At 60.9% G+C, this 57,379-nt stretch carries 54 protein-coding genes and 1 pseudogene (1 of these 55 cut by a window edge); 40 read left to right on the top strand and 15 right to left on the bottom strand.

Features of this window, described 5'->3' with window-relative positions:
• On the top strand, positions 1-1,451 hold the end of the coding sequence (locus tag MHX66_RS01280) for a DNA-directed RNA polymerase subunit beta' (protein WP_239198745.1). Its footprint begins 2,521 nt before the window's first position; only the last 1,451 of its 3,972 coding nucleotides appear in the window; its start codon lies off the left edge, out of view; the stop codon is at positions 1,449-1,451.
• Positions 1,452-1,609: 158 nt separating this feature from the next.
• Positions 1,610-1,804, top strand: a complete 195-nt coding sequence (locus MHX66_RS01275; RefSeq protein WP_239198742.1) for a DUF4236 domain-containing protein — start codon at positions 1,610-1,612, stop codon at positions 1,802-1,804.
• 28 nt (positions 1,805-1,832) lie between these two features.
• Here MHX66_RS01275 and MHX66_RS01270 read toward each other — a convergent pair whose 3' ends face one another.
• Entirely contained in the window at positions 1,833-4,226 is a 2,394-nt protein-coding gene (locus MHX66_RS01270) for an ATP-dependent RNA helicase (protein ID WP_239198739.1), read from the bottom strand.
• Positions 4,227-4,602: 376 nt separating this feature from the next.
• Between MHX66_RS01270 and rpsL the strand changes: the two genes are divergently transcribed.
• From rpsL to tuf, 4 genes are all read left to right on the top strand, one after another.
• A complete protein-coding gene (gene rpsL, locus MHX66_RS01265) occupies positions 4,603-4,974 on the top strand; it encodes a 30S ribosomal protein S12 (protein ID WP_034971062.1) in 372 nt (123 codons plus the stop codon).
• A 3-nt stretch (positions 4,975-4,977) separates the two neighbouring features.
• Positions 4,978-5,448: a 30S ribosomal protein S7 gene (rpsG, locus tag MHX66_RS01260; protein ID WP_005291999.1), complete on the top strand. Its 471-nt coding sequence runs from the start codon at positions 4,978-4,980 to the stop codon at positions 5,446-5,448.
• A 244-nt stretch (positions 5,449-5,692) separates the two neighbouring features.
• A complete protein-coding gene (gene fusA, locus MHX66_RS01255; RefSeq protein WP_239198736.1) occupies positions 5,693-7,807 on the top strand; it encodes an elongation factor G in 2,115 nt (704 codons plus the stop codon).
• 463 nt (positions 7,808-8,270) lie between these two features.
• On the top strand, positions 8,271-9,461 hold the full coding sequence (gene tuf / locus MHX66_RS01250; protein ID WP_239198733.1) for an elongation factor Tu: 1,191 nt from the start codon (positions 8,271-8,273) through the stop codon (positions 9,459-9,461).
• Between the two features lie 101 nt (positions 9,462-9,562).
• Here tuf and MHX66_RS01245 read toward each other — a convergent pair whose 3' ends face one another.
• The 4 genes and pseudogenes from MHX66_RS01245 to MHX66_RS01230 all read right to left on the bottom strand — a co-directional run bounded on the left by MHX66_RS01245 (position 9,563) and on the right by MHX66_RS01230 (position 12,149).
• Complete coding sequence (locus tag MHX66_RS01245; protein ID WP_239198730.1) at positions 9,563-10,321, bottom strand: GntR family transcriptional regulator; 759 nt, start codon at positions 10,319-10,321, stop codon at positions 9,563-9,565.
• Positions 10,322-10,669, bottom strand: coding sequence for a hypothetical protein (locus MHX66_RS01240; RefSeq protein WP_239198727.1), 348 nt, complete (start codon positions 10,667-10,669; stop codon positions 10,322-10,324).
• A gap of 163 nt (positions 10,670-10,832) precedes the next feature.
• Positions 10,833-11,174 (bottom strand): annotated as a pseudogene (locus MHX66_RS01235) (LPXTG cell wall anchor domain-containing protein); the annotation flags it as partial.
• Between the two features lie 363 nt (positions 11,175-11,537).
• A complete protein-coding gene (locus MHX66_RS01230) occupies positions 11,538-12,149 on the bottom strand; it encodes a sortase (protein ID WP_239198724.1) in 612 nt (203 codons plus the stop codon).
• A 1,031-nt stretch (positions 12,150-13,180) separates the two neighbouring features.
• On the opposite strand from MHX66_RS01230, the gene rpsJ reads away from it, so the two are divergent.
• From rpsJ to rpsQ, 11 genes are read left to right on the top strand one after another with little or no spacing between them, the layout of a single operon-like run.
• The gene (gene rpsJ / locus MHX66_RS01225) at positions 13,181-13,486 is read left to right on the top strand and encodes a 30S ribosomal protein S10 (RefSeq protein ID WP_010120790.1); all 306 of its coding nucleotides are present in this window, start codon (positions 13,181-13,183) and stop codon (positions 13,484-13,486) included.
• 46 nt (positions 13,487-13,532) lie between these two features.
• Positions 13,533-14,189 (top strand): 50S ribosomal protein L3, encoded by a 657-nt coding sequence (rplC, locus tag MHX66_RS01220; protein ID WP_034986206.1) that lies wholly within the window; start codon positions 13,533-13,535, stop codon positions 14,187-14,189.
• Positions 14,186-14,839, top strand: coding sequence for a 50S ribosomal protein L4 (gene rplD, locus MHX66_RS01215; RefSeq protein WP_011274166.1), 654 nt, complete (start codon positions 14,186-14,188; stop codon positions 14,837-14,839). Before rplC ends, rplD begins: the two co-directional genes overlap by 4 nt.
• Positions 14,836-15,141 (top strand): 50S ribosomal protein L23, encoded by a 306-nt coding sequence (rplW, locus tag MHX66_RS01210; protein ID WP_011274165.1) that lies wholly within the window; start codon positions 14,836-14,838, stop codon positions 15,139-15,141. The genes rplD and rplW overlap by 4 nt, the downstream gene beginning before the upstream one ends.
• Positions 15,142-15,179: 38 nt before the next feature.
• A complete protein-coding gene (rplB, locus tag MHX66_RS01205; protein WP_049048976.1) occupies positions 15,180-16,022 on the top strand; it encodes a 50S ribosomal protein L2 in 843 nt (280 codons plus the stop codon).
• Positions 16,023-16,038: 16 nt separating this feature from the next.
• Positions 16,039-16,317, top strand: coding sequence for a 30S ribosomal protein S19 (gene rpsS, locus MHX66_RS01200; RefSeq protein ID WP_005291963.1), 279 nt, complete (start codon positions 16,039-16,041; stop codon positions 16,315-16,317).
• A gap of 2 nt (positions 16,318-16,319) precedes the next feature.
• On the top strand, positions 16,320-16,682 hold the full coding sequence (rplV, locus tag MHX66_RS01195; RefSeq protein ID WP_005291960.1) for a 50S ribosomal protein L22: 363 nt from the start codon (positions 16,320-16,322) through the stop codon (positions 16,680-16,682).
• Entirely contained in the window at positions 16,682-17,425 is a 744-nt protein-coding gene (rpsC, locus tag MHX66_RS01190) for a 30S ribosomal protein S3 (protein WP_005291959.1), read from the top strand. The genes rplV and rpsC overlap by 1 nt, the downstream gene beginning before the upstream one ends.
• Before the next feature lie 5 nt (positions 17,426-17,430).
• A complete protein-coding gene (gene rplP / locus MHX66_RS01185; protein WP_035010650.1) occupies positions 17,431-17,847 on the top strand; it encodes a 50S ribosomal protein L16 in 417 nt (138 codons plus the stop codon).
• Complete coding sequence (gene rpmC, locus MHX66_RS01180) at positions 17,847-18,080, top strand: 50S ribosomal protein L29 (RefSeq protein WP_239198721.1); 234 nt, start codon at positions 17,847-17,849, stop codon at positions 18,078-18,080. Before rplP ends, rpmC begins: the two co-directional genes overlap by 1 nt.
• A complete protein-coding gene (gene rpsQ / locus MHX66_RS01175) occupies positions 18,077-18,370 on the top strand; it encodes a 30S ribosomal protein S17 (protein WP_011274162.1) in 294 nt (97 codons plus the stop codon). Before rpmC ends, rpsQ begins: the two co-directional genes overlap by 4 nt.
• 395 nt (positions 18,371-18,765) lie before the next feature.
• Here rpsQ and MHX66_RS01170 read toward each other — a convergent pair whose 3' ends face one another.
• The 7 genes from MHX66_RS01170 to MHX66_RS01140 are packed head-to-tail and all read right to left on the bottom strand — an operon-like array spanning position 18,766 to position 27,057.
• The gene (locus tag MHX66_RS01170) at positions 18,766-18,990 is read right to left on the bottom strand and encodes a phosphopantetheine-binding protein (RefSeq protein WP_011274159.1); all 225 of its coding nucleotides are present in this window, start codon (positions 18,988-18,990) and stop codon (positions 18,766-18,768) included.
• Positions 18,990-22,496 (bottom strand): isochorismate synthase, encoded by a 3,507-nt coding sequence (locus MHX66_RS01165; RefSeq protein WP_239198718.1) that lies wholly within the window; start codon positions 22,494-22,496, stop codon positions 18,990-18,992. The genes MHX66_RS01170 and MHX66_RS01165 overlap by 1 nt, the downstream gene beginning before the upstream one ends.
• A 38-nt stretch (positions 22,497-22,534) precedes the next feature.
• Positions 22,535-23,377, bottom strand: a complete 843-nt coding sequence (locus MHX66_RS01160; RefSeq protein WP_049780521.1) for a 2,3-dihydro-2,3-dihydroxybenzoate dehydrogenase — start codon at positions 23,375-23,377, stop codon at positions 22,535-22,537.
• Positions 23,378-23,406: 29 nt separating this feature from the next.
• Positions 23,407-24,282 (bottom strand): ABC transporter ATP-binding protein, encoded by an 876-nt coding sequence (locus MHX66_RS01155; protein WP_239198715.1) that lies wholly within the window; start codon positions 24,280-24,282, stop codon positions 23,407-23,409.
• Entirely contained in the window at positions 24,279-25,382 is a 1,104-nt protein-coding gene (locus tag MHX66_RS01150; RefSeq protein ID WP_239198712.1) for an iron chelate uptake ABC transporter family permease subunit, read from the bottom strand. The genes MHX66_RS01155 and MHX66_RS01150 overlap by 4 nt, the downstream gene beginning before the upstream one ends.
• Positions 25,382-26,407, bottom strand: a complete 1,026-nt coding sequence (locus MHX66_RS01145) for an iron ABC transporter permease (protein WP_011274154.1) — start codon at positions 26,405-26,407, stop codon at positions 25,382-25,384. The genes MHX66_RS01150 and MHX66_RS01145 overlap by 1 nt, the downstream gene beginning before the upstream one ends.
• Entirely contained in the window at positions 26,404-27,057 is a 654-nt protein-coding gene (locus tag MHX66_RS01140) for a GNAT family N-acetyltransferase (protein WP_230580592.1), read from the bottom strand. The genes MHX66_RS01145 and MHX66_RS01140 overlap by 4 nt, the downstream gene beginning before the upstream one ends.
• A 210-nt stretch (positions 27,058-27,267) precedes the next feature.
• Here MHX66_RS01140 and MHX66_RS01135 point away from each other — a divergent pair, with 210 nt between their 5' ends.
• From MHX66_RS01135 to MHX66_RS01095, 9 genes are all read left to right on the top strand, one after another.
• Positions 27,268-28,671: a SidA/IucD/PvdA family monooxygenase gene (locus MHX66_RS01135; RefSeq protein WP_239198709.1), complete on the top strand. Its 1,404-nt coding sequence runs from the start codon at positions 27,268-27,270 to the stop codon at positions 28,669-28,671.
• On the top strand, positions 28,668-30,335 hold the full coding sequence (locus MHX66_RS01130) for an amino acid adenylation domain-containing protein (protein WP_239198706.1): 1,668 nt from the start codon (positions 28,668-28,670) through the stop codon (positions 30,333-30,335). The genes MHX66_RS01135 and MHX66_RS01130 overlap by 4 nt, the downstream gene beginning before the upstream one ends.
• Before the next feature lie 94 nt (positions 30,336-30,429).
• Positions 30,430-31,437, top strand: a complete 1,008-nt coding sequence (locus MHX66_RS01125; RefSeq protein ID WP_034984980.1) for an ABC transporter substrate-binding protein — start codon at positions 30,430-30,432, stop codon at positions 31,435-31,437.
• A gap of 128 nt (positions 31,438-31,565) precedes the next feature.
• Complete coding sequence (locus tag MHX66_RS01120) at positions 31,566-38,939, top strand: condensation domain-containing protein (protein WP_239198703.1); 7,374 nt, start codon at positions 31,566-31,568, stop codon at positions 38,937-38,939.
• Positions 38,940-38,996: 57 nt separating this feature from the next.
• Positions 38,997-41,054, top strand: a complete 2,058-nt coding sequence (locus MHX66_RS01115; protein ID WP_239198700.1) for a siderophore-interacting protein — start codon at positions 38,997-38,999, stop codon at positions 41,052-41,054.
• 317 nt (positions 41,055-41,371) lie between these two features.
• On the top strand, positions 41,372-42,328 hold the full coding sequence (locus MHX66_RS01110) for an iron-siderophore ABC transporter substrate-binding protein (protein ID WP_239198697.1): 957 nt from the start codon (positions 41,372-41,374) through the stop codon (positions 42,326-42,328).
• 51 nt (positions 42,329-42,379) lie between these two features.
• Positions 42,380-43,396, top strand: coding sequence for an iron ABC transporter permease (locus MHX66_RS01105; RefSeq protein ID WP_239198694.1), 1,017 nt, complete (start codon positions 42,380-42,382; stop codon positions 43,394-43,396).
• A complete protein-coding gene (locus tag MHX66_RS01100; RefSeq protein ID WP_370646244.1) occupies positions 43,393-44,445 on the top strand; it encodes a FecCD family ABC transporter permease in 1,053 nt (350 codons plus the stop codon). Before MHX66_RS01105 ends, MHX66_RS01100 begins: the two co-directional genes overlap by 4 nt.
• Positions 44,442-45,251, top strand: coding sequence for an ABC transporter ATP-binding protein (locus tag MHX66_RS01095; protein WP_239198691.1), 810 nt, complete (start codon positions 44,442-44,444; stop codon positions 45,249-45,251). The genes MHX66_RS01100 and MHX66_RS01095 overlap by 4 nt, the downstream gene beginning before the upstream one ends.
• Positions 45,252-45,260: 9 nt before the next feature.
• Here the strand turns inward: MHX66_RS01095 and MHX66_RS01090 are convergent, their stop codons facing one another.
• Entirely contained in the window at positions 45,261-46,178 is a 918-nt protein-coding gene (locus tag MHX66_RS01090; RefSeq protein WP_239198688.1) for a siderophore-interacting protein, read from the bottom strand.
• 145 nt (positions 46,179-46,323) lie between these two features.
• Here MHX66_RS01090 and MHX66_RS01085 point away from each other — a divergent pair.
• Positions 46,324-47,666, top strand: a protein-coding gene (locus MHX66_RS01085) for an IS3 family transposase (RefSeq protein ID WP_370646243.1) whose coding sequence is annotated in 2 segments (ribosomal slippage) — positions 46,324-46,765 and positions 46,765-47,666 — 1,344 coding nt in all. Because the reading frame shifts where the segments join, the coding sequence is not laid out codon by codon here.
• A 96-nt stretch (positions 47,667-47,762) separates the two neighbouring features.
• Here MHX66_RS01085 and MHX66_RS01080 read toward each other — a convergent pair.
• Positions 47,763-48,101 carry a hypothetical protein gene (locus MHX66_RS01080; protein WP_239198686.1) on the bottom strand — a complete coding sequence of 113 codons (339 nt, stop codon included), beginning with the start codon at positions 48,099-48,101 and terminating at the stop codon, positions 47,763-47,765.
• A gap of 598 nt (positions 48,102-48,699) precedes the next feature.
• Here MHX66_RS01080 and rplN point away from each other — a divergent pair.
• Genes rplN through rplE form a run of 3 tightly spaced genes read left to right on the top strand, consistent with a single transcriptional unit; the run spans position 48,700 to position 49,958 of the window.
• Complete coding sequence (gene rplN, locus MHX66_RS01075) at positions 48,700-49,071, top strand: 50S ribosomal protein L14 (protein WP_005291942.1); 372 nt, start codon at positions 48,700-48,702, stop codon at positions 49,069-49,071.
• On the top strand, positions 49,072-49,386 hold the full coding sequence (gene rplX / locus MHX66_RS01070; RefSeq protein ID WP_005291939.1) for a 50S ribosomal protein L24: 315 nt from the start codon (positions 49,072-49,074) through the stop codon (positions 49,384-49,386).
• A gap of 2 nt (positions 49,387-49,388) precedes the next feature.
• Complete coding sequence (gene rplE, locus MHX66_RS01065; RefSeq protein WP_005291938.1) at positions 49,389-49,958, top strand: 50S ribosomal protein L5; 570 nt, start codon at positions 49,389-49,391, stop codon at positions 49,956-49,958.
• Between the two features lie 116 nt (positions 49,959-50,074).
• Here the strand turns inward: rplE and MHX66_RS01060 are convergent, their stop codons facing one another.
• Complete coding sequence (locus MHX66_RS01060; protein WP_239198684.1) at positions 50,075-50,446, bottom strand: hypothetical protein; 372 nt, start codon at positions 50,444-50,446, stop codon at positions 50,075-50,077.
• 474 nt (positions 50,447-50,920) lie between these two features.
• Between MHX66_RS01060 and MHX66_RS01055 the strand changes: the two genes are divergently transcribed.
• The 10 genes from MHX66_RS01055 to map all read left to right on the top strand — a co-directional run bounded on the left by MHX66_RS01055 (position 50,921) and on the right by map (position 57,297).
• Positions 50,921-51,148: a hypothetical protein gene (locus MHX66_RS01055; protein ID WP_239198682.1), complete on the top strand. Its 228-nt coding sequence runs from the start codon at positions 50,921-50,923 to the stop codon at positions 51,146-51,148.
• 309 nt (positions 51,149-51,457) lie between these two features.
• The gene (rpsH, locus tag MHX66_RS01050; protein WP_005291933.1) at positions 51,458-51,856 is read left to right on the top strand and encodes a 30S ribosomal protein S8; all 399 of its coding nucleotides are present in this window, start codon (positions 51,458-51,460) and stop codon (positions 51,854-51,856) included.
• An 18-nt stretch (positions 51,857-51,874) separates the two neighbouring features.
• Entirely contained in the window at positions 51,875-52,411 is a 537-nt protein-coding gene (gene rplF / locus MHX66_RS01045) for a 50S ribosomal protein L6 (protein ID WP_005291931.1), read from the top strand.
• Positions 52,411-52,815 carry a 50S ribosomal protein L18 gene (rplR, locus tag MHX66_RS01040; RefSeq protein ID WP_005291922.1) on the top strand — a complete coding sequence of 135 codons (405 nt, stop codon included), beginning with the start codon at positions 52,411-52,413 and terminating at the stop codon, positions 52,813-52,815. Before rplF ends, rplR begins: the two co-directional genes overlap by 1 nt.
• A 40-nt stretch (positions 52,816-52,855) precedes the next feature.
• The gene (gene rpsE, locus MHX66_RS01035) at positions 52,856-53,506 is read left to right on the top strand and encodes a 30S ribosomal protein S5 (protein ID WP_005291919.1); all 651 of its coding nucleotides are present in this window, start codon (positions 52,856-52,858) and stop codon (positions 53,504-53,506) included.
• Between the two features lie 3 nt (positions 53,507-53,509).
• The gene (gene rpmD / locus MHX66_RS01030) at positions 53,510-53,695 is read left to right on the top strand and encodes a 50S ribosomal protein L30 (protein ID WP_005291917.1); all 186 of its coding nucleotides are present in this window, start codon (positions 53,510-53,512) and stop codon (positions 53,693-53,695) included.
• 2 nt (positions 53,696-53,697) lie between these two features.
• Entirely contained in the window at positions 53,698-54,147 is a 450-nt protein-coding gene (gene rplO / locus MHX66_RS01025; RefSeq protein ID WP_034984966.1) for a 50S ribosomal protein L15, read from the top strand.
• A gap of 342 nt (positions 54,148-54,489) precedes the next feature.
• Positions 54,490-55,824, top strand: a complete 1,335-nt coding sequence (gene secY / locus MHX66_RS01020) for a preprotein translocase subunit SecY (protein ID WP_239198680.1) — start codon at positions 54,490-54,492, stop codon at positions 55,822-55,824.
• Positions 55,821-56,366, top strand: coding sequence for an adenylate kinase (locus MHX66_RS01015; protein WP_035003036.1), 546 nt, complete (start codon positions 55,821-55,823; stop codon positions 56,364-56,366). The genes secY and MHX66_RS01015 overlap by 4 nt, the downstream gene beginning before the upstream one ends.
• A 136-nt stretch (positions 56,367-56,502) precedes the next feature.
• Positions 56,503-57,297, top strand: coding sequence for a type I methionyl aminopeptidase (gene map / locus MHX66_RS01010; RefSeq protein WP_239198678.1), 795 nt, complete (start codon positions 56,503-56,505; stop codon positions 57,295-57,297).
• The last annotated feature ends 82 nt before the right edge of the window (positions 57,298-57,379 follow it).

The following is a 57,379-nucleotide window of genomic DNA, read 5'->3' as shown; positions in this document are numbered from 1 at the left end:
CCTCCTTCCGCGAAGGCCTGTCCGTGCTCGAGTACTTCAACAACTCCCACGGTTCCCGTAAGGGCCTGGCCGATACGGCACTGCGTACCGCCGACTCGGGCTACCTGACCCGTCGTCTGGTGGACGTGGCGCAGGACGTCATCGTGCGCGAGGACGACTGTGGCACCAGGCAGGGCGCTGTTATGCCGGTGGCCGTTCCGGTTCTGGACGTCGAGGGCAAGCCGACCGGTAACTACACCCCGGCGGACTTCGTCGAAACGTCTGTTCTTGGTCGTTACCTGGCTAGTGACGCCACCGCCTCCGACGGCACCGTCATCGTTGCCGAGGGCAATGTCGTTGGCGAGGGCGAGCTGAAGGCTCTCCTCGAGGCCGGCGTGGAGGAAGTAAAGGTCCGCTCCGTGATGACCTGTGCTACCAACACCGGCGTGTGCTCCACCTGTTACGGCCGTTCCATGGCGACCGGCAAGAAGGTCGAGATCGGCGAGGCCGTTGGTATCGTCGCCGCCCAGTCCATTGGTGAGCCGGGTACCCAGCTGACCATGCGTACGTTCCACCTGGGTGGTGTCGGTGGCGACATTACCGGTGGTCTGCCGCGTGTTCAGGAGCTGTTCGAGGCTCGCGTGCCGAAGGCGAAGTCCCCGATCGCGTCGGTGGACGGCAAGGTGCGCATCGAAGACGACGACAACTTCTTCACCCTCACCATCGAGCCGGATGACGGTTCCGACGATGTGGTGTACGAGAAGCTGTCCAAGCGCCAGGGCCTGGCAACGCTGGGCACCGGTGGCGTGGAGCGCCCGATCCGCGACGGCGACCACGTGAAGATGGGCCAGCAGCTGCTGAAGGGCGCTGCCGACCCGCACGAGGTTCTGCGCGTGATGGGCCGCCGTGGCGTTCAGCAGCACCTGATCAACGAGGTCCAGAAGGTCTACCGCGATCAGGGTGTGGCCATCCACGACAAGCACATCGAGATCATCGTGCGCCAGATGCTGCGCCGCGTGACCGTCATCGACTCCGGTTCGACCGAGCTCCTGCCGGGCTCCCTGGTGGATCACGCAGACGCAGTGGCTGCTTCCAAGGAGGCCGTCAAGACCGGCGGCCGTCCGGTGGAGGTTCGCGCCGAGATCATGGGTATCACGAAGGCCTCCCTGGCTACCGAGTCCTGGCTGTCCGCCGCCTCGTTCCAGGAGACCACCCGCGTGCTCACGGACGCTGCCATCAACAAGCGTTCTGACAAGCTGATCGGTCTGAAGGAGAACGTGATCATCGGTAAGCTGATCCCGGCCGGTACGGGCATTTCCCGCTACCGCAACATCAGCGTGGAGCCGACGGAGGAGGCCCGCGCAGCGGCTTACTCCCTGCCGTCCTCCTTCGGCGATGGCTTCTACGCCGACGACACCTACGGCGAGTTCACCGGCGCTGCCGTGCCGCTGGACGACATTGATCTGATGTAGGTCGGATCTGCTGCATGGTTGCCCGCAACTGACGGGCGGCCAGCAGCTTTTAGCGGGCGCTTCCCCTTGTACTAGAGGTCTTGAGCTTAAAGACCTCGTACTGCGGGCGGCGCCCGCTTTTGCGTGCCTGCACTCGGCGGTGCTCTATGATGGCCTGCATGGGTATGATGTTTCGCAATTCCAAGAACTTCGGTCCGTTCCGCATTAACACCTCTTCCGGGGGCGTGGGCGGATCCACCCGTGTTGGGCCGATGCGCATTACGCAGCGCGCTGATGGCCGCCAGTCCGTCACGATCCGCACCCCGATCCGCGGCCTGAACTTCACCAAGACCTTCGGCAACAAGCGCCGCTAGGCGCGTGCGGGCCACGCGCCCGTGCGAATTAGCGACCTAGCGCCCGCTTTGTCTTCTTCGTCGCCGTCGCCGACCACGGATCCTCGGGCCACGGGTGCTTCGGATAGCGCCCGCGCATGTCCTTGCGCACGCCTTGGTAGGGGCCGTTCCAAAAGCTCTTCAGATCGTCTGTGACGGCCAGCTCGCGGCCCGCTGGCGATAGTAGGTGGAACAGAACTTTTTGCCCTTCGATGGTGGGGGATTCCGCCAAACCAAAGCATTCCTGCAGCTTAACACGCACAATCGGGCGCCCAGTTTCGTAGTGAACCGTTGGCGCCGATCCGCTGGGTACTTCCAGTCGTTCCGGCGCGAGTTCGTCCATTCGCCCCGCTTCGGGCCACGGCAGTTGGCGCATGATCGCCTGGTAAGCGTCGATGTCGGCGATCCTTTCGCCCGCCACGACCCGCTCGGCCTCGGGCGTGTAGTCGCCTGACGCAAGGTCCGGCCACGGTTCGCCGAGCTGCTCGCGGAGGTAGTCGACTCTTTCTTTTATTCTTGACGCCCCCTCCGTCATCCGTAGCCACCCGAGCCCCTCGGCAGCCAAGGCAGCAATCGCTTGGGTTTTCTCTTCTTCGCCTAGCTGGTTGACGGAGACTGGGGTGCTCGACAGCTCGATGGCTCCGAGGTGGCGAGTGCGCCGGGCGCGGAGCTTGCCCTCGGAGATGCGCGCGGTGACGTCCTCCCGCACCTGCGCTAGGTCCGGGTTGTCCAGCCGGGCGGCGGCGCGGATCAGAGGAGTGCGGCCCAGCTGGACCTCCGCCACCGCCAGCCATTCGGATCCGCCGAGCGGGCGGCGCAGCTCCGGCGCCAGGGTAGCGCGGGTGCCGGAGGCCAGCAGGTACTCGGCATCCTCGCCGCTACCGCCTCTATCCACTAGCTTCGCAACGCGGTCGGGGTATGCGGAGGCGACAACTTCGCCGGGAGCGGCCGGACCGTGGTCTTCCACCATCCGCGCGAAACGGCGCACCTCGGAAGTCTGTGGTTTCGCCTCGGCGAGGTCCCCCTGCAGGCCGGTCGACAGCGCAGCCACAACCTCGGCAGCGCCTGAGCCGTGGGCCAGCAGTGCCGCCCCCAGGCGTGGGTCGGCGGGAATGCGCGCGAGCTTCTGACCAGTCTCGGTAATCGCGCCGTTCCCGTCCAGCGCGCCCAAAGCGTGCAGCTCCTGGTTGGCGTCGGTGAGGGTTGCGGCCGGAGGGGCGTCCAGAAGAGAAATACCGGGCGAGCCCCAAGCAGCGAGGGTCAGGGCGGCGGCGACGAGATCCGACGAGAGGATCTCCGGGGTGATGTCCGGTGCGAAGTGGGAATAGTCGGCCGCGGAGTAGGCGCGATAGACCTGGCCGGGGCCGAGGCGACCGGCACGACCGGCACGCTGATCGGCGCTGGCCTTGGAAGTGGAGGTGGTGACCAGGCCCGTCATGCCGCGAGCTTGGTCGCGGCGGGGAGCGCGGGAAAGCCCTGCGTCGACAACCGCGTGCACGCCGGGGACGGTCAGGGAGGACTCAGCGATGGAGGTGGCGACGACGATGGGGGAGTTGCCTGTGAGCGCGGCATCCTGTTCGCGTGAATCCAGGCCGCCGTGGAGAGGGGCACTATCGGGTAGGTGAGAGCTCACCCAATCGATTTCCTTGCGGCCGGGAACGAATACCAGCGTGCGATGGCCGGGGTGGCCGGAGTCGCGGTGGTGGGCGTGGGCCTGCAGGGCCAGTTCTGCGACGTGGCGGTAGAACGCGGGCGATCCCTGGGCGCGTTCGGGGTGCGGGTGATAGGAGATGTCTAGCGGATGGGTGACCGCTGGGGTAGAGACGACCTTCGCACCCATGTAGTCGGCGAGCTTTTGAGTGTCGACGGTGGCGGACATTGCACAGAGGTAGAGCTCCCCGGCGGGGTCGCCTTCGCGCAGCAGTGCAACCTCCTGGCACATCGCGAGCACAAGGTCGGAATCCAGTTGGCGCTCGTGGACTTCGTCGATGAGAACCGCGCCCACGCCCTCCAGGGCGGGGTCGGCCAGGAGGCGGTTGAGGAGGACTCCTGGGGTGACGAATTCCACCAGGGTGCCGGGGTGGTGTTCTCCACGGATGCTGTAGCCGACGCGGTCGCCTACGCGGGAGCCGTCGAGGTAGGCGAGGCGCCGGGCTGCGGCGCGGACGGCCACGCGACGAGGTGCGGTGACTAGGACCTTCGGCGCTGCAGCTTCGTCGGCTTCGGGAGCCGTGCCTGCTTGGGACTGCAGGATGTTGGACAGTGCAGGCGGAACTAGGGTTGTCTTACCAGTTCCGGGGGGTGCTTCCACCACCAGTGGGCCGCGCTCCGGGATGCGCGGTAGAAGCTCGGCGGCGGGCAGGCCGTCGCCGATGATTGCTAAGTCGAACTGGTAGGAAGGCATCGGGATGATTGTAAGCACGGTGCCAGCCAGGGAGAGACTGAGGACGCTGTTCAACCGGAAATTTGGTAGCGCAGGCAAGGTGTATTAAACTTTTCGACCGTAGATTGTATTGTCTCCGCTGGTGCAGTGGCGGCCACAAGCTAACCGAGTTAGCTCGGGTCGATTGTGCAGCTGGGGTGCGATGCAGGGATCTCCACGTTATTGCGTGGGGTGATACGCCACGGAAGAGGCCCCGTAAGGAAGAGCCCCTTATTTTTCGTGTGTGCAGATCCTTTTTGAGATCCTCAAGCTACAGATGCTCAACACATAGGGCGGCCGCATCCAAAGCGGCGGCACTGTGCAACTGCACCAAAAAGAACCGAAAGAAAGTTCATCTATGCCAACTATTCAGCAGCTGGTCCGCAAGGGCCGTCACGACAAGAGCACGAAGGTTGCCACTGCTGCGCTGAAGGGCTCCCCGCAGCGTCGCGGTGTGTGCACCCGCGTGTACACCACTACCCCGAAGAAGCCGAACTCCGCACTGCGAAAGGTTGCCCGTGTTCGCCTGACCTCCGGTATCGAGGTTTCCGCCTACATCCCGGGTGAGGGTCACAACCTGCAGGAGCACTCCATGGTGCTCGTCCGCGGTGGTCGTGTGAAGGACCTCCCGGGTGTTCGCTACAAGATCGTGCGTGGTTCCCTCGATACCCAGGGTGTCAAGGACCGCAAGCAGGCACGTTCCCGCTACGGCGCTAAGAAGGAGAAGTAAACAATGCCACGTAAGGGTCCAGCACCTTCCCGACAGCTAGTCAAGGATCCAGTTTACGGCGACGTTCTCGTCTCCCAGCTGGTGAACAAGGTTCTCCTTGACGGTAAGAAGTCCACCGCAGAGCGCATCGTCTACGGCGCACTGGAGCAGTGCCGCGAGAAGACCGGCACCGATCCGATCCTCACCCTGAAGAAGGCTCTTGACAACGTCAAGCCGGCTCTTGAGGTTCGTTCCCGCCGTGTTGGTGGCGCTACCTACCAGGTTCCGGTTGAGGTTCGCCCCGGCCGTTCCACCACTCTGGCACTGCGTTGGCTGGTGACCTTCACCCGTCAGCGTCGTGAGAACACCATGACCGAGCGTCTCGCCAACGAGATCCTGGACGCATCCAACGGCCTGGGTGCATCCGTGAAGCGTCGCGAAGACACTCACAAGATGGCAGAGGCCAACCGCGCCTTCGCCCACTACCGCTGGTAGCAGCGGCTCCATAGCCTCACCGCCCAAACTTCATATCGGGGTAGTGGGGCTATAGTTTTTATTGACCGCGTGAGGGCGTCAATAAACCCTCGACGCGACGTGACAGCACAAAGCTGGCACAATAGAACGAGTACATAATCGCCTGCGGCTTGCGGGGCTTTTTAAAGCATTTGAAGAACAACAATGTGAACAACATGGAAGTTCCGGCCAAGTCGCTCAACAACGAAATGAGCGGGGTAACCCAGTGGCACTTGAAGCGTTGACCGACCTGAACAAGGTCCGCAACATCGGCATCATGGCGCACATCGATGCTGGTAAGACCACCACCACGGAGCGCATCCTTTTCTACACCGGCATCAACCGTAAGGTCGGTGAGACCCACGATGGCGCCTCCACGATGGACTGGATGGAGCAGGAGAAGGAGCGCGGAATTACCATTACGTCCGCCGCTACCACCTGTTTCTGGGAAGGCAACCAGATCAACATCATCGACACCCCGGGTCACGTGGACTTCACCGTTGAGGTGGAGCGTTCCCTGCGTGTTCTGGATGGTGCCGTTGCTGTGTTCGACGCCAAGGAAGGCGTGGAGCCGCAGTCCGAGCAGGTCTGGCGCCAGGCAACCAAGTACGACGTTCCGCGTATCTGCTTCGTCAACAAGATGGACAAGCTGGGTGCGGACTTCTACTACACTGTGCAGACCATTGTCGACCGACTGGGCGCTAAGCCGCTGGTGATGGCCCTGCCGATCGGCGCTGAGGACGACTTCGACGGCATCGTCGACCTGTTGAACATGCGTGCTCTGACCTGGCGCGGCAAGGTCGAGATCGGTACTGAGCCGACCTACGAGGAGATCCCGGAGGATCTGAAGGAAAAGGCTGAGGAGTACCGCGAGAAGCTCATCGAGACCGTTGCTGAGTCCGACGAAGAGCTGATGGAGCGCTACTTCGCCGGTGAGGAGATCACCGTCGACGAGCTGAAGGCACAGATCCGCAAGCTGACCATCAACTCTGAGGTCTACCCGGTTTACTGTGGCTCCGCCTACAAGAACAAGGGTATCCAGCCGATGCTGGACGCTGTGATCGACTTCCTGCCGAACCCGATGGACGTTGGCTCCATCGTCGGCCACGATCCGAAGGATCCGGAGACCGAGAAGCTGCGTAAGCCGTCCAAGGACGAGCCGTTCTCCGCTCTGGCCTTCAAGGTCGCCGTTCACCCGTTCTTCGGCAAGCTGACCTACGTTCGCGTGTACTCCGGTTCCGTGGAGTCCGGTGCACAGGTCACCAACTCCACCAAGGACAAGAAGGAGCGCATCGGCAAGCTGTTCCAGATGCACTCCAATAAGGAGCAGCCGGTGGATCGCGCATCCGCCGGCCACATCTACGCCTTCATCGGCCTGAAGGACACCACCACGGGCGACACCCTGTGCGACGCTCAGGACCCGGTCATCCTGGAGTCCATGGACTTCCCGGATCCGGTTATCGAGGTGGCCATCGAGCCGAAGACCAAGTCTGACCAGGAGAAGCTGGGTACCGCCATCCAGAAGCTGGCGGAAGAGGACCCGACCTTCACCGTTAAGCTGGACGAGGAGACCGGCCAGACCGTCATCGGCGGTATGGGCGAGCTGCACCTGGACGTTCTGGTTGACCGCATGCGCCGCGAGTTCAAGGTCGAGGCGAACATCGGTAACCCGCAGGTTGCTTACCGCGAGACCATCCGCAAGCCGGTCGAGAAGCTGGAGTACACCCACAAGAAGCAGACTGGTGGTTCCGGTCAGTTCGCGCGCGTCATCATCGCGCTCGAGCCTTACGAGCCGGAAGAGGGCTCCGACCAGACCTACGAGTTCGTCAACGAGGTCACCGGTGGCCGCGTGCCGAAGGAGTACATCCCGTCTGTAGACGCTGGTATCCAGGACGCTATGCAGTACGGCTACCTGGCCGGCTTCCCGCTGGTGAACATCAAGGCCACCCTGCTGGATGGTGCTTACCACGAGGTCGACTCCTCCGAAATGGCCTTCAAGCTGGCTGGTTCCCAGGCACTGAAGGAAGCTGTTGCCAAGGCAAAGCCGGTTCTGCTGGAGCCGCTGATGGCCGTTGAGGTCATCACCCCAGAGGAGTACATGGGCGACGTCATCGGCGACATCAACTCCCGCCGTGGCCAGGTTTCCTCCATGGACGACCGCGCTGGCGCCAAGATCGTCAAGGCCAAGGTGCCGCTGTCCGAGATGTTCGGCTACATCGGCGACCTGCGTTCCCGCACCGCCGGCCGTGCGAACTTCTCCATGATCTTCGACTCCTACGGCGAGGTTCCGACCAACGTCGCATCCGAGATCATCGCGGAGCGCACTGGCGGCAACGCTTAACCCTAAAGCAAGACCCCAAGCAAGGTTTCTTTAGCTTTGTGACGCCCCCTCGGGCGCCCACCACCCCGGGGCGCCTGTCGCGGAGCATCACGGGCCTAAGGGCCTTGCGGGGTAGGGGTCAGCACGGCGTAGCCCTGCGTCAATAAACAACCGAATAGAAAACTTGACTACCCCAATGTTCGTGGGCTTTTAGGTTTGCTCGTGGGGGCAAATTTTTCTAGACGGCAAAAGTGACGTAGGATGCGGTGTGCTGGCCGTTACCCAGTTCGCGTGTAGCGCGACTGGCCTCGAAGCACAAAGTCGAGGCGAAGATGTTCGTTACACGGATAATCTGATATTCGGCAAGAAGTAAGAAAAACTAGCCAGTGGGCGACCCGTAAACTGCGGGGAAGCAACTGGTTGGCAATAAAAGTTAATGTGGCTGCGAGAGTCGTAGCCACCGAGCAGTCCAGGAGGACACAAAGTGGCGAAGGCTAAGTTCGAGCGTTCCAAGCCGCACGTAAACATCGGCACCATTGGTCACGTCGACCACGGCAAGACCACCACCACTGCCGCGATCACCAAGGTTCTGGCTGACGCATTCCCCGAGGCCAACAAGTCCTTCGCTTTCGACGCCATCGATAAGGCGCCGGAGGAGAAGGAGCGTGGCATCACGATCAACATCTCCCACGTTGAGTACGAGACCGAGAAGCGCCACTACGCTCACGTTGACGCTCCGGGCCACGCTGACTACATCAAGAACATGATCACCGGTGCTGCTCAGATGGACGGCGCCATCCTGGTTGTTGCTGCAACCGATGGCCCGATGCCGCAGACCCGCGAGCACGTTCTGCTGGCTCGCCAGGTTGGCGTTCCGTACATCCTGGTCGCACTGAACAAGTGCGACATGGTTGACGATGAGGAGCTGCTGGAGCTCGTCGAGATGGAGGTCCGCGAGCTGCTGGCTGAGCAGGACTTCGACGAGGAAGCACCTGTTGTTCACATCTCCGCACTGAAGGCCTTGGAGGGCGACGAGAAGTGGGCTAAGCAGATCCTGGAGCTCATGCAGGCCTGCGACGACTCCATCCCGGACCCGGAGCGCGAGACCGACAAGCCTTTCCTGATGCCGGTTGAGGACATCTTCACCATTACCGGCCGCGGTACCGTTGTTACCGGCCGTGTTGAGCGTGGCATCCTGAACCTGAACGACGAGGTCGAGATCCTGGGCATCCGCGAGAAGTCCCAGAAGACCACCGTTACCTCCATCGAGATGTTCAACAAGCTGCTGGACACCGCAGAGGCTGGCGACAACGCCGCACTGCTGCTGCGTGGCCTGAAGCGCGAAGACGTTGAGCGTGGTCAGATCGTTGCTAAGCCGGGCGCTTACACCCCGCACACCGAGTTCGAGGGCTCCGTCTACGTTCTGTCCAAGGACGAGGGCGGCCGCCACACCCCGTTCTTCGACAATTACCGTCCGCAGTTCTACTTCCGCACCACCGACGTTACCGGTGTTGTGAAGCTGCCGGAGGGCACCGAGATGGTTATGCCGGGCGACAACGTTGACATGTCCGTCACCCTGATCCAGCCGGTTGCTATGGACGAGGGCCTGCGCTTCGCTATCCGTGAGGGTGGCCGCACCGTTGGCGCTGGTCGCGTTACCAAGATCAACAAGTAGTCTTTACTACTCGCTTGATCGCCGCTTGGCGCTCTAATCGCTAAACGGCTCTAGGCCCCGGGTTCCTGAAAGGAGCCCGGGGCCTTCTGCATGCCCTGGAACTAGCCCCAGGGGAAGCGGTTCAACGTAGTCCAGCTGAGCACGTTGTTCTTGCCAGACGTGGGCACGGCGATACTGAGGGCGTCCGCAATATAGCGATCCTCACTCATCTCCAACGGCGTGCCCTTCGCATCGCGCGACAGGCGCCGGTGCACCAGCACAGGGTCGCCGGCCTCGAGGGGCAGCCACCGCGCATCGACCTCCCCGGCCTTCGCGGCGGAAAACACGTTGTCGGCGGCGAAGAAGTGAATGTCGTGGCGGGCGGCTAGCTCGTTGGTCACAGACGGGCAGGTGGGATCCATCGGCTCGACCTTGGTGCCGACCCAGGCGGGGTAGCGGGTGCGCTCCAGCATGATGGGGGAGCCGTCGATGGTGCGCACGCGCAGAACCTTCAAGACTTTCTCGCCGGCGGGCACGCGCAGTAGCTCGGCATCCTTTTCAGTCTGATCCACCCATTCCTGGTGGATCACGTGACCGCCAGGGGTGCGCCCGCGCCCGTAGGCCCACTGGGCGAAACTGCGGAACTTGGAGATCTCGGGGAAGCGGGCGGGCATGCGCAGCACTACCTTCCGCGCCCCGCGCTTAGAGCTGAGTGTGCCTTCGTCCACCAGCTGATTGAGGGCCTGGCGCATGGTGCCGGGGGCGACGTCAAAGCGGTCGGCCAGGGTCCCTTCGCTAGGTATGGCCTCGCCGACCTGGAAGCGCCCGTTGCGGATGTCCTCGCGGAGTTGCTGGGCGATCTGCTCGTATCGGGTGGACATTTACCTGTCTCCCTCGCGGTATCCGCGCCGGAACTCTTGCGGCAGCTTATGGAGCAGCGTGTTGCGGAGGTTACCGGCGAAGCGCCCGGCGTTGCGGGCGAAGTTCTCCGCGACCCCCATGGCTTGCTCGGCAACGTCCATTGCCTGTTCGGCTTTGTCTTCGGGGATGAAGCTCGGCCGGTGCTCGCGGACTTGGCGGCGTAGACGTGCGCGCCGGTCCCAGGCCTCGTCGAGGGCGCGCAGGGCGTCGATCAGCTCGGCGTCCGTCCCTCCCGCGTCGGGGTGGTGTTTCCGCACCAGGGCGCGCCGTTGCCGCTGGTATTCGGGGTTGTTGCGGTAGTCGCTCATTGCTGTTCCTTCTTTAGGTGACGCCGCCTCGAGGCCATTGGCCTACTAATTCCACTAGAAGGTGATTGTAGTAGCGAAAAGCCCACCTCCTGCCTACGGCGTTGTCGCCGGGTTGGGGAGGTGGGCTTGAAGTGCTGAACTGCGTTGGTGCAGTGGGGCTGTTTTATGCGAACAGCTTGCGGCGCACAGCGAAGGCGCCAGCTGCGATCATTGCGATAACAGCCAGGCCAGCCAGGCCGCGTGCAGCGGTGTTGGAGCCGGTCTGTGCCAGCATGCCGCGGTCGCTAGCGGACTCGTCGGCTGCGCCCTGGTCAGCCAGCTGGCCGCCCTGAGCGATAACCTCGTCCTTGTTCTCGGCCAGCATCTTGTCGGAAGCTGCCCTGTCCTCCGGTGTCGGATCCTGGTGAATCCGGTTCTGATCCTGGATGTAAGTCTGCCCATCCTGTGAGAGATACCAAATGACGCCACCGATGATTAGCGTGGCGGGAAGTGCGACCAAGCCTAAGATAGTTCCGATTCTTCTGGAGTCGCTCACGACGGACAGTGAAGGCTGGGCAATCACAAACTGAGCCCCTTGATTGTGATCTCCTGACAATCCTGTGGTGGAAAACGGTACTGCTTCAGCCTGTGGGATTACAGCGCCACTATTGATGACGGAGGCTGCCAGGCTGATAGCTGCTACAGTACGAGTGAATTTTTTCATAGGAACCCTAAAGAACGTAGTTATAGGAGGGATGGCTCAGTGTTTGATCCTCTCTGAGGATACACTTTAAAGATTCTATTACAACAATCGCGCTATGGCTTAGATAGCTTTGGGAGTCCTAGATGACTTATCGGGAGAGGTCTTCAGGGGGGTGCGCCTATCTAATCATTCGTTGAGGTTAGGTCCAGTTGGAGAGGACGTCCCTCGATACTGCCAACCAACGACCGAGTTGCGTAAGGCTGGCGTAAATGGATTAGTTGGCTGAATACAGCTAATGGTCAGTAGGCGCCCCGGGGTAGCCCCCTCGCCCCACACGCTGGAGTCCTCCGAGAGCCCCTCCTTCACCGGATCGTGCAGATCGGTGGCTGCGTAAACCAGCCAGTTATCGCCGGAATCTGCCGTGCGCAGGTACAGCTTGTCGCCGACCTTCACTCGGTGGTGGTCGGCTGAGCCGTCATAGAGGTTGTCAAACACTGCGGGCACTCCCGCGCCGGTGTGCCCGGCGATCACCACAACGTCCGGGGAGTTCGTGCCCGGCAGGGAGTAAGGCTTATCGGCAGCGGTGTAAGTACAGGCCTTGTCTAGGGTTGCCGGGTCGATGGCGCCATCCTTCACCCTGCACGCCCCCTCCTCGAAGTCGGCATGCACGTCGATAGCCGGAATGAACATCTCCTCCGCCGCGGAAGGTGCGATCGGCGGCGACTGTTCGGCGATCACCTCGTTGCTCTCCAGCCCCTCTGGCGGTTTGACCGGCGCCTCCCGCTGCCACACTGCCACCACGGCCAGGATGACGAAAATGGCAACGCCGACCCGCGACAAAATGCGTCGGGTACGAGCATGCTGAATGCGGAAACCGCGTCTTGCCTCCTGAGTTGCGCGTTTCCCTTTCCGGGGAGTCGGATCTTCCTTGCGGTGTAGTGGCCGGCCCTCTGCTCGTGCGGTGGCCTCTACCCGTCGGCGCTGTGCCACCTCATACCGAGCGCTGCCCCTGGGTGGCAAGAATGCTGAGTTGGGGCGTGCACTGTTAGGAGAACCGTAGCGGGAGTCGCTCATAGCTGTCTCTCCTTATTACTGACGCCGCCTCGAGGCCATGCATGTGAAGTCTGAACTTACGTGGCGATTCTAGTGCTCAAAAGGTTACGGAAGTAAAGGTAACCGGTGCGTAGGGGCGTCAAAAAAGAAAAGAAAGAAGTGATTTGGTTTCGGCACGCCCGGTGTGGTTGAATACTTGACGTTGCTTTAACACGGCACATGAGGCCAGTAGCGCAGCAGCGAGGCTGGGCCAAGAAGGTGTCGATGGTGAAGTGAGCATGATCCATCGTCGGTGAAGAACCTCGCGAAAGTGATCCACAAGGAACACAGCGGGGCTGCTTTGCTGTGCGGTACTTAAAAAGTGGAAGGGCGACACGCCCGACCGCGGGTGCCGGAGGATGGGGCATGGTAAATGAACAGCGGCAGTAAGCGAAGGGATTCCCTTCCGACAAGGCGCGGAACACGTTTCCAAGCTTGTACTCCATATATTTCGTATATAAGGCCTCGGTAAAACGAATCCGGCCATGGAGCAAGCAAGGGGCGGGAACCGGGTGTTGTTACATCACTTGATTAACCAAGTGCGTATGGCGTGTGTTCATTAAAACCAAATGACCCGCTATCCGTCGATGGCACAAGCAAGTAAATGTAAGACACAAGCGACACTGGCGACTGGACCAGGCCCCAAGGCCGGACAGCGTTAAGACTAAGACAGATAAGAAGCGTGACTACCAGCTGTTTTAAATAGCAGGGAAGCGCTTTGAAGGAAGAGGACAAGCGTGGCGGGACAGAAGATCCGCATTAGGCTCAAGGCCTACGATCACGAGGCTATCGACGCTTCTGCCAAGAAGATCGTCGAGACGGTTACCCGTACCGGCGCTCGTGTTGTCGGCCCAGTGCCACTGCCAACTGAAAAGAACGTGTACTGCGTCATCCGCTCTCCGCACAAGTACAAGGACTCGCGCGAGCACTTTGAGATGCGTACGCACAAGCGTCTGATCGACATTCTCGACCCAACCCCGAAGACCGTTGACGCCCTCATGCGCATCGATCTTCCGGCCAGCGTCGACGTCAACATTCAGTAAGCGGCAAACGAGTCTGAACTACTGAAACGGCAGCGGAAGAGAAACTATGAGTGATATTGAGATCAAGGGCATCCTGGGCAAGAAGCTCGGCATGACCCAGATCTTCGACGAGGAAAACCGTGTTGTACCGGTCACCGTCGTCGAGGCTGGGCCCTGTGTCGTAACCCAGGTGCGTTCCAAGGAAACCGACGGCTACGAGGCCGTACAGATCGCCTTCGGCGAGATCGACCCGCGCAAGGTAAACAAGCCTGCCGCAGGTCACTTCAAGAAGGCTGGCGTGACTCCGCGCCGCCACGTTGCTGAGATCCGCGTTGCAGACGCATCCAGCTACGAGGTTGGCCAGGACGTCACCGTAGACATCTTCAACGATGTCAAGTTCGTCGACGTGACGGGCACCACCAAGGGCAAGGGCTACGCCGGCGGCATGAAGCGCCACGGCTTCGCCGGCCAGGGTGCTGCTCACGGTAACCAGGCCGCTCACCGCCGCGTGGGCTCCATTGGACAGGCAGCCACCCCCGGCCGCGTGTTCAAGGGCAAGCGCATGGCAGGCCGCATGGGTAACAACCGTGTTACCCAGCAGAACCTGAAGCTGGCCAAGGTCGACGCAGAGTCCAACCTGCTCCTGATCAAGGGCGCAGTTCCGGGTGTCAACGGCGGTCTCGTCGTTGTCAAGACCGCAGTGAAGGGCGGTGCACACGCATGAGCAATCTAAAGCTTGATGTCCACACCGCTGACGGTAAGACCAACGGCACGGTCGAGCTGCCCGCATCCATCTTCGATGCAGAGGCCAGCGTCGCACTGATGCACCAGGTCGTTACCGCTCAGCTCGCAGCAAAGCGTCAGGGTACCCACGCTACGAAGACTCGTGGCATGGTGTCCGGCGGTGGCCGTAAGCCGTTCCGCCAGAAGGGCACCGGCCGCGCACGTCAGGGCTCCATCCGCGCTCCCCACTTCACCGGTGGTGGCACGGTCCACGGCCCGCAGCCGCGTGACTACTCCCAGCGCACTCCGAAGAAGATGAAGGCCGCTGCTCTGCGCGGCGCCCTGACCGATCGCGTGCGTCACGACCGCATCCACGTGGTCGAGGAGCTGGTCCCGGGCCAGACCCCGTCCACCAAGGCTGCACGCGCTTTCATCGAGCGTCTGACGGACCGCAAGTCCGTGCTGGTCGTCCTGACCCGCGAAGACGTCACCGCATGGAAGTCCGTGAACAACCTGCCGCAGGTGCACACCCTGGTCAACGACCAGCTGAACACCTACGACGTTCTGAACGCGGACGACGTTGTGTTCTCCGTGGAGGCACTGAACGCTTTCATCAACGCCGCTGATAAGACCAAGGAGGAGGCAAAGTGAGCACTGTAGCTGATCCTCGCGATATCATCATCGCCCCGGTCGTATCTGAGAAGTCCTACGGCCTGATGGAGCAGAACGTCTACACGTTCCTGGTTCACCCCAGCTCTAACAAGACCCAAATCAAGATTGCCGTCGAGCAGATCTTTGGTGTGAAGGTCGCCAGCGTTAACACCGTTAACCGTGAGGGCAAGCGTAAGCGCACCCGCACCGGCTACGGCCAGCGCAAGGCAACCAAGCGCGCCATGGTGACCCTGGTCGCCGGCAGCGATCCGATCGACATCTTCGGTGGAGCGACCGCCTAAGGCGGCCGGACACCGAAAGGTAAAGAGGAAGCAAAAGTATGGCTATTCGTAAGTACAAGCCGACTACGCCGGGTCGCCGCCAGAGTTCTGTCTCCGAGTTCGCGGAAATTACCCGTTCGACTCCCGAGAAGTCTCTGCTGCGCCCGCTGTCGAAGACCGGTGGCCGTAACGTTCACGGCCACATCACGACCCGTCACAAGGGTGGCGGCCACAAGCGTCGCTACCGCGTTATCGACTTCCGTCGTAACGACAAGGACGGCGTGATCGCCAAGGTCGCTCACATCGAGTACGACCCGAATCGCACCGCTAACATTGCGCTGCTGCACTACCGCGATGGCGAGAAGCGTTACATCATCGCCCCCCGCGGTCTGAAGCAGGGTGCGCTGCTGGAGTCCGGCCCGAACGCCGACATCAAGGTTGGCAACAACCTGCCGCTGCGTAACATCCCGACCGGTACCACCATCCACGCTGTGGAGCTGAAGCCGGGCGGCGGCGCCAAGATGGCTCGTTCCGCTGGTGCCTCCATCCAGCTGCTGGGTAAGGAAGGCAAGTACGCAGTTCTGCGTATGCCGTCTTCCGAGATCCGTCGCGTAGACATTCGCTGCCGCGCCACCATCGGCGAGGTCGGCAACCAGGAGCAGATCAACATCCGCTGGGGCAAGGCTGGCCGTATGCGCTGGAAGGGCGTACGCCCGACCGTCCGCGGTGTTGTTATGAACCCGGTTGACCACCCGCACGGTGGTGGTGAGGGTAAGACCTCCGGTGGTCGTCACCCTGTGTCTCCTTGGGGTCAGCCTGAGGGACGCACCCGCAAGCCGAACCGTCCCAGCGACCGGATGATCGTTCGCCGTCGTCGCTCCAACAAGAACAAGAAGCGCTAAGAGGAGGTAGTAGAGAATGCCACGCAGCCTGAAGAAGGGCCCATTCGTCGACGAACACCTCCTTGCGAAGGTGGACGCTCAGAACGAAAAGGGCAACAAGAACGTCATCAAGACGTGGTCCCGTCGCTCGACCATTCTCCCCGATTTCATCGGCCACACTTTCGCCGTCCACGACGGTCGCAAGCACGTGCCGGTGTTCATCGATGATTCCATGGTCGGTCACAAGCTAGGTGAGTTCGCTCCTACGAAGACCTTCAAGGGTCACGTCAAGGACGACAAGAAGGGTCGTCGATAATCATGTCTGACACCGTAACCACCGCACGCGCTACCGCGCGTTTCGTCCGCGTCACTCCGATGAAGGCACGCCGCGTGATCGACACGATCCGTGGCAAGTCCGTCGAGGACGCACTGGCGATCCTGAAGTACGCTCCGCAGGCCGCTTCCGAGCCGGTCGCGAAGGTCGTTGCTTCGGCCGCCGCCAACGCCGAGAACAACTTCGGCTTGGACCCGCAGACGCTGGTCGTCTCTGAGGCTTACGCCGACGAGGGCCCGACCATGCGCCGTTTCCGCCCCCGCGCCCAGGGTCGTGCATTCCACGTCCGCAAGCGCACCAGCCACATCACTGTGGTCGTCGAGAGCCAGAAGGGAAGTGCTCAGTAGTGGGCCAGAAAATCCACCCCCACGGCCTCCGGCTGGGTATCACTTCCGAGTGGCGCTCCCGCTGGTACGCCGACAAGCAGTACGCTGACTACCTCGCCGAGGACATCAAGATCCGCGACTTCCTGTCCGAGGGTCTTGACCGCGCCGGCATCGCCAACGTTGTCATCGAGCGCACCCACGACCGGGTTCGCGTTGACATCCACACTGCCCGCCCGGGCATCGTGATTGGCCGCCGCGGCTCCGAGGCTGACCGCATCCGCGGCCAGCTGGAGAAGCTCACCGGTAAGCAGGTTCAGCTGAACATCCTCGAAGTCAAGAACATCGATGCCAACGCACAGCTGGTGGCACAGTCCATCGCTGAGCAGCTGACCAACCGCGTTGCCTTCCGTCGCGCTATGCGCAAGGCGATCCAGGGCGCTATGCGCCAGCCGCAGGTCAAGGGCATCAAGGTTGTTTGCTCCGGTCGCCTGGGCGGCGCGGAGATGGGTCGCACCGAGCGCTACCACGAGGGTCGCGTTCCGCTGCACACCCTCCGTGCTGAGATCGACTACGGCACCTACGAGGCTCACACCACCTTCGGACGCATCGGCGTCAAGGTGTGGATCTACAAGGGTGACGTCGTCGGCGGCCGTCGCGAGAGCCTGATGAATGCACGCGACGAGCGCCCGTCTCGCGGTCGTCGTGAGCGTCCACGTCGCGGTGGCGCACGTCGCCAGCGCGCTGAGCAGAAGCAGGAGGGCTAAGACACATGCTTATCCCGAAGCGCGTTAAGTACCGTCGCCAGCACCGCCCGACCCGTCGTGGCGTGTCCAAGGGCGGTAACCGCGTAACGTTCGGCGACTACGGCCTGCAGGCCCTGGAGCCGACCTACATCACCAACCGTCAGATCGAGTCCGCTCGTATCGCCATTAACCGCCACATGAAGCGTGGTGGCAAGGTGTGGATCAACATCTTCCCGGACCGTCCGCTGACCCAGAAGCCGCTCGGCGTGCGTATGGGTTCCGGTAAGGGCCCCGTGGAGAAGTGGGTTGCCAACGTTAAGCCGGGGCGCATCCTTTTCGAGGCCTCTTACCCGAACGAAGAGGTCGCCCTGGAGGCACTGCGCCGTGCTGGTAACAAGCTGCCCTGCAAGGTTCGCATCGTGAAGAAGGAGGATCAGTTCTAATGGCTACCGGAACTCCGGCACATGAGCTCCGCGAGCTCAACAACGAAGAGCTGACCACCCGCCTGCGTGAGGCGAAGGAAGAACTGTTCAACCTTCGCTTCCAGGCTGCGACCGGCCAGCTGACCAACAACCGTCGTCTGGGTGTTGTCAAGCGCGACATCGCCCGCATCTACACCGTCCTGCGCGAGCGCGAGCTCGGGCTGTCTATCAACCCGGGTGGTGACGCAGCATGAGTGAGGCAACCGTGAATGACAACGCAGCTGTGAAGAACGAGAAGGGCGCCCGCAAGGTTCGCTCCGGATACGTTGTTTCCACCAAGATGAACAAGACCATTGTGGTCGAGCTTGAGGACCGCAAGCAGCACGCACTGTACGGCAAGATCATGCGCCGTAACTCTCGCGTAAAGGTCCACGATGAGAACGAGACCGCCGGCGTTGGCGACCGCGTTCGCATCGAGGAGACCCGCCCGCTGTCCAAGGACAAGCACTTCCGCCTGACCGAGGTTATCGAGAAGGCTCGCTAGTCCTTATAGCTCTGAAAGTTCAGATTGCTATGGCAGCTATGGCTGCTTAGTCAGCCATAGCGCTAGACCCCCTCCCGCACTTTGCTGTGGTAGGGGGTCTATTTCGTTTCTTGCTAACGTCCTCGCAGGGGACAAAAGCTGTTGGGGTGTAGCGGAGGTAGGTAACTGCCGGCGTGGGGGCTAACTTCGGGGCGTTTAGGATATTTGTCCCGGATGACCCGTGGAAAGTGCAGCGTTGAGCGTGGAGAGTGGAGGCACGGGTGAGGTTTGGAGGGTGGACTATGGCGAGTGGAGACCCGAACGGTGCGTCCGCGTGTACACGTGACCGAGTCATGCCACACCCACCTGCATCTGTTCGGGTGTCAGCCTGTTGCCCGCCTAGACCCACATCTAGCTTAAATATCCAGCAGTTCGATCCAGGCCGTCAGCCGAGTATCCTCCGCTAAGTCGGCGAAGCTCACATCGTAGCCTTTCTCCTGCAGCCAAGTGAGAACCGTAACTAGCTGCAGAGAATTCATACCCTGGTCATAGAGTTCCTCGGAAACCTCGATCTCCGCTGGCTCCATCTTCATCGTCTCGGCTACACATCCGCGCAACTGGTCTTCAGTGATTGGTTCCATTAGTTCGCTACCTCAATCTTCCGTTCGGCCGTGCTATCTGCGTTGTTCTGTTGGATTCGTTTATTCACTTTGCCGACCCCGGTGGTGGGGAACTCCTCCACGATGTGCACGTGGTCCGGTACTGCGAACCGCGCGATACCGGCAGCCCGAGCATGCTTCCGGACAGCAAGTGGCGTTAGATCATCCACCCCATCCCTCAGGATCACATAGGCCCTGATGGCTTCGCCCAGATTGTCGTCCGGAGTGCCAACCACCGAAACATCGTGGATATCCGGATGGCTGAGCAACGCGTTTTCGACTGCTTCCGGAGCCACCTTTTCCCCACCGCGGTTGATCTGATCCTTTGCCCGGCCGACAACCGTCAGAGCACCATCGTCGACGGTGACGATGTCGCCAGTAATGTAAAAGCCATCTTCGGTGAATGCCCTAGAGTTGATCTCTTCAGCACGGTGATAGCCCCGGATCGTGTACGGCCCGCGGGTGAGTAGGTGTCCGGGGTGGCCTTCGGGGAGGGGGAGCGTGGCGTCATCAACAATGCAAATCTCATCGTGGCTGCTCATGGGGCGACCCTGTGTATTGATTATTTCCTCGGTCGAGGCGTTTAACGGTGTGAAGTTTACGAGTCCCTCAGCCATGCCGAAAACCTGTTGCAGTTGACAGTCGAGTTCCGGCCGGATGCGGCGGGCCACCTCGGCAGATAGCTTCGCCCCACCCACCCATAGCGTGCGCAGAGTGCGTAGGTCGTGGCGATCGCGGGCCGGTGCGTGGAGAATGCCCAGTACCGCCGGAGGTACCAGGGCGAGGTGAGTCGCACCGTGGCGGTCAATGGCAGGCAGCAGATCGCTGGGCATCGGTGATTTGGCGAAAACGATGTGCGCTCCGCGCAGCAGCGCACCCAGAATTCCCGGCGAGCTGAGAGTGAAGTTATGCGCCGCGGGCAAAGCGACGAGCAGGCAAGATTCCGTCTCCAAGTCACAGGCTTGCAACGCACAACGGATCGAATAGAGATAATCCGCATGGGTTCGCGGGATTAGCTTCGGTAGGCCGGTCGTGCCACCGGAGAGTTGCAGGAACGCAAGCTCGTCTGCTTCTACATCGGCGGTTGGAGGGGCGGGTGACTCTTCGTTTGCAGCCTCCGAGTGCCCCGTTGATTCGGTAGCCCAGGGAGATTCGGCGGTCTCGTCGATGAGGATCGCTCGAACAGTGCGGCCATCGTCCAGCGGCTCTTGTAGCGTGGCGTGGACGCCCGCAAGGTGCCGATCGGGGCGTGACGTGCTGATGTAGAAGCGTGCTGGCGCGTGGCTGGCGAAGTGGCGCACCTCCGTGGAGCCGAGGTCAGGCAAGGCGAAGATGGGAATGGCGCCGAGCTTCCATAATGCCAAGAGAGTTTCGAGGAACACCACACTATTGGGAAGTTGCAGGATGCAGCCATCGCCCCGGCGTACTCCGGCTTGGTGAAGGTAGTGGGCGGCGGTCTCGACGCTGTTGTCTAGTTCGTGCCAGGACAGGCTGCGGTGGCCGTCCGTCGTGGCGGGTCGATTGGGAAAGGTGGCAACCGTTTGCTGGAAGACATCCCAGTGGGTGTGGTGGGTCCATATTCCCTGGCAGTGGTATTCCTGCGCGAGGGTACGGGGCATGTGGTTGGCCAGTACCTCTGGGCCGTGGCTTCCGTTAAGCGGGCTGAGGTGGGGCTCGGGATTGGGCGCTATGTGTGCTGACGGGGGCTGCGCGGTGCCTTCTGTATCTCCCTTTGCGGCCAGTCCCAACAGCGCACGCACCGGACCGAGTTTGAAGTTGGTTTCCTCGATCTCCTGGTCTGGCTGGGATTCGGCAACGATTCCGCCGCCGGCTCGGGCAGACACTTGGGAGCCTTGAACCGTGGCACTTCGGATAGCTACCCGCCACTCGCCATCGCCGTGGGAATCTGCGTATCCGATGGCGCCGCCGTACAGACCCCGCTCCGGCTCCTGCTGGCGCAAAAAGTCCAACGCAGCAGCGGACGGTGCTCCATTGACTGCCGGAGTGGGGTGTAGCAACGCAGCCAACTCCAGAACGGAGGTATCAGGGTTCCGCAACGTGCCTTCGATATGGGTTCCTAGGTGCCAGGTGTGCGACGTGGCGGTCAGCGTGGGTAATTCCGGAACGTGTAGCTGAGTACACAGGGGTTCAAGAACCTTCCGGATGGCCGTGGTCACGAAGCGGTGCTCGGCGATGTCTTTGTGGGAGAGCGTGAGCTCAATTGCCCGCGCCCAGTCCGTCACCGGGTCCTCCGATCGAGCGATAGTTCCGGCCAGCGGGTGGGAAACAATCCGCGCGCCTTCCTTGCGGATCAGTAGCTCCGGGCTAGATCCCACGAAGAAAGCTTCTTCGGGGCCGTTAGTCGTAGCTACCAGGTGCCCGTGCCCCGTGGCGGAGGTTTCCATGAACCCTCGTAGCAGGGCTTCCGGCTCCACAGGGCTAGCCAGCGTGTACTCCTCCTCGCGGGAAAGCACCACCTTTTGAAACTCGCCACGCCCAATCGCCTCCACGGCACGGCTAACCCGCCGGCCATGCTCTTGCAGGCTGGGGCGTTGTGAGATGTCCACCACGTCGGGAACCAATGGAGCCGTCTTCCAACGCGGAGCTCCCGCGTGCCGCTGAAAGCTCTCGGGGGCCAGCAATACCGGTGCTGTGTCTGGATCGAAGGGCAGCGCTCCCACCACGACGTCTTCCCGTCCTGCCTCCGCCGCCCTACGAAGTGCTGCGGCGGCTTGCTCTACCGTGCCATAACGAGTTTTGACGCCGCAGGTTGTCAGAGTCTGGTCGCTGTCGCTCATGACAAAGCTGGGTGGGCCACTAGCCTCCCCACTGGGCGGACCATCGTGCACCTCCAGCTGTTTCAGCGCGCTGGCCGTATCCAGGCTTCTTCCACAGCGCTTGGCTACCCAATCAATCGTTTCCTGGTGGTCCTGTGCCGTGAAATCCGCAATTCCGTCCGTGATCACAAACGGCTGAATGTCCTTCATAAACGCATCCACCGCGGTGACCTTGCAGCCCATGTGGCCATATACCCCGGTGATAATTAGCTGATCCCGCCGAGCGAAAGCCAGCGACTGGTAAAGGTCCGTGCGCTCGAATGCGGAATAGCGCCACTTCGTGAGTATCTGGTGATGCTTGCCTGGCGCCAACTCTTTGATGATCGACGCTTCCTCGGCTGTTTGTAAACCTTGTCCCCACATATCGCTTAAGAGCCCTCGTCGGGTGGGGTGCTGTTGTGGCGGCTGGGCGGAATAGAACACAGGAATACCCAGCTGATCCGCCGTGGTGATGAGGCGCGCGATGTTGGCGAGCGCCGAGTGTAGCGGTTCTTTGTTCCAGTCATAGGCAGCTAGGAAGTACTTCTGCATGTCGTGCACCAGCAGTGCTGCGCGTGCGGGCTCCAGGGCCCAGGATCTCGCCGGACAATCGGCGGGCAGTGTGGTGGATGGAGTGGGGATGGGATAGGGCGAAATGGGTGGAATCGCCATAGAGATAACCTTTCGTTGGGCTGGTGGGGGTACAGAGGCTAGGCATCTAGGGTGGCGCCACCATCAACACGGAGGTCGTGCATGGTGATGTGGCAGGCTGCAGGGGAGATAAGAAAGAGGCATGCTGCCGCGATATCTTCTGGCTGCGCGATGCGTTGTAAGGGGATGCCTAACCGGTAGTCCTCCGGTACACCGGCAAGGGTCTGCGCGGCTCGATCCTCGCCGTGCCAGCTGGTGCGTAGCATCGCGGTGTCTGTGGAACCAGGGGATACGCTGTTGCAGCGCACCCCGTGTGGGGCGCACTCTAGCGCCAGAGTTTTCAACCAGGCAGTCGCTGCCGCTTTGGAAGCTCCATAGGAGGCCATGCGTGCCCGGGGCTGTGCTGCTGCATTGGAAGTCACTGCCACAATTGCTCCAGTGCCGCGATCCACCATGTGCTGGGCGATTGCGGAGCATGTGCGGGCTAAGCCGGTGACGTTGACAGCGAAGTTGTTTTCCCAGGCTCCGGTCTCGTCGGGGTCCGTACCGATACCCGAGACTGTGTCAACTGTGTCAACTGCCGTGGGGCCCGTCAGTGCGCTATCTGGGATTAAGGTTCCCGCGCAGTGGATGAGTGCATCAATGTGCCCGTGAGCTGCCAGTGCTTTCGACAGGTGGCTTTCCACGCTGCGTGGGTCAGTCGGGTTTGAAGAGGTGATGTCTACTTCCGGTAGATCCCAGCCGATCACGGTGTGATCGTTCTGTCGTAGCAGGCGCACACACTCGCGGCCGATGCCTCCAGCAGCACCTGTCACGATCACCGTTTGTTGTAGTTGCGCTTGCTCCGGCGGCGACTCGGTTGGCTGCCGTGTGGCTAGGTGCGGAGGAATGTTGAAATCCATAGCGGACACTGTAATCGACTTAGGTTAGGCTAATCAAGGGTGTTATTTTTGGATTTCTTGAGAGGGATGATGAGCGGGCCGCCAGTCTCCGGATCTTCGATCACCCGTGCTCGCAGGTCGAAAGCCCGCTGCAGTAGCTCTGCAGTAATGATCTCCGAAGGCGAACCGGAGGCCATCACCTGGCCTTCATTCATGACCACTAGATAATCGGAATAACGCACCGCAAGATTTAGATCGTGCAGCACCATAACCACGGTGCGGCCAAGCCGTTGGCACAGGTCCTCAACCAGTTCCAAGATGTCCACGGAAGTCGCCAGGTCTAAGTAGGTGGTCGGCTCGTCGAGGAAAAGGATGTCGGTGTTCTGCGTCAACACCATGGAAATCCACACGCGCTGGCGCTGGCCGCCAGAGAGTTCATCCAGCGTGCGGTTAGCAAGATCCTTGGAATCTGTTTGCTCCAGGGCCTCGAGTACCGCCCCTTCGTCCGTGGAAGACCATTGCCGGAACCACGCCTGGTGTGGGTGCCGCCCGCGAGCCACCAGATCGGAGACCAGCAGGCCCTCTGGGGCCACGGGCGATTGGGGAAGTACGCCCAATAGTCGGGCGACCTCCTTGCGTTTCATGGCCGTGATGTCCTGGTTATTCACACGAACGGTTCCCGTATTGAGGTCAAGTAGGCCGGACATGGCACGCAGCAATGTGGACTTACCGCAGCCGTTGGGCCCCACGATGGTAGTAATCTTGCCCGCCGGGAACGTGGAGCTAAGGTCGCGGATGATGGTGCGCTCGCCGTAGCCCACCGTGATCGAGGACGCAACTACGCCGCTGGTGTCGCTTGGCTGTGCTGTATTTGGTAGTGCCGTGTTGTGCTGTGCTGTATTTGGCTGGGGTGTGGAAGAGGTCATGCGTCTGTGCTCCTAGTGCGTTGAACGAGCAGATAGATGAGGAAGATGCCACCTAGGGCGGAGGTCACAATGCCCACCGGAAGTTCCACCGGCAGAATCGCTTGGGTGACGATGTCCGCCCCCAGCAGCAGTACTGCACCGGTGAGCGCCGAAGCCGCAAGCGGTGGGGTGGGTACGCCGCACATTCGAAGGGCCACCTGGGGTGCTACGAAGGCGACGAAGCCGATGGGGCCGGCGGCGGAGACTGCTACCGCAGCTAGGGCCACGGCCAGCGCCAGCATCGCGACCTGTACACCGTTGACCCGCTGGCCGAGTGCCCGAGCCAGATCGGGTCCCAAAGTGGTGGCCAGCGCCTGGTAGCCGATCCAGGCCAGTAGGGGACAGCACGCGATCACCAGAATCACCATCGGGATGGTGGTATTCCAGCCCGCTGTGGCCAAGGAGCCTGTGAGCCAGAACTGCGCTTGGGTAGCATTCCGTAGCTCCGAGCGGATCATAAGGAAATTGATGTAGGAACTGAGCAGCGCGGTGATGATGATGCCAAAGAGCACTAGTCGGTAGGAATCCGCCTGGCGCCGCCACGCCAGTGCCCAGATCGCTGTAGCGCTGAGTATCGCCCCTAGTAGTGCGGCCAGAGGGATTCCGATTCCGGACAGCCAGCTGAGAAATCCGCTGCCACCGCCGAGGACGATGACCGTCACGGCCATGGCTGAGGCGCCCGTGGTGATACCAAGGATATCCGGGCTGGCCAGTGCGTTGCGGGTGACTGTCTGAGTTAGCGCGCCAGAAAGCCCCAAAGCACTGCCGACCGCGATGGCGGTTGCCACACGGGGCATGCGCCAGTCCAGGACCACTAGCCTTTCCACGCGGTTTCCATCCCCGCGGAAGACAACCTCCAGCACTCGGGAAACGGAGATGGGGAAATCACCTAGTCCAATGGAAAATGCTCCCAAGAAAACGATAAGGGCCGCGGCAATGAGGCATACAAGCAGCACTCGTGGGCGCCAAACGAAGGAGATTGGTCCGATCCTGAATGCCGGACGGCCTGGAACCCGCTCGGTAGCGGTGAGCCTATTGCGCGAAGTCTTGTTGAGCCCCATCAGAGCGTCGCCACCTTCTTTCGGTAAATCAAGACGATGAAGAACGGTGCACCCACGAACGCCAGCACAATGCCCACCTGGAGCTCGCCGGGCCGGGCGATGAGGCGCCCCACCACGTCCGCGTAAAGAAGTAGTGCTGCACCGGCTAGTGCGGAGTACGGCAGAATCCACTTGTAATCCGGGCCGGTGAGGGCTCGGACGATATGGGGTACCACCAGGCCGATGAAGCCCAGCGGTCCTGCAGCGGCAGTGGCTGCACCTGCCAGCAGTGCGATGATGCCCATGCCACCTAGTCGCGCGGCCGCAGTGTTGATACCTAAGCCAGCAGCCACGTCGTCGCCCAGATTTAGGATGTTCAGCTGCGGGCCCGTGGCAAAGGCCAGGATCAACCCCAGAACCACAAACGGCAAGACGCTGAGCGCGATGTTCATATCCCGGCCCGCTAGGGAACCGACGGTCCAGAAGCGCATCCTATCCAGGTTGTTTTCACTTGTGAGAACGAAGGCGCTCGTGATGGCACTTAGCACTGCCGACAGCGCGGCTCCGCCCAGCACGAGGGTCAGGGGATTTACCGTGGCTCTGCCCGCGGAAGCTAGGCCGAAGACCAGCGCCGTCGCTGCGATTGCACCAAGGAAGGCAACCACCGCAGTCGCCCAAGGCGCGCTGATGCCCAACAGGGCGTAGCTGGCCACCACGCTCAGTGCCGCGCCGGAACTGATTCCCAGTATCCCCGGATCCGCCAGGGGATTGCGGGTATGTCCCTGGATTAGGGCGCCGGCTACGCCTAGTGCCGCGCCCACGATAATGGCCAATATGGTGCGTGGCAGGCGCAGCTCGGCGACCACGCGTTGGTTGACTGGAACCTCCTCCGGGGAGCTACTGGTAGCCGGGAGATCCCGAAGTGCAGCCCACACGTCCTCTGCGGGGATGGAACGGGCGCCGTACAGGAAACTGCAGATCGTGCCACTGACGACCAGTAGGAGTAGTACCCCCAGACCCAGTAGGCGGCTGGTGCGCACACTCATGGCGTGGCCTCCAATCGCTGTTGCGGCTCACGCCCTGCGCTAGGCCGTGTTAAGCCGAACAACCGTACGCGCCGGTCTGCCCGCTGCTGTCGCTCGCCGAAATCTTGGAAACTGGCCTTGGCCAGCGCCCGGTGCGTGCGGGTGTTGCGATAGTCCGGCTCGCCAAGCACCAGCTGGCACTGCGGGTCTTGCTCTAGCAGTGCTGCGGCCAGCTTGCTCAGAAAAGAAGAGAAGATCCCATGGCCAGTCAGTTCTGGCTTGCCGATTGCGATATGGGCTCCCAGGTCGTGGGGTTGAGAGAGATAGCTGCTGCCAATCTCGTCCCGGTGCGGGCGATAGATTTCCACGTACCCCACCGGGGTTGTGGCGTCATTCTCGTCAGACGGTGTAGGAGCTGCGGAGGCATCGCCCCTCGTGGCTTCCTTTGCAGCCCGGATGTGGGGGGAGCGGGGTATCGAATAGGACAGTATTGCGGCGCGAGCGTAGGTGGTGTGAGTTTTTGCGACCCAGTCCTGGCGCCAGCGTTCGGCTGGCCAGGGTTGTTCCCACGTCTCGCGCAAGTGAGGGCGGGACATCCACTCGGCCACCAGATCGGCATCGGAAGATTCGGGATCTGGGTCCGCAGGGCGTAGGGAAAAGGGAGGGTTCATCTGCGGTAACGGTGGCGGGGAAGGGAGGAAATCCGCTGTCGGGATGTCGTGGCGCAACCGGGCCAGTATTTCCTCCGGGCGGGGTTGGGGGCTTCCTGTGAGCAGTGACTCAGGCTGTTGCTGGGGGTCATTGTCAATCATGGGTAAGCATACTACCGTCTATGTGTAAGGTAAGCCTTCACTTGGTAAGGGAATGGTAAGTTGAAATCATTGGCGATCATCGGAGCGGGGCCAAAAGCGCTAGCCGTTCAGGCGAAACTCCACGCTCTGCGCAGCCTGGGCGTTGCAACCCCGGAAGTAACCGTGCTGGATCCGCACGGCATTGGCGGTAATTGGAAGCCTTGCGGTGGGTGGACGGACGGGCGGCAGTTGCTGGGAACCTCGCCCGATAAAGATCTGGGATTTCCCTACCGCACGCGCATCGCGGGCGAGCTCAACGAGGCCGTGGACCGGAGCATGCTGGGGCTTAGCTGGGTGCGCTTCCTTACGGAGTCGGATCGTTATGCCTCTTGGATCGACCGTGGCCACCCCAACCCACCGCACTACCTGTGGGCTAGCTACCTGGAGTGGGCGGCGCAAAAGATGGGAATGCGGGTGGTTCCAGCAACGGTGCGGCTACTCGACGTGACCACTGAAAGTAGTGCCACTAGCCCTACGGGCACGGCCACCGGCACTGCCTCCCAGCCCTGCCGGTGGCGCCTCACTGCCGAGGACACACGTGGCGCCGAGTTCACTCTGGAGGCCGATAGTGTGCTCGTTACCGGCCCTGGCCGTAGCGACGGCAAAATTTCGGATGTTCCGGGTGTGCTCTCTGTGGCAGAATTTTGGGATCTCAAGGCGCGTGGAAGCCTCCCCGAGGTCCCTCGTGTTGTGGTGATCGGTACTGGGGAATCTGCAGCTTCCGTGTTGGACCAGCTAATTCACCTCAATATTGAGGAAGCTCTGGCCGTATCGCCCCTGGCCACGATGTTCAGTCGTGGGGAGAGTCAATTCGAAAACGAGTTGTATACAGATCCGCGCAAATGGGTGACACTCAGCGAAGCAGCGCGTAGAGACTTCATCCGCAGAACCGACCGTGGGGTGCTTTCTGTGCGGGTGCAGCAGGTGTTAGATTCCGATGATCGCGTGGCACATCGCCGTGGCGTTGTCCGCCGTGTGGAGCTGGCGAGCTCGCCGGACGCTGATTTTCGACTGCGGGTGCATATTGATGATGAAGTGTGTGGCTCCTACACCGAGCTGTGCGATCTCGTCATTGACGCTCGCGGTGGTAGGCCCTTGTGGTTCTGTGATGTGATGACGCCACAGGTGCGCCTCCTCCTGGAGCGCGCACTAGGCAACCAGTCCGATGCAGCGCTGAGCTCCGTTCCGGCCTGGGAGGCCAGTATTGGGGCAGATCTGGCAGTGGAGGGATTGGTTCCGCACCTGTTTGTTCCGGCACTGGCAGGTATGCGCCAGGGGCCGGGGTTTGCGAACCTGAGCTGCCTGGGCGAGCTTTCCGATCGGGTAGTAGCTGGGCTCGGTGTAGGGGACGGCCTGGGCGATAATGCCGCCGATGTGCAGGCTGGCATGCGGGCTGGGGTGCAGGCTGGGGTTCGGGCGGAGGTGCGTTCATGAGTGCATTTCCAGCACCGCGGCCTCATGGCCGCCGAGTGAAGCAGCGCTATGCCACGGTGGATGCGATGATTTGTGCGGCAGTCCAGGAGTATGGGGTAGATAGCCCACGGCTAGCGGTTACGGGGCCTGCTGGGGCCATTACTTGGCCAGAACTGGCTAGAGGTGCCAGGCGAGTGGCCGGCAGTATTAGCAGCCGTGGGCTGGGTAGAGGGGACCGGATCGCGGTACTGGCGCGCCGGGATACTCGGCTACCGGTAATGGTGGCAGGGATTCTTCACTCGGGCGCAGTCTATTGTCCATTGGAGGTGGATTCTCCAACAGAGCGTTTGCGTTGGCAGCTGGAAGATCTTCAGCCGGAGCTGGTGATGTTGCTCGGTGTGGAGCAGTCTGCGGAACAGGAGCTGCGCCGAGTCGTCGCCGAAGCTTGCGCCGCTGAAGTGTGGATTGGTGGCGCAGAGTGTGACCGCGAAAATATAGATGGATCGGGTGGCTCGCTGCAGGTGAGTGGTGCGCTGTTGGAGGTGAACACGGACATTTGCCCGGAGGATCCCTGTTACATCACGTTCACCTCAGGTTCGACCGGGCGGCCGAAGGCGGTGGTGAATACTCACCGTGGCGTAGCCTGCCATTTGGAATGGAGCGCCCGGATCGTGGGGCCTGGCGAGGAACTTCGTGTGCTGCAGAAGGCGCCGGCGGTGTTTGATGTGGGTATCGCGGAGATCCTGAACCCCCTGGCTAATGGTGGAACGGTGGTGATGCCCGATTCACAGTGGTGGATGGGGGATATCGATGGCTTTTTGGATTTGCTGGTGGATTACCAGGTCAGTGTGCTGTCGATGGTGCCGAGTATGCTCGGCACGCTGTTGGATGTCATGGACGACATGGGTGAGCCTCTGGAAAGGTTGGCTGGGCTCAAGCATCTGCTGCTAGGTGGCGAGGCTGTGCCCAGTGCGCTGGCAGAACGGTGCCTGCGACAGATCGGTTGCCGGGTGCATGGACTTTATGGGCCCACGGAGGCCGCGATGGATGTGCTGTGGGTTGAATATACCGAGGAATTGCTGGCTGAGCTGGCGGGATCCAGCGCGGGGGATGGTCGGCAACCGTCGCTGTTGGGTCTGCCTCAAGACAATGTGAGCTGTTATCTGCGCGCTGAGGATGGGAAAGAGGTTACCGATCCTGGCCAGGTGGGTGAGCTCTGCATTGCCGGGGTGCAGGTGGCTACTGGCTATTGGCGCCGCCCGGAGCTAACGGCACAATCTTTTGTGCCCAGTTGGTACCCACAGGTTGATGGCGGCCGAATGTACTGCACCGGAGATCTAGCACGATGGAACCAGGTGGGGTTGCTGGAATTCGTAGGTCGGGTGGGTGACCAGGTGAAGATCCGGGGCAACCGAGTGGAGTTGGGAGAGGTAGATGCGGCGCTGCGACGGGTTCCTGGTGTGCGGCAGGCGGCCAGTCGTGTCGTTGGCGAGGATTCACCAGTGCTGGTGGGCTATGTGGTGTGGGATCAGGAAGCAGTGGTACTACCGCCTACGGAGGTGGCTGCTGTGCTGCGCGAATCAGTACCGGAGTACATGGTTCCCAGCCGTGTAGTGGCTCTGCAGGCATTGCCGCTGAGCAGTAATGGGAAGCTGGATCGTCGTGCCCTCCCCGATCCAAATTAAGTTAAAAAGTCTCAGATTGCCCTTGTTAGCCTACCCTTGGTGATGGTAGCCTTACCTAATCTTGTTTGTTTAGTGAAATGGAAACCCATTCAGAATGAAGAACTCAAACGTTGTCCGTGCGCTCAGCATCGCCGTGCTCTCCACTACCCTGGTGTTGGGAGCCTGCAGCTCCGATGCAGATGACAAGGCGGAAAATACTTCCTCAGGCGCAAACTCCGCAGCGAATTCCGGCGATAATGCCTCCGAAGTCAACATCAAGCACGCCTGGGGGGAAGACACATACCCCGTAAACCCCGAGCGCGTCGTTGCCATTGGTCCAGCCATCGACAACCTGCTGGCTATGGGCATCAAGCCCTCCGCCGTGGTGGTGTCTGCTAAGGACATGAATGCCCCGTGGCGCGACGGCAAGTTGGATGGCGTGGAGATTATCAAGCAGACCGATTTCAAGACTCTGCCGAAGGAAGAGATCGCCGCCGCTGCTCCGGATTTCATCGTCGGGGACTACTGGACGATCTCCGAGGATAACTACACACAGCTCTCCGAGATCGCGCCCACTCTGGGTGGTATTGGCACCGAGGGTGAGGGGATCAGCTGGAAGTCGCAGTTGAAGGAGCTCGGCAAGATCTTCAACAAGGAAGATAAAGCTCAAGAAGTCATCGACCAGGATGAGAAAGTCTTCTCCGATGCGAAGTCCGAGCTGCCGAATATCGAGGGTAAGACCGGTGTGGTCTCCCAGTTCGCTCAGGGATCCTTTGGAGCTGTGGCCGACCCGAAGGATCCAGGAGCCTCCTTTATCTACGACCTGGGTATGAAGTTCCCGGAATCTCTGACCGACGGCTCAATCGAGGTACAGCAGGGGCGCGTGACTCTGTCGCCAGAAAACGTCTCCGCCCTGGCTGCGGACTTCATGGTGATCTATAACCGCACCGGTGACATCGCGGAGGTGGAGAAGATCCCGGGCTACTCAGACCTGCCGCAGGTCAAGTCCGGCGCCACCCTGGCGGGTAACGAGGCTGTGGTTGCTGGCCTGAACACGCCGACCGCCCTGTCCCGTGCATGGGTATTGGAGCAGGTCAAGCCTACCTTGAAAGAGATCTCTTAGTCTCTTTTTCTCCAGCACCCCTCGCGAATGTGTCGCCCGGTGTGGCAGCGTGGGGTGTTTTCTTATGCCCTTTCTTGTTCTCTCACTCGCCTCCCCGCTGCCGCCCGCCGACTCACAAGGAACTTGACTTGTCTTCTACGCTGCCGTTAACGAGCGCTCAATACGGTGTCTGGAACGCCCAAAAACTCAACCCCGAATCGCCCTACTACGTGGTTGGTGAGGTACTGCACCTGGGGCCAGGGCACATCGAGCTGGAAACTCTGCAGCACTCCATCGCACAGCTGCAACAGGAAGCTGAGACATTGCGCGTGCGCGTCACGACGGATGGCCTTACCCCGCAACAATCCGTGGTACAGGAAGGCCCCGGGGTCGACCGCGTGATCGACGTGCGGCACGCCGCGGATCCCCAGCGCAGCGCGGAAGCCTGGGTAGATGCGCTACGCGCCGAATGTGCCGAGACGATGCGCACCATGGTGGATCAACCGTTGTGTCGTTATGTCATTATTCTTCTCGACGTCACCGAGACCTGGGTTGTCCAGCTTTATCATCACCTTATTGTCGATGGCTTCTCGGCTTCCCTGCTCACGCGTCGCCTTAGTCAGATTTATACCGCTCGCGTGGCAGGAAAGCAGGCTCGTCCATTCCGGGCAGCTTCGCTGTCCGAACTGGTGGCGCTGGATCAGGAGTACCGCGAATCCGCGGAGCATACCCGGGATAAACAGTATTGGACGTCCGTACTCGCACAGCTTCCGGAAGTTGCTGAGCGCGCCACGATGAATACGGCCACAAAGGCAGAAGGCACAGGGCAAACCACAATCACCACCACCATGCGCCTGGGGCCGGAGATCATGGAGAAGGCCACGAAAGCCGCTACTGATGAGCAGATTACGTGGGTAGAGCTCATGATCGCACTGTACGGGGCGTTTGTTCACCGTCTGTTGGCTCCACGCTCGACCAGCGAACAATTCCTGGCTGTGCCCGTGATGGCACGCTCGCATACGCGAGAGCTCCGCACGCCTGCAATGGCCGTCAATGTGCTGCCACTGCGAGTCAACGTCGACAATCAACAAACGGTGCAGGAGTATCTACACCATGCGGTGGAGTCGCTGCATGGTCTACTGGCCCACCAGCGACTGCGTGGAGAGAGCCTACCGCAGATCACGGGGGACTCCCGGGTGGCTGACGTGCTACACGGAGTGGGAGTGAATGCTAAGGCCTTCACCACCCGGGCGGATTTCGCGGGGGTTCCGGGGCGGTTGCGCAATGTGGCGGGTGGGCCGCCGGAGGATTTGGGATTGGTGCTCACCCCGGCCGAGGATGGCGGACTGGACATGGCTTTTGAGACGGATCCGGCCCGCGTGAGTGCCGAGCATGCGCGGGCTCGGTTGGAGGCACTGCGGGAGTTCACGTGTCAGGCGCTTGAAGACACATCCCGAAAGATCGGGGAGCTGCCACTGCATAGCCAGAGACGGCGCGTGGAAATGTTAGAGCAGCGGCGCGCCCAAGGTGTCGAAGTGGCCGAAAATAGCCGATCGCAGGACGCTCTGAGCACCGCTTTGTCCACGCTGCGAAACCACACACAGGCACATCTGGTGGTTCACACTGCCGATGGCTGGGATACCGAGCCCGGAACTGAGATGTTGGATCGCGAGATACTGGGCGCTGCAGTGCTGAACAGCAAGGATCTCCACGCTGCAGTACATCGCCTGGCTAGTTACTTTCGCCGTGAGGTTCTGGGAAGCGACAGGTGGCGCCAGGCGGAACAAGTCACCGAGCAAGATAGGGCGCGACCAGTGCTCGCTCTCGAGATGGAGCGGGGGCGCGAATTGGCCCTTGCTGTGCTAGCCGCTTTCGCCGCGGGTGTGCCCTTCGTCTATATCGATCCCACCAGTCCTGCCCAGCGCCGTGAGCAAATCCATGCGAACGCTGAACCGGTAGCTAGTGTGGATGCGGCGGCCATCCGCTACGCCCTAGCCTTGGGGAGTACCACCTCGGAGGAGAACGTCGTAGAACGGTCCGCGGAATCGGCAGCCTGTCCAGACCCGGAGCAATTGGCCTACCTGATCTATACTTCTGGATCCACCGGCAAGCCCAAGGGCGTGGAGGTTCCCCGCCGTGCCATTAGCTCTCTGTTTGCCCAACACCGCAGCGGATTGTACGACAGGCCGCACGCGGTGGTGGCGCATACGGCGTCTTTCAGTTTCGATGCAGCATTCGACCAGTTGCTGTGGCTGCTGGCGGGCCACGACGTGCACCTCTACCCAGAACAGGCCACTGGGGATGCAGACAAGCTGGTGGAACACTTCGCTACACAGCAGATCAATGTGGTGGATACGACTCCCTCCATGATGAAGGCGTTGTTGGCCGCGCAGTTATTGGAGAAAGTACCGAGCCTGCAGTTAGTGGTTTTGGGTGGCGAAGAGCTGCCCGCTGAGCTGTGGGATCACCTGGCGACCACCGGCCTGGAGGTCGTCAATGCCTATGGCCCCACCGAAAGCACTGTAGATGCCCTTTTGGCCCGAGTGGAGCCGGGCGTGGCACACCTGGGGCGGCCCGTTGCCGGTATGCGTGCCTACCTGGTGGATAACGCCCTGCAGCTGGTAGGAGACCAAGAAGTAGGCGAACTGGTTCTAGCCGGTCCACAGTTGGCACTCGGCTACCGTGGCCTTCCGGAGGCCACCGATGCGGCGTTCAAGGAGGACGTTCGCATCGACCCGCGTCGGGCTCCGGAGCGCATTTACCGCACCGGGGATCGGGCACGATGGATTCCTGGGCGGGGCTACCAGTTTCTGGGGCGTGCCGATGAGCAAGTCGAGATCAATGGGCAGCGCGTGGAGCTGGCCGAAGTGGAAGCTGTACTAGCCAGCGTGAACGGCGTGCGGCACTGCGCCGTGGCACCACTGAATCGCAGTGGGCAGGCCACTGTGTTGGTTGCTGCGGTGGTAGGGGATTGGCCCATGGACGCTTCAGGTCTGACCGCTATCCGGCACCAGTTGCAAGCTGCTTTACCCGCCGCGGCGATCCCCCGGCGCATCCATCCAGTGCGAGCGCTGCCCACCACCACCTCCGGCAAGATCGACCGGGAGGCCATCGCCGGATACGGACTGCAGCCGCCGACCGCTGGTGCGAAGGAGGATACCGCAGCTCCCGAGGCGACCGAACCCGTGGAGGTCTCTAGCGCAGGTAACGCAACTACAAGCGGTAAAAACGACCCGCTTGCGCCGCTCGACCCTGCCCACCTCCTGCTGCATCGCACGGTGTGTGATGTTCTCCATCTACCGCCGCAGCAGACTGATCCTGATCAGGACTTCATCAGTTTGGGAGGGGAGAGTATTGCTGCTCTTCATGTGGCCTCTCGCGCACGTCAGCAGGGGCTGCTGTTGCAGCCGAAGGACCTAATGGGCGGCATTGCGTTAGCGCAGATCCCATTAGACTTCCGTCCTCCGCAGAATCCGCAGGCTCCCCAGGTTTCGCAGGCTGCGCGCCCGACCTTCCTTAGTTCTGGTGAAGACCTGGGCAAGGGGGGTAATTCGAGGTCCAATAATGGGGACAATCAATGGCTGGATTGGGGTGTATTGCCGTGGAGTCCGGTGGCACGCACGCAGATTGCAGCTGCGCCCACCGTGCATGCGATGCGTCGCCACGTGATGTACCGGTGGCTAGATATGCCACCCGGGTGCGGCCAAGCCGATGTGCTACGCGCGGTGGAGGTGCTTCAGCGCCGGCATGCGAGCCTGCGGATGTTGCTGGACTGGGACAACGTAGTGCAGCTGATCCCGCGTGTGCCACTGGCTAACGCCGAGGAGATTGTGGTGGAGCTTGCGCCGGACGGCCCAGATCCGGTGGAGCAGCTGGCCGCCGGCATAGCCCCCGATGGTGGAGTGATGTGGCAGGTCGGACTGTGCAGGGAAGGCGCGCTGGTGATGGTGCACCACCTGGCGATCGATGCGCTGTCCTGGCCGAACCTGCAGCGCGAGTGGAATGCTGTATTAATTGACGCCAACGTGAAGCTTCCCGCGCTCACCGGCCTCCTGCGCGCCCACGGGATGCAGCGTGCCGTGGAGCACCAGGCCGTGCAGAACGTGCCACCGGGATCGGCGGAGCTGTCGGTCTTGCCGGAGTTGCCGGAGAAACTGCTATGCCCACGGGGGCAGGCCACGATGATGTGGCGAAATATTGCGATGCCGGACGCTGCGGCGATGAGTTCCGAGCTGGCGCAGCGTTTTCGAACAGACCGACAGGTCGTGGTGGTGTCATTGTTAGCGCAAGCGCTACAGGCCGTAGGTTTGACCGAGCTTCAGCTGGTGGTGGAAGGGCACGGCCGCGATGGCGGCACCGGTGCCACTCGTTCTGGTGACTATGGCAGCACCGGTAGCGCGGTGGATTGCATGGAGCTGATCGGTTGGTTCACTACGGAGGAGCGTTGGGCTTTCTCTGCGAGGGCTGACGGTGCCTCCGTTCATTCATCCGCCAATTCTCCGAGGTTTATGGCAGCGTGGGTTCGCGCTGGGCGCGAGGCCGAGTCGCAGGCTCAGCCGTGGGATCCAGCTTCGTGCCCTCCAAACCGTCGTGTGGTGATTAATGTTCTGGATGCACAGCCGGAGGAGAGCTTCGGCGTGTTGGAATCCGACGACCGGCGGATGACGGAGGCTCTGACGATAAATGTCTTCCTCACCTCGGACGGCGCAGACGTGGAATACGTGGCGGACCTGGCAGCACTCAGGGATGCATCCCCGACCGTGCTGGAGAAACTGCACGAACAGCTACAGCGTGCGGCGCGGGACCTGCTGGTCGCGGATCGGTTGGTACTGCGCCAAGCACTGCCTAGCGACTACCGGGCATTCGATACACAGCCGACGAACCCTCGGCTAGGCCACAGCTCAACCAACCAGCCCACACCGACCCTCAGCGTTGCTCATCTGCGCTCCCTGGAAGCCGCCCACGGTCCCCTGGAAGACATTGTCCCGGCTACTGCCTCCCAGCAGGGGCTGCTGTTCCACGGATTGGCCGGAACCGACCGCTACGTCATTGCCGCCGCCGTGGACCTTACTGGTGTGGCCTCCCCAGAGCTTATCCACCAGTCGATGCGGGCAATTCTGCGCCGCCACGCAGCACTGCGCGCCGTGTTCGATTGCAGCGACCTCCCGCTGATGCTGATTCCGGAGCGGCTCGATCTGCCCTGGACAATCCACGACTGCAGAGACTTCTCACCGGCTGCAGCGCATGCGTTCGTGGAACAGCTGCGGGAGTTGCGCGGCCACCGCGCCGTGGACCTGGAATCCGGCCCGCTAGTCACCGCAGACCTGGTGCTGTTGCCAGAGAGTAACCGACTAGAAACCAACCGCCCTGCCACACTTGTGCTGGGCAGCCATCACATCCTCACCGATGGCTGGTCCACCGCCGTGATGCTGCAGGATTTGCAGCGACTGCTAAGCGGCGAGGATCTGGACCCCGCGCCCTCCTTCGCGGAATTTGCTCGAAGCCTGTGCCAACGCAGCGTCGAACAACTGGAGCGGGAACACCGCGCCTGGCAACAGATTTTCACCGGCACCGATCAGCCCCATGAGGCCAGCCGCACAGGCGAGCACGGAGGTGTGATTGCGGGCTTGCGGCCGGTGGCGTCAAGTAAAAAGAGCACAACAGAAGCCCCAGAGGTGCCGCACGTACTGCACCGCGACACAGATGGGCGGGTGGCAACCGCCGCGGCGAGCCTAGGAACCACACCCAGTGTGCTGGTACAAACCGCATGGTTGCTCACGCTGGCTGCGCTGCATGGTGGGCGCCGAGTGACTACGGGGGTGACTCTTTCCGGCCGGTCCGCGGAGCAGCCGCGAATGGCTAGTGCGGTGGGCATGTTCATCACCACACTCCCGTTGCACGTACAACTCGAACCGGGGCACACGCTGCGCCATACCGTGCGACAGGTGGCAGATACCATGGCGCTGATCAGCGAGAACCAGACCACGCCGCTACAGGAGATCGAGACCCTGGTGGGAAGTGCACCGTTGTTCGACACCGCGGTGGTGTACGACCATCACGCACACTTCGGTGCACCGAGCGGTCCACACACAGTGGGGACCTCCGAGTCGTGCCTGCGCATCCAGGGGCTGCGCACCAGTGGTCGCACGCATTACCCGCTGACTGTCGTGTGCCCGCCCGGGGACGTTTTGGAAATTACGCTGGTGCACCGTCCGGATGTGGTGGAACGCATTCTTCCTGACGCCGCCGCGAGGTGGTTCGGCACATTCCTCAATGCACTGTGCGACGCCGCCACCGGTAGGGATCTCCGGTTGGTGGAGTTGCTTCCGGAGCGCGGCGAGTTTGAGGAGCCAGCGGACGGGCAAATAGAAGTAGATGGGCACAGCGAAGTAGAGGAAGCGGATACGTGCAATACCGGTAACCGGGAGCTTTCTGAGGACAACCCCGTATGCGCCCAGGTGCAGGCCGCCATGGAGAGCTTGCTAGGCAACCCGATCGGCCCCGAAGAGAACTTCTTCACCTCCGGTGGTGACTCCCTGCTGGCCATGCGTTTGATGGGTGTGCTGCGCAAGCAGGGCATGCAGTTGAAGATCCAGGACATTGTGGATGCTGGTACTCCGGCAGCCATCGCGGAACGGCTGGGGCAGGGCACTGGTGGAGCTATGAAGGCTAAGCAGCCGCCGAAGCCGCAGCAATCCCAGCGCTTACAGACTGCCGAGCATTCGCAACGCCGCCCGGTGTGGTGCCTCCATCCGATCGGCGGACATGGCTTGGCCTTCGCCCCGCTGGCCAGCCTTCTGGCGGACACTGAGTTCGACACCCGCCTGATCGAACTACCGTCCCCGCTACCCCAGGTGGAAACACTGGCCGAGCTAGCGGAGCTCTACACCGAACAGATCCTGGCCGAGCAACAAGAAGGACCCTTCACGTTGGTGGGCTACTCCTTCGGTGGCGTGGTGGCTGAAAACATCGCTGCCGCGTTGCAGCGCCGGGGCTATGAGGTGCGGTTCTTAGGAATTCTTGACGCCTACCCCAGCGGCAGCAGCCCCAGCTCCGGTACGCATTCCTGGCCGCCGGGCACGCCCGATGGCAGGACAGCCTTTGGTGACTACGACGTTCGGGCAATTGCGCGTGCCGATGGGATGTCACACGAATTGGGCACTGTGGGCGTCGATATAGAAAGCAACATCCGTTTCTGCATGCAGATGCTGCACACAGCAGCACCCACCAGCTACGAAGGCCGGGTCGAGCTAGTGGTGGCAACGCAAAACAACAGTGATGTGGCACACGGGCAGTGGGATCCGGCTGCTGCGTGGAGGCGCCGTCCGGGGGCGTATCCGGTGCGGGTGAGCGAGCTTGAACTTACGCACGCGCAGCTGGTGAAAGCCGATGGCTGGAAGAACGTTTTCCAGCAATGGGCACCGCGGCTGCTGAACAAGAGTTCGGCTGACCGGCCAGCACCCGAGGCTACAGGCATCGACCCTGCGCATGCCGCCCCACCGCATGCCGACCCTGCGCACTGACCCGCTACACACCGACTCACCGCACACCGCCAACCCAGAAACGAGAAAGGAATGACCATGGCGAGGAATAGCCGAGACAGGGAAATCTACCCCATTACGATCCGCGAACTGCAGGTCGATGACATCGAGGACATCACACCAGGGATGCGTCGCATTACTCTGACGGGCGAACAACTACGCGCCCATAGTGCGTTCGGCGTAGACGCACCACCGCTAGTCAGCGATGGTTTCGACGACGATATCCGCATCATCTTCCCAGACCCGGCCACCGGGGAGCGCCCTCACCCCATCACACGGGAGGACGCGACGGTGCTATGGCAAGAGGAGGTCAAAGATCTGTTTCGGACATATACCGTCCGTTCATTCGACGCCTCCCAGGGCCGCCTCGTCGTAGACTTCGCGCGGCATGGCCAAGGCCTGGCCGAGGACTGGTCCGTACGAGCTCGACCGGGAGATCCCCTGTATATCGCAGGGCCGAAGTCTTGCGCAGCGCTGCCCACCCACACTCCGTGGCTACTGATGGTGGGCGACGAGACGGCGCTGCCGGCGATTGCTCGCTGTATAGAGTCTTTGCCCGCCGGGTATAGGGCAGTGGCGATTATTGAGGTAGCCACGCGGGCACATATCCAGCGACTGGAGTTCGAAGCACAGGTGGACATTCACTGGCAGGTGCGAGACGAGGGCGGGGACTTCGTGGCGAAAGCTACCGAGTTGTACGGAGAACACCCAGAGTGGGCGGCCGAGCCCGCCGCGATGCCCTATGTATGGGCTGCGGGAGAGGCCGGGCGATTGAAGGCGATCCGACGCTGGGTTCGAGCTCTGGGGATTCCGCGGGAAAACGTGGAGATTACGGGGTACTGGCGCGCGATGGCACCGGCACAATCGGAAGCAGGGGCGACGGCTACGCAGGGCGACAGTGAGGGGGCGGAGACAGGGGCTGTGACGAGCCACCGTAATGCGGTGATTGAGCTGCATGAACTCACCGAGATGGGGTCGGCGATTCTGGTGCGCCAAGCCGTAGGGTTGGGGATTTTTGGCCTGATTGATGAGGGCGCGGATCGAGTGGATCAACTGGCCGCAGCAACTGGCCTGCAGCAGGAGCTGGCTCTCCGGATTGCGCGTTACTTGGAGGCAGTGGGGTTAGTGACTTTGTCGGCGGATGCAGCACTGGATAGCTCAGCGGAGGATGTGGCGGACCAACGGGCGGTTCGAATCGGCCTCACTGCGCTGGGCAGCGAGTTAGCAAACCCGGATTCTCCAGTAAGGGATTGGATTGCCGGGCCGGCAGCCGCCAAGACCGCAGCACTTGGCCAGCTAGGGCAGGCACTGCAGAATCCGGCTGATACGGGCGAGCACCGCTGGGACTACATTGTGCAAACCCAGCCACAACTGGCCGTGGAGGAACACGAACAGGCGGCCTCCAGCGCTCAGTGGTCGGCCCCGGCCGCAGCGGAGATTCTGAGCAGCAAGCTACTAGCGCGACAGGATGCTGGCTCGCTTCGGTGCGCGGTGGGAGGTCCGGCCGCGGCGGTGTATGCGGATGAGATTCTACGTAAGATACCGCAGGCCAACGCCGTGGTGTTGGGGTCGTTTTCGGAGGCAGAAGATGACGCAAGGATTTCAGTAGGCGCAACAACTGCAGCGATGACGGAGCCTGGGGCTAGCACAGAGGAGGTTATGCTGCGCGATATTGCTCCACGCCGCCGGGATCGTGCTCGCTATAGTGCACTGCACGCTCCAACGGTTGGGCGTAGCGGTGAGGATGTGCGCCGGGCGGATTGGGCTGGCACAGTGGCTACTTTGTGTGAGCAGGTAGATGCTGTGGTGCTGGTTGATCCGTGGCGGCGTTGGCCAGCTATAGAGCTGCAACAGCTGGTAGCTGCCGTACTACGTTTTGGGGCGCAGCTGTTCCTGGTGACCCCAGTGTTGCAGGAAAGCGGGGCCGAGGATCATGACTACGAGGAAGATTTATCACGCCTCGTTCTGTATGGATCGCAGCTGCCCACGGCCCGTGTGATTGCGAAGCACCTGGCTGCCGTGGGTGCGGTAGCGCGTTCGCAGCAGGCGGTGGGGTGGAGTGCCCAGCTGTTCGAGGTGGGGAGGGGAGGTAGGTAACTGCCGGTGGTCGGGCGAACCTCAGGACATTTGTCTCGGGCGAAGCGTGTGGAGGAGCGGCGGACGTTTGGTGGTTTGCTAAACCGTTTCTAAAGTGCCCCCTGTCGGCTGGCCCCTAGCGGCTGAGCTGCCTCCATATCGGCGGCCACACATCCCCCAAAATAATTAACTTAGGGCAGCCTTTTGTGTGGTTAGCCTAACCTGTGTAAGATGGGCGCGATTGCTGAATCCACCGTAGCTGAAAGAGGCCATCAGCCCTTTGGGGCTACGGGTACTTTACAGCGCTTCAAAGAGTTCCTTACACGTTAGGCTTCCACATGTTTCGAAACAATTCGCTGACCCGTCGAGCGGCGCTGAAGACCGCCGCTGTCTTGGCAGCATCCACTCTTGTTCTGTCTGGTTGCTCCCGAGGCGATGACGCGGCGGCGTCAAAAAATGAGGACACCGGGGACGAGCGCATCGCCGCAGTTGGCCTGGGAGACAGCGATACCTTGCTTGCCCTTGGCATCCAACCAGTCCTCGTAGCGCCCTGGGGTGCTGAGGGAGATGTTGATGCGTCTGGCGTCGGCCCATGGGCTACCGAAAAGCTCGGCGACAACAAGCCTGAAGTGGTTTACGGTACTGCCAATGGATTCACTGCTGAAATCCTGGAGAAGATCTCCGCCGCTGATCCGGACAAGATCATTGCGGTGAACTCTGCCGTAGACGCGCAGGCGAAGAAGGCGCTTAATGACATCGCCCCCACCACCGTGAAGCCAGACGGTGCCACGGACTGGCAGATCCCATGGCGGGATCAGGTCAACCAGATCGCCGGCGCTGTAGACAAGCAAGAAGAAGGCGACAAGCTTGTCGAAGAAACGCAGAAGGCCTTCGATGATTTCCAACAGCAGCACCCTGAGCTCAAAGGCAAGCGTGCGGCTATCGTCATGCCTTATCAGGGAAAGATCGGCCTGTACACCTCCGGTGACGGTCGTGGGCAGTTTATCGAGAGTCTGGGCTTCGAGATCCCGAAGGAGCTCGAAGGTAACGGGGGCGAGTTCTACCGCGACATCGCACCTGAGAACTACAGCGACCTCAACAACGTCGATTACCTCTTCGTCCTTGATTACCAGGGTGCCGCCGATACCTTGAAGAAGGATCCAACATTCAGCAAGCTGGACGTTGTTCGCGAAGGCAAGGTCCGCTGGATGGACGAAAATGTGGGCAATGCAATGAGCATGCCGAACCCATTGACCATCCCTTGGGCGGTCGAGAAATTCTCTGACGCAATTTAATTGAAAGTGTCCGTCTCAAGAACTCGACATTCTTTGGTGTTTTCCCGGCGTTTGCTTACTTCGGCCGCACTCGTTGGTTTGGCATTGCTGCTGGTTGCCTCCCTGTACTTGGGTTCCAAAGACCTTTCCATTGGCGAGGTGACCAGCATCCTCATGCATGGTCCGCACCCATCTACGCAGTCCGACATTAATGCTGAACAGTCCGGCATCATTTGGGACTTGCGCGTTCCGCGCACCCTCTTGGCTGTGATCACAGGCGCAGCCCTGGCTATGGCGGGTGCCATTGCTCAGAGCTGGACCCGCAACCCCTTGGCAGATCCCGGCATTATCGGCGTGAACGCCGGAGCAAGTTTCGCAGTCGCAGCGGCACTGACCTTGGGCTGGGCAACGACGGTCGGAGAGCGAACACTTGTGGGGCTCCTCGGAGCTGCCGTCGCCGCTCTAATCGTGCTGTTGATTTCCCGCGTATCCCGTAACCCGCTAACTCTGGTACTCGTGGGCGTGGGAGTTACCTTTGCCCTGCAAGCGGCCACGAACATGCTGAGCCTCTATTCTTCCGACACCCTGGAAGGGCTCCGTCGCTGGACTGTCGGCTCTACGGCTGGGCGGGGTATGGAAGACGTGGCCTTAGCTGCTTTAGGCCTAGCACTAGGTGCTCTATGTGGTGCGCTTGCAGCACGCCCGCTGGATCTACTTGCGATGGGAGAGGACTCCGCCCGTTCCCTTGGCAGCTCGCCCACGAGAACCCGCTTGCTGGCTGCCGTAGCGGTGATCATCCTCGCCGGCTCGGCGACAGCCACCGTGGGGCTTGTGACCTTCGTGGGCTTCGCCGTGCCGCACCTACTGCGCCCGTTCACTGGTCCGGCGCTTACCCGCCTCTTGCTACCAACTGGCATCGTCGGTGGCGCGGCTGTACTGCTAGCCGATATTGTGGGTCGCTTCGTCTTGCAGCCTAACGAGCTGGAAATGTCCATTGTCCTAGCTATTGTCGGTGCCCCAGTGATGATTCTGGCGGTACGGCGTAAGAAGAGCGCACCGACCTCGAATGACTCGGAGCTGGCGATATGAGCGATATGACGTCTATCCGTAACATCAAGCGTTCACGAAGCAGACGCATCCTGGCAGCTTCGGCAGGGTTCGCCCTCATAGCGGCGCTTTGTTACTGCTTAATCCTGGGACAAGGTGCGGTGAAGCTCAGTCCGGTGGAAGTCATCGAGGTTCTCACCGGTGGGGGCACACAGCAAGCAATCAACGTGGTGTGGGATCTCCGCCTGCCTGTAGCAATCGCTACCGTTCTGGTCGGCGCGGCTCTAGGGCTGGCCGGTGCGTGGACTCAAACCATGGCTCGCAATCCGTTGGCCAGCCCGGACATTCTCGGTGTCTCCGGCGGCGCGGCGGTTTTGGTTGTGGCGGGCACCGTAGTTACCCGCCCTGCATGGAGTGAGGGGGTGCCGACGTTCTGGTGGCGTGCTGCACTCGCTTTGGTTGGCGCACTAGTGATCGTTGGTTTGCTCGTTCTACTCGGTGGTTTCGGGACGTCGCAGCGCGTAGTGGTCATCGGCCTGGCACTGTCGTTCCTCACGCAGTCTTTAGTGCAGTATCTTCTGCTCAGGGCTGACTTAACTCGTGCCACGGATGCCCAAACTTGGCTCGCTGGGTCCACCGGCTTTGTGCGTACGGAAGCTTTGTTGCCTATGGTGTTGGGCTTGTTGCCCTTCGTGGTTTTAGGCCTCTGCGTTACGCGCGATGTCCCTCTTCTTTCTCATGATGACGCCACCGCGTCCACACTTGGTGTAAATGTCACGAGGGTGCGCGCTATCTTGCTCATCGCCGCAACGGGCATTGTCGCGGTGGTGGTTTCCTTTGTCGGCCCAATTGGATTCGTGGCACTATTGGCTCCTCAGCTGGCCAAGCTGGTGGCCGGAACGCCCACGCCCCATCCGCTGTGCTCTACTTTTGCTGGCTCCGCTCTATTGGCCGCGTGCGCCGTCGTGGCGGGCGCACTGCCGTTTACATCCCCTGTGGGTTTGGTTACCGCCATCATTGGTGGACCCGCGCTGGTGTTGCTTGTGTGGTTGGCGGCCCGTCGCGGAACTCTGAAAGGAATGGTTCAATGAACGTTCAAGTTGATCACGTCACCGTGGGCTACAACGACGGCCCAAGCATTGTTAAGGACGTGTCTTTCACTGCAGAGTCCGGGAAGGTCACCACGCTCTTAGGCCCCAATGGTTGTGGCAAGTCGACGTTGCTGAAGACGCTTTCTCGGCTGCTTGCTCCCGCCGAAGGGCAGGTACTTGCCCAGGAGAAAGACGTGCATAGTTTGGGGGCACGCGAAGCCGCCCAACTAATTGCGCTTTTGCCACAACACCCGCTGTGTCCGGCGGGGTTGACTGTTGGAGAACTCGTGGAACGCGGACGGCACCCTTATCGTCGATCGCTCTGGGGTGGGGGAGCGTCGGCGTCAGAAGATAAAGAAAAAGTGTGCGAGGCGCTGAAGAAGACGAAGGTTGACCATCTTGTTGCCCGCGACGTGGCGGAGCTATCCGGCGGCCAGCGGCAGCGGGTCTGGATGGCGATGGTGTTGGCGCAGGATACGCCGATTGTGCTGTTGGACGAACCGACTACCTACCTAGATCCGGCGCATGCGATAGAGATTCTAAGTATCGTGCGGGAGCTCGCTCAAGAGGGCAAGACGGTGATTACCGTGCTTCATGATCTTGGCCTGGCGGGAGCTTTTAGTGACGAGATGATCGTCATGAAGGATGGGAAAAAGATCGCCGAGGGGACTCCAAAGGAGGCTTTGACGGTAGATGTACTGCGCGAGGCATATGGCCTGAATGCCGAGGTGTGGGAAGATCCCCGCGGTACGGCTCCGGTGATCGTGCCGCGGGGGATCGTAGCTAACCCGCCACAGGGTTCTTGATCGTAGGGCCTAAGGCCTAGCCCTCCCAAGGAACCAATAGGGGCACCACTGCACAGATTCGCTATTGAGGCCCCATGTGTGGATTGCGTGGCGTCGAACTTCCTTGCAAAGCTGGCCTTCGCCCGCGACCCAGACGTACTTCGACTGAGTTGCAGGGTGTTCGACGCGGTCCAGTTGCTGCAGGTGGGACATAACGGCCGCGCTGAAATCCGTTGTCGCGCTAAACAATACTTCGAGGCTACCCAGTTTGTTCTCCCAGTCAGCGATGAGGGATGGTTCGAGGTCGTCGTGGTTCTCGGCGACAATCCCGAGGTGCATGTCGCACAACTGTTCCGGGGCGAAAGTGTGCGTGTATTCCAAGATGGCTCGAATGGAAGGTGCGGCAGATGGGTCTGCAATTAGCGTTTGCGAATTGTGCGCGCGGTGCCACAGTCCCCGGCCTGGCCAGATGCCTACTTGATCGCCGGCGCGAGCCTCAAGGGTCCAGGTAAGCCCCGGTCCGATGTTCTCATCTTTAGGGTTGTTGACGCCGTGAGTCGCCACGTCGAAGGCTATCAGCCCATGCTCGGAATCGAGTGAGCGAACGGTATACCAACGTAGATTTGGGCGCTGGTCGTCTGGCATAGCCGCAACGCATGCACGGATATTGGTGTCGCCACTGTAGGGAGGCAAATGAAGATCCCCGTGGGTGCTTGGAGGCATTATTAGACCAAAGAACTCGTCGGGGCCGGAAAGCTGAAAGTCAACGAGCTCGGGGGAATGGATGACAATCCGTTTCAGGTTTTCTGCTGGGGAGCTGACGTCGTAAACGGCGGCGCGGATGATCTGGTGGTGTGGTTCAGCTGGGGCGGCCAGGAGTTGGTGGTCAGAGAAGGCTGCGCGGTACGCGGGAGTGTTCGCTGGGGTACTCAAAGTCGACAGGTTCATGGTCATGATAGAGGTTAGCGTACCCTTGCCTAAAGCAAAGTGAAAGGGTGAGGGGATAGGAAAAGCCCCGCGGGGATCCGAGGTGAACTGCTCCCCATTAGTTGGACTGAGAAATCAGTTACCGACTAGTGGGGAGCAGTTTTCATTGAGAGCACGAAGTTCGCTAAGTGAATATCAGCGCGAGCAGTTAGTGGAGTGTTTCGAGCAGGGCATGGGCAGCCAAGCTGCTGCGAAGGTGGTTGGAGTTTCGAGAGATGTGACGCGCAAACTCTATCGGCGGTTTCAGCTGCATGGCAGGCTATGTCTTGTGGAGAAACCGACAAAGCAGCAGTACTCGTTCGAGATCAAAAAGGAAGTTGTCCAACGCCACCTGGCCGGCGAGACAAAGATGGATCTTGCACGTGAGTTTGGCCTGTCGTCAGACCAGCTCGTCACTAGTTGGTCCTGGGAATGGCGCAACGGTGGCGATGAGGCGTTAAAACCGAAACCGAAGGGCAGACCCAAAGGCTCGGCTGCGCCAAAGCCGCTGACCGAAGAGGAGAAGCTGCGGCGCCGGATCGCGCGGTTGGAAGCGGAAAACGCTTATTTAAAAAAATTGCGGGACTTGAGGAATCAGGGACGCGCCTGAAAGTCCAGGCGATTGTCATCCTCAAGTCGCACCACCGCTTGGAGTACCTCCTAGAGGCAGCAGGTATCCCACGGTCGACGTTTTTCTACCACCAGAAACGACTCGGCCAGCCAGATAAGCACGCCGAGCTCAAAGACGCGATCCGGGCAAGTTTTGAACGTAACAAGCATCGCTACGGCTACCGACGAGTGCTACTTGACCTGCGTAATCAGGGGTGGGTGGTCAACCACAAACTCGTGTACAAACTCATGTGCGAGATGGGTCTGCGAGCCAAGATTCGCCAACGTAGACCTTATGTTTCCTATGCTGGGACGATCAGCCACATCGCTGACAACAAGCTTGACCGCAAGTTCACCCCGGATCAGCCAAACACCGTCTTTGTCAGCGACGTCACTGAGTTCAGGGTCGCAGGCCGCAAGGTCTACCTGTCACCGGTGATGGACCTGTTTGACCGTTCAATTGTTGCTCACACCGTGGCTACATCGCCGTCGACAGCGTTTACCGCTGCCTCTTTGTCCAAGGCGATTAAAACGTGTGCGCCTGAACCCGGGTGGATGATGCACACTGACCAAGGCTTCCAATACCAGCACGCCTCCTGGCGCGACCTGATCGGTGACAACGGTGGTGTTCAGTCGATGTCGCGTAAAGCCAACTGTTACGACAACGCGGTCATGGAGAACTTCTTCGGCCACGTGAAAACCGAGATGTACCACGGTGAAGTCTTCGACACCGTCGCAGAATTCAAGCAAGCAATCGACGAATACATCGGGTGGTACAACACCGAACGCATCCAGCAACGACTCAAGGGCCTGACCCCGATGCAATATCGGAATCAGACCCTTGAAGCCCTAACCGCCTAGAGTTAAACCAGTCCAACTTTCGGGGGCCAGTTCAAGGATCGCCGCGGGGCTTGGGTCTCAGCTGAACGAATTTGTTCTAGCTTGAGAAGGCCGTTCTTACTTGGCCAGCTTGCCCAGCTTCTGGAAGTTGTTGAACAGGGAAACGATGCCGCCAACCAGGGCTGCAACGGTGGTGATCAGGGTGACGACGGTGGTCAGCTTCTTCAGGCCGGAGGTATTCTCGTCCCAGTCGAAGAACTTGTTTGCGGAACCGGCCAGCTCCTGCTTCTTCTCTTCCTTGGTCTTGGTGTCGCCGTCCTGCTTGCCCAGGCTGGTGGAGATGTTGGTGTCCTTGGAGCCGTTAGCGCCGTTGTCCTCAGCAACAGCAGCGGTGGAGCCAGCAACTGCAACGGTAGCGGCGGTGGTCAGAGCCAGCAGAGACTTCTTGAGCTTCATGTGTTTAATCCTCACGTGAAAGATGGTGCGTCGGCCTGAACCGGCCGTGGTACGGGGATCAATTTAACATGACCGTGCACTTTAAGCACAGTGCAAAAGTTCTACCTGCCCGCTGAAACGGCTCATAAGCGATCCTTCATAATCCCTGGGCGCGATCTGAAAAGTGGCTGTTAGCGGTAAGGGGGGGCTGTCCCGAATCGCCCTTTTATTGGCGTCCGCGCCGTCCTGGATACTTAAGTTTTTGAACATAACCCCACGCTATGGGCACATTCTTAGCGGTGGTTTTGAGGGGCAAAATACCAGGCTAGTTCACTGCTAGCAGGCTTGCTGGAAATGCGGGGCGATGAGGTGTGAGGGGGCGTCAATAAAGAACGAAAATAGCGTTACACGGGGGTGGGGTAACATACCCCCGCTGCGCGAAATCCACCGCCGCCCCGAAAAACTCTGATACGGCGATTTGGTCGGCTGAATAGGGGTGTGGAAGAATATAGCGGTTGCCAGAAGGCGCGGGGAACGCGCGCTGGCACAGACCGCGTGCGCGAGGGTCGGAAATCCCACGCACGGTAAGCAAAAATCTAGGTCAAATTAGGAGACTCAAGTGATTCAGCAAGAATCGCGTCTGCGAGTTGCCGACAACACCGGTGCCCGGGAAATCCTGGTCATCCGTCCGCTCGGTGGTTCCGTTCGACGCTCCGCTGGTATCGGTGATGTCGTCGTAGCTACCGTCAAGGAAGCTGCACCGGGCGGCACCGTCAAGGCCGGCGACATCGTCAAGGCTGTCATTGTCCGCGCTAAGAAGGAGACCCGTCGTCCGGACGGCTCCTACATCGCATTCGATGAGAACGCAGCTGTCATCATCAAGGCAAACGACAACGATCCCCGCGGCACCCGTATCTTCGGCCCGGTCGCACGTGAGCTTCGCGACAAGAAGTTCATGAAGATCGTTTCCCTGGCTCCGGAGGTGCTCTAAATGAAGATCCGTAAGGGCGACACCGTACTGGTAATCTCCGGCCCGGACAAGGGTGCAAAGGGCAAGGTTATCGAGGCCTACCCGCAGCGCGACAAGGTCCTGGTCGAGGGCGTCAACCGAATCAAGAAGCACGTTGCAAACTCCGCTCCAGAGCGCGGCGCTGAGTCCGGCGGCATCGTTACCCAGGAAGCTCCGATCCACGTGTCCAACGTGATGGTCGTTGACTCTGATGGCAACCCGACCCGTATCGGCTACCGCTTCGATGAAGACGGTAAGAAGATCCGCGTGTCCAAGCGCAACGGGAAGGACATCTAACGATGAGCGAAAACTACACCCCACGTTTGAAGACTCGCTACCGTGAGGAAATCCGCGAGAAGCTGAACGGCGAGTTCAGCTACGAGAACGTCATGCAGATCCCGGGCGTCACCAAGGTTGTCGTCAACATGGGTGTCGGCGACGCTGCTCGCGATTCCAAGCTGATCAACGGCGCAATCGAAGATCTGACCAAGATCACCGGTCAGAAGCCGCAGATCCGTACCGCGAAGAAGGCTATCGCTAACTTCAAGCTGCGTGAAGGCATGCCCATCGGCGCCCGCGTTACCCTGCGTGGCGACCGCATGTGGGAGTTCCTGGACCGCCTGCTGACCGTCGCTCTGCCGCGTATTCGTGACTTCCGTGGCCTGAACGACAAGCAGTTCGACGGCCACGGCAACTACACCTTCGGCCTGTCCGAGCAGACCATGTTCTACGAGATCGACGTCGACAAGATCGACCGTCCGCGCGGTATGAACATCACCGTCGTTACCACTGCAACCAACGACGACGAAGGCCGCGCACTGCTGCGCGAGCTGGGCTTCCCCTTCAAGCAGAAGGGCTCCGCTGAGTAATTCAGCGTAGCGAAACCCCGCTTCCCATCGAGGATCTCCTCGATAATTAGGGAAGCGGGGTTTGTTGTGTCCGGAGTCTGGCATCCGGAGCCCGGAGCCCAGTATCCGCGACGGATTTACAGGAAGATCTTCACGATCTTGCCGATGAAGCCGATAACGTCCTTGGCCTTGTCCAGGGTAGAGGTGGTCTCGTCCCAGCCAGCCAGGTTGTCGATGGAGCCCTTCAGCTTCTCCTTCTTCTCGTCGTCGATGGAGCCCTTCAGCTTCTCCTTCTTCTCGTGGTCGATGGAGCCCTCAGAGCCCTCGGAAGCGCCCTCGTTCTCGGTGCCCTCGGCGTTCTCGTCGGCAGCCTCGTCAGCAGCCGGCTGGGTGGCGGTCGCGGAAGCGGCCGGTGCCTCGGGAGCCTCGTCTGCAACTGCGGCCGGAACGCCAGCCAGGGCAACGGAGGATGCTGCGGCCAGGGTGATGAGGGACTTCTTGAACTTCAAAGGAATCTCCTTCCGAGAGGGGTGTATAAAACTGCAATGTGGCGGCAGATCGGGGATCGGTTCTGCGAGTTCCGATCCGCTGTCGCCCGGTCTGTACTTCGTGTACGTACAACATGTGTAGTGAATGGCACCTCACCCTCGCAACAGGTGCAGCGAAAGTGTGACATAACTCATGTAACGAACAAAACCTGCAGGTCGATTGACTTAAAGCCTCTGTCTAGACGCTAATGTAGCACAAATGCTACACACAGTTTCTGCTCATTTTTCACCGCTTGACAAACCACTCAAACCCCGCATGCCACCGTTTTAATCGCCACTCAAACCCTGCATGCAGCCACCGTCGCAGGCGCCGGCCTGTACTTTTGAGCTATGCATCCACACGGCGTCTCACATCCAGCGCACCCTCACGCCACTGGTCCGCACCACACCGCCCTTAACTGGACCGGTCTCGAGACCTTTCAGCCCTTCGACCCGATGAGTCTCGCAGCTCTCTGCGGTGGCCGTGCGCATATGACCATGGTCGCGGTCCAGCAGCTCCTCCGCGAAGGTGACCTCAAGGTCGGAACTCTTGCCGACAAGCTCGGCCCGATCGCTCGGCGCCTACCGTCCTCGGCCAAGAACAGCCTCTCCGTCTTGCTCCCCGTCGAGCCCATTCGCGCTAACCAGCTGGCCAGTGCGGGCGGCTATCGGCCCTACTCCTGATCTGCTGGATTTCTGGCCCTAGGGGCGTCACAAAACAAGAAAAACAGCGATTTGGGGAAACCCGCAGGTGGTTGCTAGAGTTATCAGGTCTTGCGTTGCCCCATGCCCAAAACTGGGTTGGCAGCGTGAGCAGTGTAAACATCAAACCACTTTGTTGTAGGCCCCTCGCCCAATAAAGCGGCCGCGCGGACACGGCGGCGAGCACCCCACGTTACTTAGCGTGGGGCGCGCTAGTAGCCAGCAAGCGTGCGGTACACGCATCCTGGGTGGGCTGGGAACCGCAATGAGAAAGGCTATGGGTCAAAACTTATGACCATGACTGATCCCATCGCGGACATGCTGTCCCGCGTGCGGAACGCATCCAACGCGTTCCACGATTCCGTCTCCATGCCTTCCTCCAAGATCAAGGCGAACATCGCCGAGATTCTGAAGGAGGAGGGTTACATCGCTGACTACACCGTCAATGACGCCAAGGTTGGCAAGACACTGGACATCGAGCTGAAGTACGGCCCGTCCCGCGAGCGTTCTATCTCCGGGCTGCGCCGTGTCTCCAAGCCGGGTCTTCGTGTGTACGCAAAGTCCAACGAGCTGCCGCAGGTTCTCGGCGGCCTGGGTGTGGCTATCATTTCCACGTCCCACGGCCTGCTGACCGACCGTGAGGCTCAGAACAAGGGTGTAGGCGGAGAAGTTCTCGCCTACGTCTGGTAACTAGAGGAGGTCCAAACCATGTCTCGTGTTGGCAAGGCACCGGTGGCTGTCCCCTCTGGCGTCACCATCAACATCAACGGCCAGTCTGTCGAGGTTAAGGGTCCGAAGGGCACCCTGAGCCAGGACATTCCGGCCCCGATCACCGTGGCTCAGGAAGGCGAAGAACTCGTCGTTACCCGCCCGGATGATCACCGCAAGAATCGTTCCCTGCACGGCCTGTCCCGCTCCCTGGTCTTCAACATGATCGAGGGCGTGACCAAGGGCTACACCATCAAGATGGAAATCTTCGGTGTTGGTTACCGTGTGCAGCTCAAGGGCAAGAACCTGGAGTTCGCACTGGGCTACTCCCACCCTGTGCTGATTGAGGCACCGGAGGGGATCACCTTCGCCGTGGATGGCAACACCAAGTTCTCCATCGAAGGTATCGACAAGCAGCAGGTCGGACAGATCGCCGCGAACATCCGCCGTCTGCGTAAGGATGATCCTTACAAGGGCAAGGGCATTCGTTACGAGGGCGAGCAGGTCCGTCGCAAGGTCGGAAAGACGGGTAAGTAATGAGCAACACTGCACAAAACGAAAAGCGTCTGCCGGTGGGCAAGGATATTTCCACCCGCCGCCGCAACGCACGCGCACGTCGTCACTTCCGTATCCGCAAGACCCTCTCCGGCACCCCGGAGACCCCGCGTCTGGTAGTTCACCGTACCTCTCGCCACATGCACGCACAGGTCATCGACGATGTTGCAGGCCACACCCTGGTCGCAGCTTCCACGATGGAAGCCGATGTGCGCGCTATGGAGGGCGACAAGAAGGCTCGCGGTGCGAAGGTTGGCCAGCTGATCGCCGAGCGCGCAAAGGCCGCTGGCATCGAGGCTGTCGTCTTCGACCGTGCGGGCTACAAGTACCACGGCCGCGTCGCCGCTCTGGCTGATGCTGCCCGCGAAGGTGGTCTGAAGTTCTAATGACCAACTCCACGAACAACACCAACGGAAGGAACGCGTGATGTCGGGACGTGAACGTAACGGCGGACGCTCCGCCGAGAACAACGACAAGAACGAGCGCAACGAGCGTAACGGCCGCAATGACCGCAACGACCGCGGTGGCCGTAACGATCGTCGCAACCAGCAGGATGAGCGCAGCCAGTTCATCGAGCGCGTGGTTACCATCAACCGCGTCTCGAAGGTTGTGAAGGGCGGTCGCCGCTTCAGCTTCACCGCGCTGGTCATCGTCGGCGACGGCCAGGGTATGGTCGGCGTCGGCTACGGCAAGGCCAAGGAAGTCCCTGCCGCCATCCAGAAGGGCGCAGAAGAGGCTCGCAAGAACTTCTTCCGCGTTCCGATGATCAACGGCACCATCACCCACCCGGTTCAGGGTGAGGACGCTGCGGGCGTCGTTATGATGAAGCCCGCCGCTCCTGGTACCGGTGTGATCGCTGGTGGCGCTGTCCGTCCGGTGCTCGAGTGCGCCGGCGTGCAGGACATCCTGTCGAAGTCCCTGGGCTCCGACAACGCCATCAACATTGTCCACGCAACCGTGGCTGGCCTGAAGCAGCTGGTCCGTCCGGAAGAGGTTGCCGCACGCCGTGGCAAGTCCCTGGACGAGGTTGCTCCGGCCGCTATGCTGCGCGCTCGTGCAGCAGGACAGGGGGCATAAGCAATGGCTTTGAAGATCACCCAGGTTAAGGGCTTGGTTGGAACCAAGCCGAAGCAGCGCGATTCCATGCGCTCTCTCGGCCTGAAGCGCATTGGCCAGACGGTCGTCCGCGAGGACAACCCGATCGTCCGCGGCCAGATCAACGTTGTGCGCCACATGGTCGAGGTTGAAGAAGTGGCAGGAGAGTAAACATGAGCGATCCAATTAAGCTCCACGACCTCCGCCCCGCTCCGGGCGCCAAGAAGGCCAAGACCCGCGTGGGTCGTGGTGAGGCGTCTAAGGGTAAGACCGCAGGTCGTGGTACCAAGGGCACCAAGGCTCGTAAGCAGGTTTCGGCAGCATTCGAGGGTGGCCAGATGCCACTGCACATGCGCCTACCTAAGCTGAAGGGCTTCAAGAACCCCGCCAAGGTCACCTACCAGGTGGTTAACGTGTCTGACCTGGAGAAGGCATTCTCCAACGGTGGCGACGTCACCGTTGCAGACATCGTTGCAGCTGGTCTGGCTCGCAAGAACCAGCCGGTGAAGGTTCTGGGTAACGGCGAGATCAGCGTCAAGCTGAACGTCACCGCTAACAAGTTCTCGGGCTCTGCCAAGCAGAAGATCGAGGCTGCCGGTGGCACCGCTACCGAGGCTAAGTAAGCAAATAGGCTAGTACGCTCTAGCTGCGCTTAGCTTTTCAAGAATCGCCCTGCCAGTGCATTGTTGTGCTGGTGGGGCGTTTTTGTTTTATCTATTGACGCCCACACGTCGGCGAGTTCTGAGTCCAGGTAGATAGAGCCGGGGCAGTGGTAGGGAAGTGGCAGGGCAGTGGCGTTTAATTAGTAGTCCGCTATAGGTGGTACAGTATCGTAAGCATTTGTCCTGTCTGCTAACCTGTACAGGTTGCAATTAGTGTCGCCTCTATGCGGGCGTATCTTGAAGTGCAGGTGCGCTGGCCAGTAGATCCCGCACGAAGGTAAGAAACTACACAGGAGGCAAAGTTTGTCCGCCCTCACCTCGGCGTTCAAGAACGCTGATCTTCGCAAGAAGATCTTGTTCACGCTTGCGATGATCATCCTCTATCGCATCGGCGCCCAGATCCCCACACCAGGCGTGGATTACGGCTCGATCCAGTCGCAGATCTCCGACCTGACCGACAGCTCGGCCATGTACTCGCTGATCAACCTGTTCTCAGGTGGCGCGCTGCTGCAGCTTTCAGTGTTCGCCGTCGGCATCATGCCGTACATTACGGCCTCGATTATCGTGCAGCTGCTGACAGTGGTGATCCCCAAGTTCGAGCAGCTGAAGAAGGAAGGCCAGTCCGGCCAGGCGAAGATGACGGAGTACACCCGTTACCTGACCGTGGCCTTGGCTCTGCTGCAGTCCGCGGGCATCGTGGCGCTGGCGGATCGCCGCCAGCTGCTGGGCCAGGGCGTGCAGGTCCTGAAGGACGGCACCGGCGTGTTCGGCCTGGTCGTCATGGTGCTGGTCATGACCTCCGGCGCGGTGCTGCTGATGTGGATGGGTGAGCTGATCACCGACCGCGGTATCGGCAACGGCATGTCCCTGCTTATCTTCGCGGGCATTGCTACCTCTCTGCCGGCGCAGGGCGCCTCCATCTTCTCCGGCTCCGGCGGCTTCGTCTTCGCAGCAGTGCTGGTTGGTGTGCTGATCCTGGTCGTCGGAGTGGTCTTCATCGAGCAGGGCCAGCGTCGCATCCCGGTCCAGTACGCAAAGCGCATGATCGGTCGCCGTCAGTACGGAGAGACCTCCACCTACCTGCCGCTGAAGGTCAACCAGGCCGGCGTTATCCCAGTAATCTTCGCCTCCTCGCTGCTTACAGTCCCGATCCTGATCACTCAGATCATTCAGTCCGGCAACCCGGAGGGCGCGGGCCAGGAGAACTGGTGGAACCGGAACGTCATGACCGTGCTGACGGATCCGGCTGCCTGGCAGTACATCCTGCTGTACGTGGCACTGATCATCTTCTTCTCCTTCTTCTACGTTTCCGTCCAGTACGATCCCTACGATCAGGCGGATAACATGAAGAAGTACGGTGGCTTCATTCCGGGCATCCGCCCGGGCCGCCCGACCGCGGAGTATCTTGGATATGTGATGAACCGTCTGCTGATCGTCGGTTCCATCTACCTGGCGCTCATCGCCGTTCTGCCTAACATCCTGATCAACATGGGTGTGCAGACGACGCAGGCCGCAGGCCAGGGCCAGATGCCGTTCGGTGGTACCGCCATCCTGATTCTGGTGTCCGTTGCCCTGACCACGATCAAGCAACTCGAATCGCAAGTTATGCAGTCTAACTACGAAGGATTCCTCAAATGAGACTAGTTCTGCTCGGCCCTCCCGGCGCTGGCAAGGGCACCCAAGCATCCCTGCTGTCCGATGCACTGAAGATCCCGCACATCTCCACCGGCGATCTGTTCCGCGCCAATATCTCCCAGGGCACCGAACTGGGCAAGCAGGCGCAGGAGTACATGGACGCTGGCAAGCTGGTCCCGACCTCCGTCACCGCCGACATGGTTCGCGACCGCCTGAACCAGGACGATGCCGCCGACGGATTCCTGCTGGACGGCTTCCCCCGCACCATCGAGCAGGCAGAGCTGCTGGAGAAGATGCTGCAGGAGGACGGCCACTCCCTGGACGCAGTCATCAACTACGTAGTCTCCGAGGACGTTGTTGTTGATCGCATGCTGGCCCGCGGCCGCAACGATGACAACGAGGACACCATCCGCACCCGCCTGGAGGTCTACCGTGAGGAGACCGCCCCGCTGATCGACCACTACAAGGACGTTCTGCTGAATATCGACGCAGAGGGCACCGTGGAGGACATCTCCTGCACCACGCTGAACGCGCTGGACAAGTAAACACCCTGCGCAAGAATCGCTGATCCCGCCAGCCGGCCCCACACGGTCCGACCTGGCGGGATTTGTGGTTATTCGCCCCGCGAGGGGGCGTCACTAAGAAAAAACGAGTAAGCAAAGAGAACAGAAGCGAAACCACATGGGCTTTAGGCGAAGGAATAAGAAGATCGCGGCCAAGACCGCCGAGCAGCTGGATGCGATGCAGGCCGCCGGGGAGATCGTCGGGCTGGCGCTGCAGGAGGTCAAGAAGGCTGCGGCGCCGGGCAAGACCACGCTTGACTTGGACCGCGTGGCCGAGCAGGTCATCCGCGACCACGGCGCCACCCCGACCTTCAAGGGCTACGGCGGTTTCCCGGGTTCCATCTGCGCGAGCCCGAACGACATGATCGTCCACGGCATCCCGTCCGCAGATGTGGTGCTGAAGGAAGGCGATCTGATCTCTATCGACTGCGGCGCAACGCTCAACGGTTGGGTGGGGGACTCCGCCTGGACCTTCGGCATCGGCGAGATCGCAGACGAGCACGACCGCCTAAACCGCGCGACCGAATGGGTGCTGTACGAAGGGCTGAAGGCGATGGTGCCCGGCAACCGCCTGACGGACGTGTCCTGGGCATTGGAGAAGGCGACCGAGGCTGCCGCGCGGAAGTTCGACGTGGAGCTGTGGATCGTCGATGGGTACGGCGGCCACGGCATCGGCCGCACCATGCATGAGGATCCGTACCTGGCTAACGAGGGCCGCGGTGGGCGAGGCCCGGAGATCCAGGAGGGCTCTGTGCTGGCCATCGAGCCGATGCTGGCGCTGGGCACGGCGGATTCCTACGTGCTGGACGACGAGTGGTCGGTGCTGACCGATGACGGCAGTTTCTCCTCGCACTGGGAGCACACCGTCGCCGCGACCGCCGACGGCCCGCGGATCCTTACGCCGCGCAAGTAGCTCTTTCTTTCTTGGTGACGCCCCCTGCCGCCTGCCCCGGCTGGCGCGGTGTCGGGGGCGCAGCAGGGGAGGGGTGTAGCAG

The organism is Corynebacterium sp. ACRPH (genome assembly GCF_022347285.1).
Lineage (GTDB): Bacteria > Actinomycetota > Actinomycetes > Mycobacteriales > Mycobacteriaceae > Corynebacterium.
Note: the sequence above shows the minus strand (reverse complement) of the source record. Positions and strands in the feature narration are given on the sequence as shown.

Bases quoted from the DNA above. Each gene is read 5' to 3' on its own strand.
- MHX66_RS01275 (WP_239198742.1), top strand. From the start codon at position 1,610: ATGGGTATGATGTTTCGCAATTCCAAGAACTTCGGTCCGTTCCGCATT.
- MHX66_RS01270 (WP_239198739.1), bottom strand. From the start codon at position 4,226: ATGCCTTCCTACCAGTTCGACTTAGCAATCATCGGCGACGGCCTGCCC.
- rpsL (WP_034971062.1), top strand. From the start codon at position 4,603: ATGCCAACTATTCAGCAGCTGGTCCGCAAGGGCCGTCACGACAAGAGC.
- rpsG (WP_005291999.1), top strand. From the start codon at position 4,978: ATGCCACGTAAGGGTCCAGCACCTTCCCGACAGCTAGTCAAGGATCCA.
- MHX66_RS01245 (WP_239198730.1), bottom strand. From the start codon at position 10,321: ATGTCCACCCGATACGAGCAGATCGCCCAGCAACTCCGCGAGGACATC.
- MHX66_RS01240 (WP_239198727.1), bottom strand. From the start codon at position 10,669: ATGAGCGACTACCGCAACAACCCCGAATACCAGCGGCAACGGCGCGCC.
- rplC (WP_034986206.1), top strand. From the start codon at position 13,533: ATGAGTGATATTGAGATCAAGGGCATCCTGGGCAAGAAGCTCGGCATG.
- rplD (WP_011274166.1), top strand. From the start codon at position 14,186: ATGAGCAATCTAAAGCTTGATGTCCACACCGCTGACGGTAAGACCAAC.
- rplB (WP_049048976.1), top strand. From the start codon at position 15,180: ATGGCTATTCGTAAGTACAAGCCGACTACGCCGGGTCGCCGCCAGAGT.
- rpsS (WP_005291963.1), top strand. From the start codon at position 16,039: ATGCCACGCAGCCTGAAGAAGGGCCCATTCGTCGACGAACACCTCCTT.
- rplV (WP_005291960.1), top strand. From the start codon at position 16,320: ATGTCTGACACCGTAACCACCGCACGCGCTACCGCGCGTTTCGTCCGC.
- rplP (WP_035010650.1), top strand. From the start codon at position 17,431: ATGCTTATCCCGAAGCGCGTTAAGTACCGTCGCCAGCACCGCCCGACC.
- rpmC (WP_239198721.1), top strand. From the start codon at position 17,847: ATGGCTACCGGAACTCCGGCACATGAGCTCCGCGAGCTCAACAACGAA.
- rpsQ (WP_011274162.1), top strand. From the start codon at position 18,077: ATGAGTGAGGCAACCGTGAATGACAACGCAGCTGTGAAGAACGAGAAG.
- MHX66_RS01170 (WP_011274159.1), bottom strand. From the start codon at position 18,990: ATGGAACCAATCACTGAAGACCAGTTGCGCGGATGTGTAGCCGAGACG.
- MHX66_RS01165 (WP_239198718.1), bottom strand. From the start codon at position 22,496: ATGGCGATTCCACCCATTTCGCCCTATCCCATCCCCACTCCATCCACC.
- MHX66_RS01160 (WP_049780521.1), bottom strand. From the start codon at position 23,377: ATGGATTTCAACATTCCTCCGCACCTAGCCACACGGCAGCCAACCGAG.
- MHX66_RS01155 (WP_239198715.1), bottom strand. From the start codon at position 24,282: ATGACCTCTTCCACACCCCAGCCAAATACAGCACAGCACAACACGGCA.
- MHX66_RS01150 (WP_239198712.1), bottom strand. From the start codon at position 25,382: ATGGGGCTCAACAAGACTTCGCGCAATAGGCTCACCGCTACCGAGCGG.
- MHX66_RS01145 (WP_011274154.1), bottom strand. From the start codon at position 26,407: ATGAGTGTGCGCACCAGCCGCCTACTGGGTCTGGGGGTACTACTCCTA.
- MHX66_RS01140 (WP_230580592.1), bottom strand. From the start codon at position 27,057: ATGAACCCTCCCTTTTCCCTACGCCCTGCGGACCCAGATCCCGAATCT.
- MHX66_RS01130 (WP_239198706.1), top strand. From the start codon at position 28,668: ATGAGTGCATTTCCAGCACCGCGGCCTCATGGCCGCCGAGTGAAGCAG.
- MHX66_RS01125 (WP_034984980.1), top strand. From the start codon at position 30,430: ATGAAGAACTCAAACGTTGTCCGTGCGCTCAGCATCGCCGTGCTCTCC.
- MHX66_RS01115 (WP_239198700.1), top strand. From the start codon at position 38,997: ATGGCGAGGAATAGCCGAGACAGGGAAATCTACCCCATTACGATCCGC.
- MHX66_RS01110 (WP_239198697.1), top strand. From the start codon at position 41,372: ATGTTTCGAAACAATTCGCTGACCCGTCGAGCGGCGCTGAAGACCGCC.
- MHX66_RS01100 (WP_370646244.1), top strand. From the start codon at position 43,393: ATGAGCGATATGACGTCTATCCGTAACATCAAGCGTTCACGAAGCAGA.
- MHX66_RS01095 (WP_239198691.1), top strand. From the start codon at position 44,442: ATGAACGTTCAAGTTGATCACGTCACCGTGGGCTACAACGACGGCCCA.
- MHX66_RS01090 (WP_239198688.1), bottom strand. From the start codon at position 46,178: ATGAACCTGTCGACTTTGAGTACCCCAGCGAACACTCCCGCGTACCGC.
- MHX66_RS01080 (WP_239198686.1), bottom strand. From the start codon at position 48,101: ATGAAGCTCAAGAAGTCTCTGCTGGCTCTGACCACCGCCGCTACCGTT.
- rplX (WP_005291939.1), top strand. From the start codon at position 49,072: ATGAAGATCCGTAAGGGCGACACCGTACTGGTAATCTCCGGCCCGGAC.
- rplE (WP_005291938.1), top strand. From the start codon at position 49,389: ATGAGCGAAAACTACACCCCACGTTTGAAGACTCGCTACCGTGAGGAA.
- MHX66_RS01055 (WP_239198682.1), top strand. From the start codon at position 50,921: ATGAGTCTCGCAGCTCTCTGCGGTGGCCGTGCGCATATGACCATGGTC.
- rpsH (WP_005291933.1), top strand. From the start codon at position 51,458: ATGACCATGACTGATCCCATCGCGGACATGCTGTCCCGCGTGCGGAAC.
- rplF (WP_005291931.1), top strand. From the start codon at position 51,875: ATGTCTCGTGTTGGCAAGGCACCGGTGGCTGTCCCCTCTGGCGTCACC.
- rplR (WP_005291922.1), top strand. From the start codon at position 52,411: ATGAGCAACACTGCACAAAACGAAAAGCGTCTGCCGGTGGGCAAGGAT.
- rpsE (WP_005291919.1), top strand. From the start codon at position 52,856: ATGTCGGGACGTGAACGTAACGGCGGACGCTCCGCCGAGAACAACGAC.
- rpmD (WP_005291917.1), top strand. From the start codon at position 53,510: ATGGCTTTGAAGATCACCCAGGTTAAGGGCTTGGTTGGAACCAAGCCG.
- rplO (WP_034984966.1), top strand. From the start codon at position 53,698: ATGAGCGATCCAATTAAGCTCCACGACCTCCGCCCCGCTCCGGGCGCC.
- MHX66_RS01015 (WP_035003036.1), top strand. From the start codon at position 55,821: ATGAGACTAGTTCTGCTCGGCCCTCCCGGCGCTGGCAAGGGCACCCAA.
- map (WP_239198678.1), top strand. From the start codon at position 56,503: ATGGGCTTTAGGCGAAGGAATAAGAAGATCGCGGCCAAGACCGCCGAG.